Source organism: Williamsia soli, assembly GCF_017377795.1.
GTDB lineage: Bacteria > Actinomycetota > Actinomycetes > Mycobacteriales > Mycobacteriaceae > Williamsia > Williamsia soli.
In genome coordinates this window covers 1-45,200 of record NZ_JAFRDR010000018.1, presented here as the reverse complement: position 1 = coordinate 45,200, position 45,200 = coordinate 1, and the positions used below count along the sequence as shown (strand labels likewise).

Below are 45,200 nucleotides of genomic sequence, written 5' to 3'. Positions count from 1 at the left end.
ACGCGCCCTGGGTCTTGTAGTACTCACCGTCGAAGTTGACCTCGTCGCCGGTCCACAGCTCGCGCATCAACCGGACCGCCTCCCGCAACCGCGCGAAGCGTTCTTTGAACTCGGGCCACTCGCCCTGGAATCCGGTCGCGTACTCGTTGAGGGCTTCGCCGGTGCCGACACCGAGCATGATCCGGCCCGGGTACATGCAGGCCATCGACGCGAACGCCTGCGCGATCACCGCAGGGTTGTAGCGGAAGGTCGGGGTCATCACCGAGGTGCCGATCTGCACCCGGTTGGTGCGCTCACCGACCGCGGCCATCCACGCCAACGAGAACGGGGCGTGCCCACCCTCATGCCGCCATGGCTGGAAATGATCGGACACCGCCACCGAATCCATACCGTGTTCCTCGGCCGCCACCGCGATCTCGACCAGCTCACGCGGGTTGAACTGCTCGGCCGAAGCCTTGTAACCCAACAACACTTCTCGTGACATCTCGAACTCCTGACTCTGCGGCAAGCTATTTGGTTGTGAACCCGGCGTCGACGGGCAGCGTGATGCCGGTGACGTATCGGCCCGATTCTTCGACCAGGTAGAGGACCGCGCGTGTCACGTCGATCGGATCGACCATATCTATCGGCATGGGATTGCCCATCGTCGCCGCGATCTCCGGATTGGCCTCCAGCCAGCCGGCCATCTCCGCGTGTAGGACCATGGGGGTGCGGACACCGGTGGGGTGAATGGTGTTGACCCGGATCGAATGCGGGGCCAACCAGGCTGCGAAGCTGTGCATGAGGCCTACGACGCCGTGCTTGCTCGCGGTGTAGCCCGTGGCTCCGCCCGAGCCGTCACCTCCACGACCGATGAGGCCCTGCGCCGAGCTGGTGATCACAACAGCTCCACCTTCCGCGCGATCGATCATCGCCGGGGCGATCGCGCTGACCGTGTTCCACACGCCGGTGAGGTTGGTTGTGATCGTGTCGATGAAGACGGCCTGTGCGTCGGGCTCTTCGGCGCGCTGAGGCGAGATGCCGGCGTTGGCGAGCACGATGTCCGGTACACCGAACATGCTCGCGCACGATCGTGCTGCTTCGTCCATGGCCTTCCGGTCACGCACGTCGACAATCTCCGTCGCAATTTTGCCTCCCACCGCTTCGACCTCGCTGACCGTGTGCGCCAAGTCCTCGGGGGTTCCCATCGCGTAGGGGACGGTCTCGATCTGGGCGCAGATGTCCACGCCGTAGATCGACGCCCCACGACGTGCGAGTTCAATTGCATGACAGCGGCCTTGGCCGCGGGCGGCACCGGTGATGAAGGCGACTTTGCCTTCGAGTGAGTTCATTGTTTCCTCCGGTTGGGGTGCTTCATCACTTGAGCAGGGTGGACAGTCGTTCGAGGGTTCTACTCGTGTCCGATGCAGACGCGGTCGGCAGCCAGAAGACGATGCGGTCGATTCCCATGTCTCGATATCGCTCAATGGCTCGCGGATGGGGGCACGAATTGAAGAGCGTCACCGTGGCAGGGGGACGACCGGCGTCACCGGACATCGTGCGGAGCCTGAGTATTCGCTCGTTGAGTTGGTCCTCGAACTCCTCGACCTCACCGGTCGGCCGGTCTTGGAACGTTCCGGTACCGCTCCGAAACGGGATCCAGCCGTCACCATAGGCGACGACCCGGTTCAGTACCCCGGGCCCGCCGCCGCCCACCAGAATCGGTGGCCGGGGCTGCTGTATCGGTTTCGGTTCTGACCACATGGGCCCGAAGTCGACGTGCTCGCCGTGGTATTCGGCAACGTCGTGAGTCCAGATCTGTGTCATGGCTTCGATTCGTTCTCGAAGAAGCGCATAGCGGTTCGTCTCGGTGGCGCCGTGGTTACCCATCTCGGCCAGGTCGGATCCGGCGCCGACGCCAAGAATGATCCTGCCGCCCGAGATCTGATCGAGCGTCGCGACCTGTTTGGCCAGAGCGATGGGTTCGCGCTGCACTACCAGGCATACCGCTGACCCGACTCTGATCGATGTCGTGGCGGTCACGGCAGCCGCCATTGCGATGAGTGGGTCCATCACGGTGCGGTAGTAGGCGGGGCTCGACCATTCCGCGTTGTTGGTCGGAACGGGGGTGTGCGTATGGTCGGGGAAGAATACCGACTCGAATCCGAGAGTTTCGGCTACAGAGGCGAACTCCGCCGGAGCCATCGACTCGGCGGAGGGAAACATCTGCACCCCGACCTCCATCGCGTCAGGCGTCCCAACGCTGCGGTCGCCGCAGGCCGACCGTCGGCATGGGCATCTTCAGATGGTGGGACATGTCTCCGAAAAGGTCGTTACCGACTGACCGAAATCGAAAACGCCAGGCGCCATCAACCTTTTCGAACTCGTCCAGGTAGTCGCCTGCGGTGACAGGTGCCAAACCCGTGCCAGACGGGTCCTGCACGACGAGGATGTATGAATGGGCTCGCGCACGGTCGGTGTCGAGCATGTCGATCATCACGTTGGTCGCTATGTGATGGGTCAGCGGGGTCCCGTTGTCGTAGATCCGCACGAAGCCCGACCACGTCTCTGCGACAGCATCGGCATCTGATTCTATGATGGTCTCGCCGTTGATCTGAATGATCGCATGGGCGAACAGTTCTCCCATCTTCGCGAAGTCCCCGGCGTCGAGATAGTAGGGATAGAGGTTGATCAACCTCTCGATGGCGTGGTGATCCTCGAACTTCACCGCAGCCCCCCGGTGGTGTCCTGTGAGGGTGACCGGTCACTGCTCCGAGCAGGAGACTGGATGTTGGTCGCCATGGTCCGCAGGCGTGACTTGTCGATCTTTCCGTTTGCGGTCACAGGCATCGCGTCGATGATCACCACGCGTCGGGGAACCTTGTAGTTGGAGAGGTTTTGTCGGGCCCACCGCGTGATGTCGGATTCGGTGGCTGCGTTGTCCTCAACAGTCACGAAAGCCAGAGGTACCTCGCCGAGACTTTCGTCAGGCACCCCGATGACTGCCGCTTGGCTCAAGGAGTGGTTGTGCATCAACAGATTTTCGATCTCCGCCGGGTAGGCGTTGAACCCGCCGACGATGAACATCTCTTTTGTGCGCCCCACCAGGCGAAGGTTGCCCATGTCGTCGAGTACTCCGACATCTCCGGTCCGGAGCCAACCATCTTTCGTGAATGCGTCCCGAGTCAGTTGTTCGGCATCCCAGTACTTCTGCATCACTCCATACCCGCGGATCTGAACCTCGCCACGATTGCCGGCAGGGACTGCCGCGCCGTCGGCCGTGAGAAGGCGGATCTCCATGCCGTCGACCGGTCTGCCTGCGGATCCGGCCACGACGTGGACCGGGTCTTCGGCACGCGTCATGGTGACAACAGAACCCTCGATCAGTCCGTAGGCGTTCGTGACCCGCTCGAAACCGAGTCTGTCGCGAAGGGAGAGCACGAGTTCTTCGGGGACCGACGCTGCGCCGATGACCGCCCAGCGCAGGGTAGAGGTGTCACGGTGGGCAAGTTCCGGGTGGGAAAGTATGCGGCTGAACAGGTTGGGAGGCCCGGCCAGAATGGTCAGCTTCTCTCGTTCGATCAAGTCGACCGTCGAATCAGGATCGAAGACCGCGATCGGGACAATCGTGGCTCCCCGCATGACACACGCGATGATCCCTGCGTTGATGCCGAATCCGTGGGCGAACGGGCTGACGACGGGCATCCGGTCACCGGCAGTCAACCCGCAGATGTCCGACCAGTGCCAATAGGCCTGCAAGATCTGTCCACCGCCCAGGACCACGCCTTTCGGCTCGCCGGTGGTTCCCGACGTCATCAAGATCTCGAAGATGTCATCCGAAGTCACTGCGAGCGCGACACTTTCGGATGCTTCGTCGCTCACCTGCGATGCCAACGCGAGAAAATCGTTCCACGTATGACCGCCGGGCCGGTCCATCGGGCCGGCAATGCAGATGGCCGTGTGCAGATCTGGGATCGCCGCGAACGGACGATCGGCAGAGTTGTGATCGGCTTCGGTGTCCAACATCTGGGAGTAGGAATGACCCAAGAAGTCATCTACCATCACCAGGGCTCTACAGTTCGTGCGCCGCAACACGTCTGCCGTTTCGATTCCTTTGGCCCGGGTGCTCAGAGGCACGATCACTGCGCCGCAGTCCCATATTCCAAAAGCCGCGACCACCCACTGCCAGCAGTTGGGTGCCCACACTCCGACCCTGTCTCCAGGCTCGATTCCTCGGAGTTGCAGACTCTGCGCAAAGCGCTTCGCCTGCACGTGGAGTTCGGCGTAGGAGATGGTGACGCCGGCGTCGGACACCGCAATCGAGCGTGAATGGTGCCTGGCCTGATCGCGGAGCATGCGGGGTAGCGAAACCCAGGGGACGGTGTCGGGCATATAGGGCCTCTCAGTTGAGCAATCGCTTGGTCAAACAATAACGTCAGAACGAGGCGACAAACAAGACTTCCAGAAAATCAACGACGTGCAGCCGGTCGGGTGTGCCGCGTCGACCGTGGTGAGCGGGTCGTCAGGGTGCAGAAACGCGCGCGGTGCCTATCCGGAGAATAGCGGCCTATTCGAATTGGCAATCGCGGAGGGGTCTTCGAGTCCACGCATCATCAACTCGAGGTATTGATCGGCAAGTTCATCGGCGGTCAGGCGGCCGCTGGGGGTGAACCATCGGACGGCCACCCAGAGCGAATCGCGGATGAAGCGGTAAGTGATGGGTGTGTCCACGTCCCGCCGGAACACGCCGGATTTCTTACCGTCCTCGATCACGGTGGTCCACATCTCCCGAACCTCCGCCTCGGCGTCGGCAACATAGGAGAACCGGGGGAACTGCGTCAGATAGTTCCGTTCGTTCTGCACCACCGTGATCGCGGCTCGATGGTCGCCGAGTGAATGAAATGCGGCCCGCACCAGTTCTCGAAGGGTGTCGCGTGGCGAGGCGCCGTCGGCGATGATCTTGCGGTAGGCGGCGAGCAGGCTCGTGAAGTACTCCGACAAGATGACGTCGACGATTGCTTCTTTGGAGTCGAAGTGGTGGTAGAGACTGCCGGACAGTACGCCGGCGGCATCACCGATCTGCCGGACGGTCGTGGAGCGAAACCCCTGCTCTGCGAACAGGTCGGCGGCGATCTCCAGCATCCCCTGGCGGCGCTCCGACATGCTGTCGCCGTTGACCGACTTGCGCCCACGGCGCGGCAATACCGGGGTCGCCGGTTCAGGGGTCTTCTTTGACGATGCCACACGTCGATTATGCACTATTGAAGCAAGCGTTAGGTTGTTACCGGTGTCGCTCTCCGCCACGTCAGTACAGTCGGCGGGCCGTCAGAGTCGGTGTTCTCGATGAACTCCGCGACAACGGATAGCTCAGCCGCGAGATCGGAACCCGCGGGGTCCTCTGCCCATCCGCCCGGGATCATCAGGTTCTCACCGTGATCGAGCCGAACCAGTACTACTGTATAGGGCGCTTCCAGCCCAGGAATGAACGAGCGGTGGCTCACCGTCCAGCCGATGACGCGCCCTTGCCCGCTTGTCTGCACCCAGTGCCAGCTGAAGGATCCGCATCCGTTGCACATCGCACGTGGCGCCCAGCGCGGCACACCGCAGTTGTCGCACTGCTGCACCAGTAGTTCGCCGCGACCCAGGGCCTCCCACCACTCGCGGCTGTCCCGGTCCCCGAACGCGGTCGTCATCGCGCCGCCCTCAGGATTGCGGCTGACGTGACCCCGGAGACATAGCCGGGCTGGCCGGTACAGAGCGCTGTCTGTGCGCCCTCGACCTGGAGGCCGGCGGCGCGGCCACGGAGTTGGTCAACCGCTTCGGCGACGTGATTGAGGCCGTGCGCGTATCCCTCGGACAGGTGACCGCCGTGGGTGTTCACCGGAATGCTCCCACCGACTGCTGTGGCTCCCGACGAGACGAACTCGGCTGCTTCGCCCCTACGGGCGAGCCCGTAGTCCTCCAGCTGCATCAAGACCAGAGGCGTGAATGCGTCATACAACTCGGCGACGTCGATCTCGTCGGCACTGACACCGGCCGCGCTGTAGAGCCGCGGTGCCATCTCGGCGGCGGCGCTTGTCGAGTAGTCGGTCCGAGAGCCGGAGAAGAGGCTGTGTCCGCCGCCGGTGGTAACCCCGCTGATGAGCACCGGTGGGTGGCGTAAGTCGACGGCGCGTTCCGCTGAGGTGACGACCACCGCAACCCCGGCGTCGGTCTCGAGGCAGCAGTCGAAGAGCCGAAGGGGCTCACTGATGAAACGAGATCCCAGGTAGGTGTCCATGTCGAGCGGTTCGCGCATCATCGCTCGCGGATTGTGTTCGGCATGCCCCCGCTGGGTGATGGCGACGCGACCGAGGTCCTCGGCGACAGCCCCGGAGCGGGACATGTAGGCACTTGCGACAATCGCGTACTGCTGCGGGGGTGCGATGAGACCGTAGGGGACCTGGTATTGGAACTCGACCAGTGTCGGCGCCGATCGTCCCGTGCCGCCCATGCGGAACTCCGATCTGGCATTGAGTGAACGCCAGCAGACGACGGTCTCCGCCTGACCCGTCGCGATCGCCATCGCGGCGGCTCCCAGCGTGGCGACCGACATGCTGCCGCCGCCGGTGATGTCTAGCAGAAAGTGTGGGTCGTCGACACCGAGACTGTGTGCGACTGCCGCAGCGGGAACCGAATCACCCACGGAATGCGTGACGAGTCCGTCGACATCGCGGAGAGTCAGTCCGGCGTCGGCGACAGCTGCCGCAATGGCCTGCAGCGCAAGGCTCAAGGTGCTCACACCCGAGTTCTTGCTGAACGCGGTTCTTCCTACCCCGACAACCGCAGTTCGATCCCGCATCGGGGACGTGGCGGGCGGGGTTGATGGTCGGCTCACTGTGCCTCTTTCCCGCGAGAGCTTCTAATTTGAGCAATCGCTTGCTACATTGACGTTAGGACGGCCGGACGCCACTGTCAAAGCCTTTCGTCGAGGGTCAGCCCTCGTGAACGTGGCGGCCGTGCCAGAACCGAACAGCATTTTCATGCGAAAGGACTCAGACGTGGCTCGTGGCATCTACCTCATGGAAGAGGTCTACTTCCATCCGATGAACTCGACCAACCCGCGCGAATACCTGCAATGGCTGGTCAACTACAAGAAGGAAGACGAGAAGCGGGGAAGTGGGGAAGCGGAACTCACGCAGGGCCTTTCGGTACGTTCTCGAGCTATAGATCTGGTCGGGGCGTTCTACGCGATCGGAATCACCGGACACGAACAGTTCAAGGCGGTGACCCTGTGGGATTGCCATGGTGGCTGGGATGGCGGCTGGCGCCAGCAACTGGAGATCTACGAGGGTGTCAAACCGCAACTGTTCCTGTCGGCGATCGACGATCTGCGGCACAAGGCATTCTCCCGGCCGATGGGTGCGGTCAACGGCACCCCGGATCTACAACAGCTACGCGCCGACGAATACACCTCGCCTTTCTTCCTGCACGAGGTCGCCACGGTGCGTCCAGGTGCGGCCCTGGACTACTTGGCTGCGGTTCGCGAGGAGCGAGCACCCATTCTCGCCGACCACGGGCACAAGCTCGTCGGCCTGTACGAGGTACTCCTGAGTGACTCCGAGGTGGTGACGTTCTGGGGCGTCGACCTCGATTCACATCTCGAGACGCAGCGGGCCTTCGACGGTGCCCTCGGTCTCGACGCCGAGGCTAAGGCTGATCAGCGGCTGGTCGATTGGCGCAAAACCGCCCGTCAGTATCTCGAAGGACCCTGGCGGGAAACGCTTCTCGCTCCTTTCCCAGGATCGGTACTGGCCCCGCGCTGAGTGGTGGTGGCGAACCTGAACGAACCGAACCCGGAGGACTGACATGCGCTACGTACTCGGCTTACCCACCGATCAGGTCGAGCGGCAGGCGGAGTTCCTGACCGCCGACGCGGTCGCCGAGGTCGCGCAGGCCGCTGAAGAGAACGGGTTCGATGCCGTCTCGGTGACGGACCACCCTTTCCCGCAGGACAAGTGGCTGGCGCACGGTGGCCATCAAGCATTGGATCCGATGGTGGCGTTGTCCTTCGCGGCGGCTCGCACCACAACCGTGAAGCTGCTGACGAACGTGTTCGTGCTGCCGTATCGAAACCCGTTCCTGACCGCGAGGGCGGTGGCGAGCCTCGATGTGCTCTCGGGTGGACGAGTCATCTTCGGGACGGCGGTGGGTTACCTCCGGTCGGAGTTCGCAGCGCTGGGAATGTCGTACGAAGACCGAGGCGAACGGACCGACGAAGCGCTGCGGCTCATCAAAGAGGCGTGGAGTGGGGGATCGGTCGACCTGACCACCACGTCGCTCCAGGTTCACGGTCACACGATGCGTCCTGCACCGGCCCAGAGACCGCATCCGCCGATTTGGTTCGGTGGCAACAGCAAACGCGCGATGCGCCGTGTGGTGGAGTTCGGCCAAGGCTGGATGCCCATGCCGCAACCGGCAGCTGCGTCAAAACTCACCCGCACTCCCGCCCTGGAATCGATGGACGACCTGGCGGGCCGAATCGAGTTCCTACGCGGCATCGCGGGTGATGCGCAGAAGCCGACACCGGACGTGTGTTTCGTCCCGTTCGGGATGCGGATGACCGAATCCCCAACCGTGGCCGATTTCGACACGTTGGGATCGCAGATCGATTCCTACGCCGATGTCGGGGTCGACTGGCTATCCGTGCCGTTCTCGGGGGACGACAGAGATTCCCTCATTCGGTCGATCGAAGAGTTCGGAAAACGAGTAATCAATGGCTAGGCGACGCAACGAGCCGTCGGCTGTCGAAAGGTGAGAGATATGAGCGATTCTCTAGATCAACGGCCGATGAAGTTTTCGGCTTTCCTACTGTTCCATCGACCCGATCGCAGCAACACGATCAAAGAGGTCTACGACTACAACATCCGGGTTGCGGACCTGCTCGAAGAACTCGGCTTCGACGGAGTGTGGGTCTCGGAGCACCACTTCCGGGACTACGGAACCGTACCCAGCATTTTCACGATGCTTGGCTACCTCGCTGCACGCACCGAGAACCTCAGGCTGGGAACCGGCGTCGTGGTGTTGCCACTGCACAATCCGGTCCACGTCGCCGAACAGGCCGCACAACTCGATGTGATGTCGAACGGGCGACTCGAGCTGGGTATCGGACGCGGCTACCAGAGCATCGAATTCGACGGATACGCAATGGATCTGTCCGAGGCGCGCGACCGGTTCGATGAAGGACTGGACGTGATCACCGGGCTGTTCACCAACGACACCTACCAGCACGAGGGCAAGTACTACAGGACCGGCGATGCCGCCCTGTCTCCCCGTCCGCTCCAGAAGCCTTACCCTCCGCTCCACGTAGCTGCGGTCAGCCCGGAAACCGTGGAGAGATATGCGAAGCGCGGATTGCCGATCCTCGCCGACCCGGCAGCCCCATTCAAGAAGATCAAGGGTGCAGCCGAGACGTGGCACCGCATCGCGGGCGAGGCCGGTCACAACACGGCCGAGGCTGATCTCGTCGTCTCCCGATCGGTCTGGTTGGCGCCGACCGTCGAACAGGCAAAGGCAGACCAGGACCACTTCGAGGCGGCTTTCGATCGGTCCCGCATCTTCAACGAGAAGAGTGCACCGATTGACTCCAAGACCGGCGCCGTGGCAAAGGGCTTCGAGTTCTGGGAAGGCCGTTACCTCAAGGGCGGCGAGGTCGGCAACGACTTCCGATGGGATCAACTCGAGGTCATCGGTGACCCCAAACGAGTCATCGGACAGGTCGCGATGCTTCAAGAGTTCGGCTACAACCACCTCATGTGCGATTTCGGCAGCACTCGGCACATTCCGTTCGACGAGATGTCGAAGGCGATCACGTTCTTCGCCAAAGAAGTCATGCCGGCCTTCCGGTGACCGTCCCCAGTGTGTGAGGAAGGACTGCCCGTGCACACGTCATTGTCACTACCCGATGTCGTCGACGAGAACCGTCGCGGCCGGGCGGGCGCGCTCGCCCTGGTCGACGGAGACCGCCGTTTCACGTATGACGAGTTCGGGGGCCGTACCGAGCGCCTCGCCCGCGCTCTGGGCCATCGAGGCGTGACTGCCGGAGACCGAATTCTGTGGCTGGGCGCGAACTCTCATCGGGTCCTGGAACTGTTGGTCGCCGCAGGCCGGATAGGGGCGGTGCTCTGCCCGATCAACTGGCGCCAGAGTCCCGATGAGATCTCGTTCGTGCTCGACGATCTGGAACCTCGCGTTGTGATCTTTGATCCGGCACTGTTCGACGGCCGGAAGGTGCCCGGCTCGGAGTGGATAGCAAGCCGGAGCGGGGCAGACGACGAGTACGAGTTGCTACTCGAGAGTGGGACCAACGGGCTGCTTCCTGATTTCGTAACCGGAGAACAACCAGTGCTCCTGCTGTATACGGCTGCCTTCCAGGGCCGCCCGAACGGCGCCCTGCTGTCGCATCGCGCCTTGGTATCGCACGCGATGTCTCTCGGGGTGCAACGGCGGGTCGACGACAACTTCGTCTTCTTGAATAGTGGACCTTTGTTCCACATCGGTACGGTGATGTTTGCCTGCGCTGCGATGGTCTTCGGCGGGACCAACGTGATGATGGCCCAGTTCGATGCCGAGTCTGCCTGCAGACTCATCGATACTGAGAAGTGCACTGGTGCAATGCTCTTTGGGCTCATGATCGAACAGATGGTGGCGGTGAACCAGGACCGTCGGTTCGACCTCTCCAGCCTACGGTTCAGTCCCGTCGGTAGTGAGTGGGATCAGATGATCACTCCTGATGACAGCCCCTGGGGCCTGTCCAACGCGGGATATGGTCAGACCGAGGTCGGGGGGATGCTGACCTTCCACGCACTCGGATCGGGTGGGATCGGAACACACGGCCGATCAAGCCCGCTGTGTCAGATCCGCATCCTGGATGACGACGGTGTGGAGGTACCTGCCGGACAGACGGGGGAGATGGTCGCCCGAGGCGCGCACCTCTTCGACGGATACTTCAACCGACCCCAGTTGAACAGTGAGCGATTTCGAGATGGTTGGTACCACACCAACGATCTCGGCCGACGGGAAGCGGACGGCACCATCACGTTCATCGGTCCGAAGGCACGGATGATCAAGTCCGGGGGAGAGAACATTTACCCAGCCGACGTCGAGCGCGTGCTGACAGGACATCCGGCAGTTCTCGACGCAGCGGTGATCGGAGTGCCTGATTCTCGATGGGGGCAGTCGGTTGTGGCCGTGGTGGTGGCCGACAAAGACGCTGTAGTCGATGAGGCCGGCGTCATCGATCACGTTCGATCCCATGCTGCGTCGTACAAGAAACCTCGCTCGGTGATCTTCGTCGAGGCAATTCCGAAGCTAGGTTATGCCGCCGACTACGACCTGCTCGACGAGCAATACGGCGGTGGCGGCTACCCGGGATCGGGCGCCGCGGTGACCACCGCAGAAGCCCAAAGGAGGCAAGCATGACCACGAACCCGTACGCCAACTTCGGCTACTCGGTGCTCACCGCCCAGCGAGATCGCGGTCCGGACCGTATCGCTCTGGTCCATGGCACCGTAAGCATCTCGTACAAAGATCTCGACGACGATGTCAATCGCGTGGCGAACGCCCTTCTCGCGGCCGGCATCAAACCCGGCGCGCGAGTGGCAACGCTACTGAGCTCGACGCTGTCGGTCGCCAAGATTTATCTGGCGCAGAACAAGATCGGAAGCGTCTTGTGCGCGCTCAACCCGTACTGGGACGAGCCGACCCTCCAGGCGATTGTGGCAGAGATCGAGGCCACCGCCTTTGTCTACGACTCCGAGTTCGATGCCGTGGTCGACCGCCTCCGACCGCACTTTCCGTTGATCGAGCAGTGGGTCAGAACCGGGGCGGCGGCAGAGGCGGTCGAATCCGCTACCGATCTGGACGGGCTCACGGCCAAGGCGTCGGTCGATGCACCGCACCTAGGGGCCTCCGGATCCGACCCGCTGGCACTCTTTTTCACGTCGGGGAGTACCGGGCTGCCCAAGGCGGTCATCTACACGCATGCCTCCGGACTCGCGGTGGCCCGCGATCTATGGGTCGACGTTCCCACCGGACAGGACGGATCGTTGGGGACGGGTCCGATCATCTGGGGTGTGGGCTTCATCGCGGTGGCGGCGCCCGCTCTGGCTGCCGGACTCCGACTCGTCCTCGAGGAGAACTTCGGCCCAGAGCAGTTTCTCGAAACAGTTCCCAGAGAGAAGATCACGCACATCAGCGTCACGCCGAGTTTCTTCGGTGAGCTACTTTCCGACGATCGGCACCGCGGCATCGACCTCACGTCGTTGCGGGTTGCCATGCTCGGAGGCGAACCCCTCCTACCGGCACTGCAGGAGCGCATCCACGAACGACTGCCGCAGCTCGACCTGTACGGATACTACGGACAGACGGAAGCGCCTTACAGCGTGATCGGGCGCGCCGGTGACGACGACGTCGCCGGCGGTGCTGTCGGTCGTGCCCGATTCGGCGGCGCGGTACGAGTGGTGGACGGCGGTGGGCAGCCGGTTGTCGACCAGGTCGGTGAGATCCAGATCCGCGGACCCCATGTGACGGTGGGTTATGCGAACCGGCCAGAAGCGACCGAGCAGGCACTGGTCGATGGCTGGTTCATCGGTGGTGACGTCGGTTCGATCGACCAGAAGGGCCGGGTGACGGTTCTGGGCCGTCGGGCCGATGCCATCGAGCGCGACGGCGCGATGACCTTGCCCACGCAGATCGAGGATGTGGCATCGAGAGTCCCGGGGGTACTCGAGGCCGGTGCGGTGGGTATCGGCGATGACACCGGTCGGACGCACATCCTGCTGGTCATCTCGATCCGAGGCGACCAGGAGGCTGTCATCGCCCATGTGGAACGACGCCTTGACGAATCTCTGCCAGGGGCTGCCCGGCCGGATCGCATTGTGGTCGCGGACTCGTTGCCACACGCAGTCGACGGCTCGGGTGGTCGAGGAAAGCTGTTGCGGCGAAAACTGATCGAAGACTATTCCAACGTCTTCGCTGCCACGTCCGGGCGACGGTGACGGGTATGGGATCACTGTCGGGTCAGGTTGTGATCGTGACCGGTGGGGCCCGAGGACAAGGGCGTTCGCACGCCCAGGCCGCGGCGGAAAGGGGTGCCGATGTGGTGCTCGTGGACCGCTGCTCCGACAACCCTGCCATCAGATATCCACTCGGGACAAAAGACGACCTCGCGTACACCGAAGGCCTTGTTCGGGCGACCGGTTCCCGAGCATTGTCGGTCGTGTGTGATGTCTCGGATTTCGCGCAGACGGAAGCGATGGTCGATGAAGTGGTCGCCACGTTCGGCCGTGTCGACGTTCTGGTGGCAAACGCAGGAGTGCATGGCGGCGGCTCGATTCAGGACGCCGACATCGATGTCTGGGACGAGGTCATCGGAAGCAACCTGTCCGGTGTATTTCACTGCCTCCGCGCGGTCAGTCCACACATGATCGCCCAGAACTACGGCAGAATCGTTGTAACAGCCAGCAACCAGGGCCGTGTTCCCGTGCCGGGGTCGGTGGCTTACGTGGCATCGAAGTGGGGTGTCATCGGTCTTGTGAAAGCAGCGGCGTTGGATCTCGCCCAGTTCGGGGTGACGGTGAATGCCGTGGCTCCCGGCAACACCTCGACACCGATGGTGCACAACGCCGGTCTGTATCGCGCCCTGCGCCCGGATCTGACCGACCCGCAATGGTCCGACGTGGAGTCGTTGTTACTCGAGCACCACGTGCAACCGGTGGCGCTCCTGGAGCCGGAAGAGATCACGGCCGCCGTGATGTTCCTGATCGGACCAGACACTCCACACATCACCGGCAGCGTCCTGGACGTCAACGCGGGGACCTCGGCGCGATCCTCGGCGTGAGTTTCCGCATCACCGAAAGGCCCTTCATGGCAACGAACATCACGGACCACCTGCAGTTGATAGACGGCCGGGGTTGCCCGGCTATCGATAACGAATGGATCGACAGCATCGACCCGTCGACCGGTCGGACCTGGGCCAGGATTCCGGCTGGTGGTGCCTCTGACATCGATGTCGCGGTCCGCGCCGCCGCACGGGCACTGCCCGCATGGCGCGAGACGGCACCGGCCCAGCGAGCCGCGCACCTGCGGAGCTGGGCACGATTGGTCCGCGACAACCTCGACACCCTGTGGCGTCTGGACGCCGCTGACAACGGCCGTCCCAGACGCGAGGCAGAACCGGCCATCGCCGGAGCCGCGATGCAGATGGAGTATGTCGCCGGTCTCGCGGAGACGATCACGGGAACCACCGTGTCGGTGTCACCTACGGCGTCGACCTACACGGTGCGTGAACCATACGGAGTCGTCGGCCTGATCATCCCGTGGAACGCACCCCTGGCGATGTTCCTGGCCAAGGCCACAGCAGCACTGGCGGCCGGAAACACGCTGGTGGTCAAGCCACCTGAGATAGCCTCGGTCTCGGTTCTGGCCGCCGCTGAACTCGTAGCAAAAGCAGGTATCCCGGCAGGTGTCGTCAACATCGTCACCGGGGAGGGGGCGAGCGCCGGCGACGCGCTGGCACGGCATGATGGCGTCCGAATGATCAGCTTCACCGGCTCAACCCAAACCGGTCGGCGAATCACGGAGGCCTCGACAGGGAACCTCAAAGCCCTGTCGCTGGAGTTGGGCGGGAAGTCACCCAACATCGTCTTCGCCGACGCAGACATCGATGCAGCCGTTGCCGGTGTCACCGCAGGTATCTTCACAGCCAGTGCCGGTCAAGCATGTATCGCTGGATCACGAATCTTGATACAGGACAGCATATTCGAGGAATTCATCGAAGAGGTTCGACTCCGTGCCTCGCAGATGACCCTCGGGAGCCCCCCTGATGCCGGGACCGACATGGGTCCGGTGGTCTCGCGAGTGCAGTTCGACAAGATCAGGGGATACATCGAGAGTGCACAGGCGGACGGGGCCAAGCTTGCCTTCGGGGGACGGTCAGGCCCTGAGTTGTTCTCGCGCAATAAGGATTTGGCCAGTGGTTACTACATTGAGCCAACCCTTCTGACCACCGACGATCCAGGTCTGCAGATCTGCCGTGAGGAGGTCTTCGGTCCAGTCGCCGTTGCACTCCGCTTCTCGGACGAGGCAGAAGCACTGGACATCGCCAACGGCAGCACCTTCGGATTGGCCGCCGGTGTCTGGACTCAGAATCTTCCTCGGGCGCAGCGGATGATCACAGGACTCGATGCGGGCACGGTGTGGGTGAACACCTACCGGCGCTTGCACTGGGCACTGCCTTTCGGAGGTCACAAGGAAAGCGGTATCGGAACGTCGAACGGACCGCAGACCCTGGACGAATGGCTCGAACGAAAGAGCGTCTGGATCGAGTACGGCTGAACGCCGTCGGGTGAGTGATCTCGGATCACTTTGTCATTCACAAACATTCGCGATCTTCCGGTCGGACGCGCATGAATTGACTTTCTCTGTGACGCGCACTACCTTCGGCTTTATCAACCAAGCAAGCGCTTGGTTTAGGAAGGGACTAGGTGGATACCTTCGTCGCCTTGGCCTTCAGTGCGACTGCCTACGGTGCAGTCCTCGCGCTCGCGGCCCTGGGCTTTCTCGTTCTGTACAAAGCCACCGGCGTGGTCAATTTCGCGCACGGTGATCTCATCACTCTCGGCGGATACGTCGCTCTGTGGTTCTTGGTGGACGTCGGCATGAACACTGTGCTCGGCTACTTGGCCGCCGTCGTCGTCATGTTCGCGATAGGTGTGCTGCTCGAGCGACTGGCATACGCGCCGCTGCGCCGGAGGCCGCATCTGACGGTGCTCATCGCGACACTCGCCGCAGCGCTGGTCATTCGGGCCATCATCTCCCTGTGGCAAGGTAGTACGCCGCAGCGGCTTCCGTCGCCGGTAGATGGTTCTGTGATCGAGGTCTTCGGTGCTTCCATCTCGGGGCAGCGGATCCTCATCATCGCGGTGAGTGCGGTATGTGTCGGAGCCGTGGTCTGGTTGTTTGGTTACACCAGCTTTGGTCGACAATTGCGAGCGCTGGCGAGTGATCGTGAAACCGCCGAGCTCTACGCCATCCGAACCGGCCGCATCAGTGTTGTAGCTTGGGGAATGTCGGCCGCGCTCGCCGCGCTGGCCGGAATCCTGGTCGCACCCTTGTCGAGCCTCGACCTGAACTTCGGATTCTCGATAATGCTGGCCGCCTTTGCGGCGGCGGTACTGGGGGGTTTCGGCAATCTGTGGGGTGTCGTCCTCGGGTCGATGGCGATCGGAGCCATCCAGTATCTGCTGGGCGGCTACATATTCCAGGACTACGCGGTGATACTTCCGTACATAGCGATGCTTGCCGTCCTCGCACTGCGGCCGCAGGGGCTGTTGGGCAAATCCGAGGTGCGACTGTGATCTTCAAGAACCGCTCTCACGAGGGCATACGGCTCTACGAACGCGGACACTACATCACTCTCGGCGTAGTCCTGCTGCTCGTCGCGGTGGTATCTCAGCTGGTCAGCACAGGGAGCTCCGTCAACCTACTGAATCTGTGGGTCGTCTACTCGATCGCCGCACTCGGCTTTTACTGGATCTTCGCGCTCGGTGGGAGATTCGCATTCTCGCAGACGTTCATGATGGCCCTTGGAGGTTACGGCACCGCCTATCTCGACGATCGAGGGTTGCCCTTCGTCCTGTGTGTTCTCGGCGGAGTCGGACTGACCGTGTCTATGGCGGTGGTGATCGGATCTGTTCTCTGGCGAACCGAGCACTTCTACTTCGCGCTGGGGACTCTGGCCGTCGCCGAGATCGGCACGGTGGTGTTCGGTAGGACATCTACGTTCACCGGGGTGAACGGGAACATCACCGGTGTCAGCTATCCGATGGTGTTCGGCCAGGAACTGCGGACCGACGGTGAGGTGTTCTGGCTGTTGGGGACAGTTCTTGCGGCTGTCCTTCTGCTGTCCATCTGGATTCGTCGATCTCCGCTGTCTCGTCAGCTCAACGCGGTTCGGGAAATTCCTACGGTATCCCGCTCGGTCGGTGTCTCGGTCGATTCGCTACGAATGAAGATGTTCGTACTCGGTTCCGCTGTCGGTGGTCTCGCCGGCGCACTCATCACACACTGGCAAGGCTTCATCGGAGTCGATTCCTTCGGGCTGGATCTCGGGATCGGTCTTTTTCTCATTGTCCTTCTCGGCGGTTTGGCGTCGCACTGGGGCGTGCTCATCGGCGCAGCGTTCTATGTGGCCGTGCCCGAACTACTGTCGGGTCTGGAGCAGTACATGTCCGTCATCTACGGTGCGCTTCTTCTCGTCGTCATTCTGGTGTTCCCGGGTGGGCTGATCGGCGTGATCGACAAGGTGCGGACCCTCGGGTATCGACCTGTCGCGAGGACTCGCGAGGACATCGCATGACCGCCCAGTCGGACGGCGGCGCCGAAACCGTGCTGACCGCTGCAGACATCTCGGTTCGCTTCGGTGGGGTGCGGGCACTGAATGGCGTGTCCTTCGCCTTGCAGCGAGGAGCGATCGTCGGCCTGGTGGGTCCCAACGGAAGCGGCAAGACAACACTTCTCAACGCGTTGGGTGGCGTCGTGCCGGCCCGCGGGCAGATCAGCATCGTCGGCAAGGCGATGTCAACCGGTCGCCCGGGACCAATGCGTCGCGCCGGACTCGCCCGTGTCTATCAAGCTCCGCAGCTGTCCCGTGAGTTGTCGTGTCTCGACAACGTCATGCTTGGCGACGTCGATACTCAGGCCCGGGGGCTTGTGGGCGCCTGGTTGTGGCGTCCTGCGATGTGGAAGAGCGAGCGCCGTCGATTGAAGAATGCCCAGATCGCGCTCGGGCGCGTGGGTTTGGACGAAGCAAGTACCCGGCCGACCGGCGACCTCACCTACGGTGAGCAGCGTATGTGCGAACTTGCACGCGCCATCGTCGGTGCTCCAGGGGTTCTCATGCTCGACGAACCCAGCGCAGGGCTCAATGACGCCGAGACGATATCGCTGGCTGCGCTGTTGAAAGAGCTTCGTTCTGAGGGTGTGACACTCATGGTCGTCGACCACAAGATCGATTTCATCGATGCCTTGTGCGATCGCATTCTGGTGCTCGAATCGGGTCGGCTGATTGCCGATGGCTCCCCGTCACAGGTCTGGTCCGACGCTCGCGTGATAGATGCCTACTTGGGGGTGGCCCGCGATGCTTGAGGTCAACGGACTTCACGTCCGGTATACGGCGACGCATGCGGTGAAGGGCGTCTCTTTCGAGGTTTCCGAAAACGAGGTCGTGTGCCTACTCGGGCCCAACGGTGCTGGAAAGACATCGATTCTGCGTTCGATCTCTCAGCTGGCCTATTGCGACGGAACCATCCGGTATGACGGCGACGACGTTGCCGGCATCGGAACCCCGGAACTGGGACGACGAGGTCTGATCCATGTACCCGAAGGGCGACATGTCTTTCCGACCCTGACGGTGCATGAGAACCTACGAATCGGCGAGATCGCGCGCGCAGGCCGCGCCGCGAAATACTCACTCGACGACGTGTACGACCTGTTTCCGAAGCTGACAGAGATGCGTAAACGTCGGGGCTTCGCGTTGTCGGGCGGCGAGCAACAGATGGTCGCGCTGGGCCGGGCCCTGATTGCGGCTCCGAGGTTGTTGATGCTCGACGAACCGTCGCTTGGCCTGGCGCCGGCGGTTGTCTCGGCGGTGTATAAGGCCCTCGCCGAGGTGGCCACGGAAACGCCGATCTTGTTGGTGGAGCAGAACACCACCGACGCGTTGTCCCTTTCGCATCGAGGTTACGTCCTGGCGGAAGGACACATCGTCATGTCGGGCGACTGCACCGACTTGTCCGATCGGTCGTCCATCATGGCCAGCTACTTGGGTCAATCCGATGTCGAGAACAGCTAGCGATTCTGAGGAGATAGAGACAATGTCTACACGAGTAATCAGTGGTCGGGGACGAGTTCGTGTCCTGGCCGCCGCCGTCACCGGCCTGGCTCTGGTCATGACAGCCTGTTCCGCTGAGTCCGAGCCTTCCGATGAGGACGGAGCCTCGATCGTCGGGCTGATCGAGGTGAAGGGTGACTCCAACAACGCGCTGAATGACTACAACAATGGCGCCGAGATGGCTATTGCAAAGGTCAACGAAGACGGTGGCGTCCTGGGGAAGCCCCTGGAATACCAGCGTATTCCCGCCTCGGTCACAGATCCGCAGGCTGCACGTACCGCTTTTCTCAAGGCGGCAGACGAGAACCCCAGCGCGATCATCGGGTTTCCGGGTGGGGGTTCGCTCGAGGCGCTGACCCGCGATGTGGACTCCGCCGCAATTCCGATGATCCACGTCAGCAGCGACGGAAAGCTCGCACGTGGGGCCGAGGCGGGCAGTGAGTGGCTGTTCTCGATCAACCCTGACGACAATGCGCGCGCGACCAATGCGGTCGCGTTGGCGCAGAGTCTTGGGGCGAAGCGAATCGGGATCATCGCGACGGACGAGACCTTCGGTCGGGTGTCCACCGAGAACTCCATGAAGGCGATCGAGGAGGCCGGCTTGCAGACGGGCACGGTCCGATATGTCGCGCCGACGGTCACCGATCTCACCGGGACCGTCCTCGATCTTCGGGATTCCGATGTGATCCTGTCATGGACGTTCCCGAATGTTCTTGCTCTGCAAATGAATCAGATGAGGCAGAACGGCATCGACACACCGGTGATCGGCGGGAACTCGGCGCCGCTGGTCGCGGCCAACAATTTGGTCGAGGGCCCGGCGATACAACCGTTGAACGGCGTCGTGCCCTGTGCTCCCGCGTTGGGCGAGAGCGAGGCCGGTCGTCAGTTCGCTGCCGACTACCAGGCGAAGTACGGGTCGATTCCGACCCCGTCGGCGACTCAGGTCTACGATTCCGTTCGGTTTCTCGCTGCAGCTATCGAGGATGCCGGCACGGCCTCCGACCACGAGAAGGTGGCATCGAGCATGCGGTCCATCGAATGGGAGGACGGAGCGTGTGCACCCGTATATCACTCGGATGGAGCGCAATTCCTGGGCCACCAGATGGTCGCCCAATCGTTTGCCGGCGAGGGCTCCATCAAAGACACCTTCACGATCGCACCGCGCGACGAGGGATGAGGGTGCTCCCCAGCGCTGGGTGACCCAACGCCCGAGGGCATCACCCCGGCCCGACGACGAGCAGCTGCTCGCAGGCCGGTGGCTTCGCCCTGGTCGGCTACGCTGGGTCGAACCGATCGATGGGTAGGCAATGGCAACCGAAGCACGCGGAAATATGCGTGATCAGCAGAAAGAGCTGACGCGGCAGCGGCTGAAGGAGGCTGCGTTGCAGTGCTTCGTCGAGCTCGGGTATCAGTCGACGTCTGTTTCGGACATCACGTCCGCTGCCGGTGCGACGCGCGCGACGTTCTATCGGCATTACAAGTCGAAAGCGGAGCTGGTGGAGGCGTGCCTCGACGAGCTCGATGAGACGTATCGAGAATCGTTTGCCGAGTTGAGTGGTCTGCTGGCGGATCCAGATCAGGAGAGCTTGCGGACCTGGCTTTCTGATGCCTTCGCTATGTGGCGCAAAACGCGAGACGTTTCGGTGATCGTGGGCGAGGCGGCGTCTGCCGAACGCGATATCGAACTACGCCGGCAACGAAGTTTCGAGTTCGAGACCAATCGCATCGCCGACGCGTTGACCCGTGGGCCCGGCCGGCCCCCCGAGCAGGCAATGCTTCTCGCGGAACTACTTTTCACCCAGCTCAGGGGCACATTCGAGGTGTGGGCGCGGAGGGATTCGGACCTTGATCTCGATCAGGCCGCCGGTGTCATGGCTGCGATGTGGTGGGCCGCGTTGTCCGCCACAACCGATCTCGTGAGACACACTGCCTCTTGACGAGACTCTGTGATCGCGGTTACATGGTGGTACCCGCAGTGATGGAGGAAGCCAATGCCCGTTTCGTCAGCGCTCTTGATGTCGGATACACCTCGGCCGGAGTCAACTGAGATCTCACAGGTCTCGCAGGTTCGGCTGGTTCCCTCCGCGCTACAGATCAGTCGACGACGTTCGATCGGCGACGTCGGGCTGGCAGTTCACGTGTTCTCCGCCCTCGGTGACCGGATGTCCTCGGCGCATGCGTTGGTGGACGCCGTGTATTCGCCCTTTACGGGATCGGTGGGGTCTGGCTTCGAGCGTGGTGACGGAGGTGTTGTCGTTGCATTCCAATCCGGCACCTCGCCATCTTCCGTCGGCGAACTGGGCCAGGTCATCGACTACGTGGCCTCGGTCGACGTGATACGTAGTGCTGCGGTGGGTTTGATGGTCGTCGGCGAGACGTCAGCAATAAATCTTGCGGACCTGGCCGTCATGAGGCGGCTGGTGCACGAGCGTGGTGGGTATGTCGTCGGTAGCGGCATCGCCATCGGGAGACGTCAGGCCTCGGTCTGCGAGTCGGATTCAGGTTCGTCGTTCGATGACGTGACGCTGGTTTCCGAAGTCGGACTGCTTGCGCGTCGAGTCGTCACCCTCGCGGGTGCGGGTCGATCACTGCGCCAGAAGTAACAGGGGCGGTTCCCGATCTGTGCGGAACCAACTTATGAGCAAGATAAAACAAGCGCTTGAGCAAACTAAGGAGTGTGTCCATGAAGTTCTCCATGATCTTTGAAGCCCAGATCGCGGATCCGACGCCAGAGAAGGAGCGGCAGACCTACCACGATTCCATCGAACAGGCGGTCTTCGCCGAAGACATGGGTTTCGACGGGATCTGGGCCGTGGAACATCATGGTCTCGAGCACTACTCCCACATGTCGGCGCCGGAACTCTTCTTGGCGACAGTGGCGGCGAAGACCACCCGTATTCGCTTGGGGCACGGCGCCGTATGTATGCCGTTCAACTTCAATTACCCGACCCGGGTGGCAGAGCGCGCCGCGATGCTCGACGTGCTCTCGAATGGTCGCCTCAATCTCGGCGCAGCCCGAGGTGGGACGCTCCAAGAGGCCGCCATGTGCAACGTCGACCCGTCCAAGACGGCTGCAGAAGTCGAAGAGGCGCTTCGGATCATCGCGTCGGCGTGGCGGTCGGACGACTTCGAGTACCACGGCGAACTTCTCGATATCAAGGCGCCAGAGGGAAACTCACCTCTGCGGATTCTGCCCCGCCCGATCCAGAATCCGCATCCACCCTTGTTCCTGGCCAGCACCAAACCCGATACGGTGGTCCACTCGGCTGAACTCGGAGTCGGCGCACTGGTTTTCGGCTTCGGGGGGCTCGACAGCGTTGCCATGCAGCACAAGCTCTACTGGGACCGGGTAGCCGAACGGGACGGCAGCAATCTCGTCTCCGACGTGGTCAACAATCACTTCGTCGCATTGTGCCCGACCATCGTCCAGGATGATGCCCAGCGCGCGAAAGAGATCGGCGCGCGGGGGCAGCGATTCTTCGGTGAGTCCATCGGGTACTGGCATCTCGGTGGCGCGAAACCGCCGACCGGTGCGACCGTCGACGACGACAACATCGCCTACATGAAGGCGAAAGCTGCGGCCGAAGAGGCGGCCTTTGATCGCGGCGATCGTCCCCAGTACTCCGAACGCTCATTGGCCGCAGCCAATTACAACGTCGACCACGCGTATGGCACCGTCGAGGACGCGATTGCCTATGTCGAGAATCTCGAACGGATCGGAGTCGACGAGGTTCTCTGCCTGATCCAAATGGGAACGGTCCCTCAAGAGGTGTGCATGGAGACCATCAGAGCGTGGGGCGAGCACGTCATCCCACATTTCCGGACTCCTGTCGAAAGCCGTGCATCCATCACGGTGGCGGTATGACGCGACTGGCCGGAAAGCGAGCATTCATCACGGGCGGTGCGCAAGGGCAGGGGGCCGCGGAAGCCAGGGCGTTCGCGCGTGAAGGTGCGCAGGTCGTCATCGCAGATCTGAACGAGGAACTCGGCCGCCGCACGGCAGACGAACTCGGTGCGCAGGTGCACTTCGTTCCGCTGGACGTCACGGACAAGGATTCGTGGTCATCCGCGGTCTCCAAAGCGCTCGATCTGATAAGTGGACTCGACGTCTTGGTGAACAACGCCGCTCGATACTGGACCCGGCCAGTGCTCGAGGAGACGGAGGACTCGCTGGATGCCATCTTCGCGGTCAACCTGAAGGGTGCCTATTTCGGAATCCAGAGCGTGGCAACGCCGATGATCGATGCAGGTGGGGGGTCGATCATCAATGTGTCGTCGGTGGCGGGCATGGTCAGCCACATCGATCACAGCGCGTACAGCATGACGAAATGGGGTCTGCGCGGTGTCACGCGGGCTGCCGCGGCGGAGCTCGCGAAGCACCAGATCCGGGTCAATTGTCTGGTCCCGGGGGCGATAGCCGGTCCGATGTTGGGGCTTTCCGTTCCCGAGGACCAGCAACATGACGCGGACACATGGACCTCCATTCCGATGGGACGGGTCGGCGAGCCGGAAGAGGTCGCTGAAGCCGCGGTGTTCCTGGCATCGGATGAATCGTCATTCATGACTGCAACCGACCTGGTCGTCGACGGCGGCTCGGTGGGGGTGAGGTGAAGCATGACCAGCATCGATGAACACTCACCACCCCAGGTCCTGGACCCCGAGTTCACCGCGGTCGTCCAAGGTTTCCCGCCTTTGCAGTTCAGCGACCCGGCAGCGCAGCGTGCTGCGTTCGCGGCAGCTCGCGCCACGATGGACGCCCCGGCCCGGTCGCAGGACATTTCCCTCGTGCTGGCCGACGACGTTGTTTCTGCCGACGGACATCGGGTTCCCCTGCGGATTCACTTGTCCGACAATCGTCGGCACGATGCTCCCACTCTGATCTGGATGCATGGCGGCGGATACGTGGTCGGGTCGGCTGATGAAGACGATGCTCTGTGCGCGCATCTCGCCGCGCGACTCGGTATCGGCGTCGTGTCCGTCGACTACCGACTGGCACCCGAACACGCGTTTCCCCGCGGATTCGAAGATTGCCACAGTGTGGCACTTTCGGTGGTCGGGAACCGACCGCCCGGCTTGCGTGCTCTCGGTAACGGGCCCGTGATCATCGGTGGAGCGAGTGCCGGGGCGGGTCTGGCCGCAGCCGTTGCCCTGAGGTTCCGCGACGAGGGCACACCTGGGCTCAACGGTCAGATTCTGCTCTATCCGTTCATCGATTCGACGACATCGTCGCAGTCGATGCGTGACTTGGCAGACTCACCGATATTCAACGCCCGCGACGCCGGGCATTGCTGGGATCACTACCTAGGGGAGCGGCGCCACAACCCGCCGGACTACGGATCGCCCTCGGCAGCGCAAGATCTCACCGACCTGCCCGCGGCACTGGTGGTCGCAGCCGGGTTGGACTGCCTTCACGATGAGGCGGTCGACTATGCGCTCCGCCTGCGGCGCGCCGGGGTGCCGACCGAGCTTCATAGCTTCGCGGGAGTACCGCATGGATTTACCGGGGTCGCGCCTTGGACACGGTCCAGTCGGCGTGCTGTCGGCGGCGTGCTCGACGCTATTCGCCGATTCACCGACACCACAGATTCCGTCGACTGACGGACAACAGATTGGACGCCAGAATGTCAGACACAAACCAGGTGAAGCCGTTCAAATTCGGTGTGGTCGTCCGCAAGGCCGACTCAGGACGTGCCTGGGCCGAACGAGCTCGACTGGTCGAACAGGCCGGTTTCACCAATCTGCTCATGCCCGACCACTTCGTGGGCCCACGGTTCGCGCCGATTGCCGGCCTGGCCGCAGCGGCCGCCGCAACAACGACGCTGCGAGTGGGAACGCTTGTTTTCTCCAACGACTACCGGCATCCGGTGGTCCTCGGCAAAGAACTTGCCACCCTTGACGTCTTGTCCGACGGACGAGTCGATGTCGGTCTCGGGACGGGGTGGATGCGAGAAGACTACGACCGCGCCGGACTGACGTTCGACACACCCAAGGTCCGGTTCAATAGGTTCGTGGAGGCGCTGGACGTTCTGCGCGGCGTCTGGGGAGAGGGTGCTTTTTCGTACGACGGCGAGTACTACCAACTCGACGAACTCATCCAGGAGCCCAAGCCTGTGCAGAAGCCGTTTCCCAAGATGATCTTCCCCGGTGGCGGACCGAAGATGCTTCGGCTTGCCGGGCGATACGCCGACTACATCAACCTGACGTTGCGTGTGCGGGCCGACGGAACGGCGCCCGACGCCACAGACGGGGGACTGGAGTCGTTTCTCGGCAAGATCGAGACGATTCGCGAATCCGCAGGAGACCGGTTCTCCGACATCGAGATCGGCACAAGTATTCAGCAGGTCGGCATTCCGCAGGACACCGAGAACTGGAGCGCTGTCAACATCTCCCGGCAGAACGATACGCCGCAGGTGCTCCTCGGAGACGTCAGCGAGATGGTCGAAAAGCTGCAGTACTGGCGAGATCACCACGGACTGAACTACTTCGTTCTCCACAACGACAAAGATCTCGAGACGTTCATACCTGTGGTCGAGAAACTGGCCGGACAGTGAACCGGCCGGAGGCCACCGAACCGGCGGTCGCCTCCGGCCGGTTCTCCATGCACGGTCTCACCGCGGTGGTCACCGGGGCGGCACACGGCATAGGCCGAGCGGTCGCCTCGGACTTCGCCGTCGCCGGAGCATCGGTCGTATGCATAGACATCGACGCGGACGGGCTCGACGATTCCGTCCGAGAGATCACACGGCGGGGTGGCAGCGCGAGAGCCGTGGTCGCAGATGTCACCGACGACCCGGCACTGACGGGCAAGATCAACGAAAGTGTGCCGACGGCAGGGTGTGTCGATGTTCTGGCCAACGTTGCCGGTGCGATCACCGGCCGCGGCGACATCCTGGATGTGCCGCAGGAATCGATGTTGCGTGGCTGGCAATTGAATCTGGCGAGCATGATCACAGCTGCCCGGGCCGTCGTCCCGCACATGCCCGCGCGAGGCGGCGCCATCGTCAATGTCGCGTCGGGAACCCTTGATGCGTTGGCGCCCGGTCTCGGTACGTACACGATTCCCAAAGCGGGTGTGCTGCAGCTCACGAGAACGCTGGCAATGGAGTTGGGAGCTCGGAACATCCGCGTCAACGCCGTCTCTCCCGGCTACATCGACACTGCGATGACCGCCCACCATTACCGCAATGTGGACGGATCCATCGACACGGCGACGCGTGAGCGTATCCACCGAGAGCAGTGTGCCGCCACCGCGCTGAAACGCATCGGCACCGCAAGAGAAATAGCAACGGTGGTTCGGTTCTTGAGCAGTGGTGAGGCCTCGTTCATCACGGGTCAGATTCTTCGGGTGAACGGCGGATCGGTGATGCCACTGTGAACGGGCGTCTGCGGCTTCCAACGGTCCCGAACTACACCTTCCCCGGTTGCGAGGGCAGCCAATCCCTCGTCGTCGGCGGAGCCGGCGGCGGGGTGGGAACTGCCGTCGTGAAGCTCCTGCTGCAGTCCGGATCTCAGGTTGTCGTGGTCGACCGGGACGAAGGACGGTTGAACGAGCTGGCGCGCGCGTACGGCGCCGACGGTGACCTTCGACCGGTTGTCGCGGACGTAGCGACCGAACACGGTTTGCAGACGCTACGGGAAACGGTGCGGACCAGCCGACTCGTCACGCGACACCTGGTCAATGTGATCGGTGGGGTGACCCCGGCCGAGATCGGCGGCTTTCTCGACCTCTCCAAGCAAGGGTGGAGCAAGGCGCTGGAGACCAACACCGACTATGCCTTGTGGACGTGCCAGATCGTGGCCCGCGAACTGATTGCCGCCGGTGTCGGGGGTGGATCCATGGTCAATCTCACCGTCGCAGACGCGACGCGTGCGATGCCGTGGTTTTCGGGATACGCAGCTGCACGTTCAGCATTGGAATCGATGACCCGGACAATGGCCATCGAACTGGCGGGCAACGGGATCAGATGCAACTCGGTGGGCTGGGGCCTCATCCACTCACCACGCATGCATCCTGGCGACGGGGACAGCTCTGAACTCGAGAAGCTGATTCCGATGGGTAGGAGAGGAGCGGTCTCTGAGATCGCCACGTGCGTGGCCTTCCTCCTGTCCGGTCTCGCGTCGTACGTGACCGGACAGAACATCGCGGCGGACGGTGGCCTGTCGGGCATCGGCCCGCATTACGCGGGGCAAGGCCACCGCCCAGTCTTTCTCGAGTCCGAAGAAGCGCTTCGTGCTGTCCGGAAGGCCGGCGATGGCTAGGTCCGACTTCATACCCCGTATCCGCCGTCGACGTCCAAGGTCTGGCCCGAGATGAAACCCGCGCGATCGGACGCCAGGAATGCGACTGCTTCGGCGATGTCCTGTGCGACACCGAAACGGCGCAACGGAATGTTCGCTCGAGCCACATCCAACGCCCGTTCGTCCAGATCGCCCGAGTCGATCAACCGGGTCGCCATTCCGTCGGTCAGCATGCCCGGCCCAACGCAGTTCGCTCGGATTCCGAACCGGCCTTCCTCTGCTGCAAGTGCTTTGACGAGGGATTCGACTGCCCCTTTGGGCACCGACGACAGACCGTCCCGTACCGGGAATCGCCGCGTGGCGGCCGTGGTGACGGCGACGATGCTCCCTCCGGCCTCACGAAGTATCGGCAGGACTGGATGAACCAGGTTGAAGAAGCCGAGTACATCGGTGTCGATCTGCTGGCGAAACTGCACCGGGCTGACCCGGCTCATATGGATCATCGGCACGTGCGGGCCCGCTGCGTAGACCAGGGTGTGGATCCCGCCGTGTGCATCGACGACGTCACGCGCCACCCTGGCACACACGTCCGGGTCGTTGAGGTCGACGCGAACTGCTTCCGCCTTCACGCCGGCTGCCCGCAGATCGGTGCAAAGTGTCTCGGCAGCTTGCTGATTGCTGCGGTAGGTGAACACCACCGAGCTACCGCGCGCGGCCAAGGTGCGGCAGATGGCACTACCGATACCGCCCGTTCCGCCCGCGACGAGGGTCGCGCCGGAGCGGGTGTCGAAGTCGAGCATGTCAATTGCCTTTCGTCGATGGTCTCGAAGAGCATACCAAGCAAGCGCTTGGGTAAGTTAGATTGAGCGGAATCAATCAGAGAGGAATCACATGACGAAGGACAACCAGGTCGCGGTGATCACCGGAGCTGCGCAAGGTGTGGGTCGAACGGTTGCGCAGCAACTCGGCCGAGCAGGCAACAGCTTGGTGATCAACGACATCCAGGAAGAAAAGCTCGAGAGCGTTCGCGCAGAGCTGTCCGACGAAGGGTTCGACGTGACTGCGGTTGTAGCGGACGTCGGAGTCGCCGGTGACGTGAACCGGCTGATCAAGAGTGCCGAGGCTGCGTACGGGCGCATCGACGTGCTGGTGAACAACGCAGTCGCGTACGGAGGGGTCGAAGAATCGGACATCAACGTCGAGAGCACACCCGACGGAGCATGGGACCGAACCTTCGCCGTGAACTTCTATGGTGCGGTCTGGGCGATCCGAGATGCGATTCCGGTGATGCTGCGCGGTGGCGGCGGGTCGATCGTGAATGTGGGCTCCACGTCGGGGTTACGAGGCGACACCGTCCATGTTGCCTACGCCGCGTCGATGGCAGCAAAGTATTCGCTCACCCGATCTGTGGCGACCTCACATGGTAAGCGGGGGATCCGTGTCAACTCGGTGGCCAGTGGATTGATCCTGAGCCCCACCGCGAAGACGAATCTCTCGTCGGAGAAGCTCGCAGCCTACGACGCCAATTTGCTGGTGAACGACTTCGGTGAGACAGAGGATCTCGCCTCGGTGATCTGTTTTCTCGCTGGTCCCGGGGCGAAATACATCACGGGGCAGACGATCACCGTCGACGGTGGTTTTCACGCCCATCAACCGTGGCACGCCCAGAACGACATCGTTCATCCGCAGGCACCGGTGTGAACGGCTACAGGCAGTTGTCGAGGACAAGGAGACGGGTATGACGACGACGACCAGCGCCACCGTGGACACTGCGACGGGAGCGGCGCCTATCGCTGATCTGGGTCGCACGTTGATGCATGAGCACATCTTCGTGACGAGCCCTGAAGTGCAACAGAATTGGCCGGACTATCCGGAGCAGTGGAGTGAGGACGAACAGATTGCTGACGCAGTCCGCAAGCTGTCGGACCTGAAGGCGGCCGGTTTCGACACTTTGGTCGACCTGACGGTGATCGGACTCGGACGGTATATCCCACGAGTGGTGAAGGTCGCCGAGCAGTCCGAGGTCAACATCATCCTCGCGACCGGTGCTTACGTACTGAGCGAATTGCCCGTGTACTTCCACTATCGGGGGCCGGGTACGCCGGCCGGCGGCCCTGACCGACTGGCCGAGTTCTTCGTCCGCGACATCACCGAAGGCATGACCGGGACGTCCGCGCGGGCATCGATCCTCAAATGCGTGACCGACGAGGCCGGGCTGACCAAAGACGTCGAACGGGTTCTACGCTCGGTCGCGTTCGCGCACCGGGAAACCGGGGTGCCGATCACGACCCACACCCACTCCGGGCTGCGCCGTGGGCTCGATCAACAGCAGGTGTTCGCGGACGAGGGCGTCGACCTGAGCAGGGTGGTGATCGGACACTCCGGCGATACCGACGATTACGAGTACCTACAGACGTTGGCTGATCGCGGCTCGTACCTCGGTATGGACCGATTTGGGCTCGAGACGGTCAGTTTCGACAAGCGCGTCGAAATCGTTGCCGAGATGTGCCGCCGTGGCTACGCATCGAAGATGGTGCTCTCCCACGACACCTCATGCTTTTCCGACATGTCCGATCCAGTCCGCCGGCGGCATTTGAACCCCCGGTGGAAATGGACGCACATCGCCGAGGACGTGGTACCTGCTCTACTGAAATGCGGTGTGGAGCAGGGTGATATCGACACAATGCTCATCGAGAACCCGCAACGGATATTCGGGGTACAAGGTGGCTACTGACAGGCGACGAGAGCGGCCAGGCCAGAATAACAAGCAATTGCTCAACTAGATCTTGCGAACATGCGCTTGCTCAAATACAGTGTGGTCCACGCCACACTCGGGCGACCTTCCATCCAGGAGTGCATATGACCGCAGAATCGTCACCGAGATCACAAGACGCCAAGGACACTCAACCGCCCGGAGTCGATCTGTCGACCGATGAGGACGACGGCAGGGGGTGGACCCCCAAGTTGTTCCTCGCGCTGTTCGTGATCGTCATGCTCGGCGAACTCACGGCGTTCTCATACAACCTGGTGGCCACGGCTTTGCCCGGTATCGGGGCGAAGTTCGAGGCCGACAACCTCGGCTGGGTCATCACCATCCCGACCTTGGTGTCGGCGGTGGCGATGGCCTTCATCGGCAAACTTGCCGATCTCAAGGGCAAGCGGCTGGTACTCATCACCATCAGCGCACTGTCAGCCGTCGGTGCGGTTGTCTCCGCAATGGCCCCGACCTACGAAATCTTCCTACTCGGCCGCGGCCTACAGGGTCTGATGTTCATCGCACCAGCTCTCGGCTATTCGCTGATTCGGGACATATTCCCGAAGAAGCTGATTGCCTTCGCGGCGACTGTGACGTTCACCGGCTTTGGCGCCACGTTCATTTTCGCGCCGCTCCTCGCGGGCTGGCTCATCGACAATTACGGTGCAGTGTCGATTTTCTGGTTTGTCGCGATCTATCTCGCTGTGTGCCTCGTCGGCGCGGTGCTGTTCGTGCCGGAGTCGCCGCTGCGCGTCAAGAGCAAGCTGGACTGGGTAGGTGCTCTGCTACTCGGCGCGGGCGGCGCGTTCATCATCTACGGACTGGGCGAAGCCAACAAATGGGGCTGGACCTCGATCACCTTTTTTGCCTTCATGGTCCTCGGAGTCGTCTGCATGGTTGCCTGGTTGAAATGGGATAGCCGATTCTCCGATCCGCTGATCGAAATACCGTTGCTCAAAAGTCGGCCCGTCTGGACGACAGTGCTCGTCGGGGGGACCATCTATGCCACTGCCGGGATAGTCTCGTCCATCGTTCCGAGCATGGTGCAGACGCCTCGCGAGATCGGCGGAACCTACGGATTCGGTACCGACGCAATGGGTGTGGCGGTCTACCTGGTTCCGTTGGGTACCGCGATGGTGGTGTCCGGCCTGCTGTGCGGCAGCATGGCGAGGCGTTGGGGTATCCGGGTGCCGGTTCGGATCGGTTGTATCTTGCTGGCTTTGGGTGCGGGAAGCCTTGCGCTGTGGCATTCGGAGTCCTGGCATGTCGCCGTGGCGCTGGTCCTGTTCGGAGCCGGTATGGGCGCAACCTACGGTGGTCTTCCCAACCTGGTGATCCAGGCGGTCCCGCCGGAGAAGCAGGGGATCAGCGCGGCAATTGCCAACGTTGCGCAGAACCTCGGTACGTCCATGTTGATTCAGATCGTGTTCGGCGTGCTCGCCGGTCATCTGATCGTCTCCTCCGTCGGTGCCTTCTACACCAGTGACGGCTACACGATCGCGTACGCCATAGCTGGCATATGTGCTGTGGTGAGCTTCCTTGTGACCTTCCTGATTCCGCACGGAGGTGTCCAGGGTGTTCGGAACGTGCGAACCGGTGGCGATGTAGCGGCCGTGCACTGATCTTCAACTGATCGTCAGCACGACGAACTCGGGGCCCCGTCTCTGACGGGCCCCGAGTTCGTGCTGAGTACGCTCTACAAGCGACGGTCGTCGAAGTTCTGCGCCGATGCGATCGCGGCCGTCGCTTCGTCAAAGCTGCGGAACACCGGAAGGCGACCGCTTCTGATGAAGTCGATGAGCATCTCACCGTCCGCAGCGGGCGCGACATCTGAATTGCGGAGTACCACCGCAATTCGGACGCCAAACCGCGCATCGATCACGGCTCGTAGCGACTCGATCAGGGGAACGACACCCGCGGTTCCGTAGTTGTAATAGGCGGCGACGTTCAGGTGGATGAGGACATCGGCATAGCTCTGTTCGGTGTCGACCAGAACGACGCGCAACACATCGGCCAGAATTGACGGGCTCGATGTCGGCCCGACGGGCACTTCGAGTGGATTGGCGACGCTGGTCCCCGCTCCGAAGCCACGCTCGCGGAGCGACGCCTTGAGCCCTTCGTGCAGGGGGGTCACGGCGAGTCCTGCGCGGTCGCAAGCGTCCGTGGCGAGCACGGAGGCGCCACCGCCGAGTCCGATGACCAGCACGCCGCTGGATGAAACTGCCTGCTGTGCATGCCGATACTGCTGCAGATACGTCAGGCAGGACAGGAACGTCTCGAGTGAGGGCACCTGGTGGGTTCCGGTCGACGAACTCACCGCATCCCACACCTTCGAGCTGCTCGCCATGGATCCGGTATGCGAACTGACCGCGGTGGAGCCCTGCTCGCTGGCCCCGCCCCGCAACATGACCACGGGCTTCACGCCGTCTGCGCGGCGAAGAGCATTGCGGAGTCGTACGCCGTCCCGTGCTCCCTCGAGGTAGATCCCGATGACCTCGGTGTCCGGGTCATCGACGAGCCAGTCGACCAAGTCGGCCTGCGTGACGTCGATCGCGTTCCCGATGCTGACCAGTTTGGAGTATCGGATGCCGCGTTGTGCACCGACGGTGATCATGTCGCCCGACAGGCCGCCGCTCTGAGATACGACGGACACTGCGCCGGCCTCTTCGGGCGCACCGAGGGTGAAGACCTGACGTCCCCGCGGGGAGTAGACGCCGAGACAATTGGGTCCGAGGATTCTGGCGTCCGAACCGTCTGTGGCGGAGCCCAATTGCTCTTGGAGGAGCAGGCCAGCGGCGCCCATCTCGGCGAACCCTCCGGTGATCACATGGATGAAACGGACGCCGGCTCGAGCTGCTTGCGAAACCACCGACGGGGTGACCGAAGCAGGGACTGCGACGACCAGGTAGTCCGGCACGGTGGGCATCGCGGTGAAGTCGGGATAGGCGGGCACCCCGTCAATTTGCTGCGCGGAGGGGTGCAGTGCGTACAGTCCGTCGGTCCAGCCGACCTGGCGGTACGCGGCGAGAAACCTGTTGCCGAACGTCGATTTCGATCCTGATGCGCCGGCGATCGCAATCGACGAGGGCGCGAAAAGGGCCGCGAAATCGGTGGCCGTCCGTTCCGGATTGCCGTCGACGACAGACTTTTCGATGAGGAGCCGGGCATCGAGGGCCGAGGCGCCGGTCGTGGTCACGACAACTGGGTTGCACTCGAACTCCGACAGGGCTGGACCGATCCGGTTCACCAGTCCCTCCGGGCCGGCGATCGCCAGGAGAGCGTTGACCAGGGCGTCGCGGTCGATCACGTCGGTGCCGCGGGCCCCCTTGAGTAGCGGCGCACCCGGGAACGTGTCGACGAGCTCTTCGGCGTCGGACCGTGACAGCGGTACCACCCGTACCGCTGACAGGTTGAGCAGTTCGGTGGCAATCCCGCCGAGGCCGAGTAGGAGGACATGGCCAAAGGTACTGTCGCGCACGACCCCGACGATCAGTTCGATACCGCCGGCATGCTGTTCTTCGACCAGGAACCCGTCAGGGGTGATGCCGACAGCTGTCAGGTGGGCGCGCATGTCGTCCACCGCGGCCGGGATCTGCTGCCTGGTCAGCCCCAGTTTCACCCCACCCACATCGCTCTTGTGCAGCAGGCCGGGCCCGAATGCCTTGAGCACAAGGGGTTCAGTGAGACCCCGTGTGGCAGCGGCGGCTTCCGGTGAATGCGTGAAGGTGATGCCGCGCGGCACATCGACGCCGTTGTTACGCAGCAGTTCCTTCACCGCATGTTCCGCAATTGTGACTCGGCCGTCGGCGGTGGTGGCACCCTGGCGCAGCACCGGGTCGACGTCGACCCCGGGGTCCGTTGTGGTTGGCATCGTGGTGGTTCCCTTCTTGAAAGCACTATTTAAGCAAGCGATTGGTTGGTAGCCTACCGATAAGAGCTCTCCTCGAACAGTGACTTACGAAAGGTCGTGGGCCGATGGCTGACGGTGACACACCCATCGACGCTCCCTTCGGCAACTGGGGACGCTGGGGGGCCGGGGATGAGCGAGGGGCCGCGAACGCGATAACCCCCGAGCTGGTCCGGAACTCCTGTGGATCGGTTCGGGATGGGAAGGTCCTGTCGCTGGCGCTACCGATCGAGGGCGCAACGTCCGGTAGCGGTAGGTCGAAGATCCCTCATCTGGCCGGACGCCCTCTGCCGCAACACTTCATGTCGGTCGATGGTGGAGACTATGCGGCTGGGTCTCGGCAGATCAAAGGGGAGATGTCGGTGGCTGACGACGCATTGATCGTCTCGCCGCACGGCACGACCACGCACGTCGATGCGCTTTCCCATATGTGGCGCGGCGACAAGCTCTACAACGGGCACGATGCCGGTCGAGTCCGGAGTTACGGAGCAACCCGATGTGGCATCGAGAAGCTCGGACCACTGGTGACCAGGGGGGTGCTGCTCGATGTCGCGGGGTATCGAGGAGTCGGCAACCTGGAGAAGAGCGTTCGTATCGACGCCGAACTGCTGCGCGCCGTGGCGGACGCGCAGCGCATCGAAGTCCGAGCCGGCGATGTGGTGCTGGTACGAACCGGATGGATCACCGTGTTCGCTGACGACCCGGTGGCGTTCTCGGACGAACAGCCTGGTCTGTGTCACTCCGGAGCGACCTGGCTTCTGGAGCGCGATGTCGTCGCCGTCGGTAGTGACAACGTCGCGGTCGGCGCCCTCGATCCCGGTGGAAGCTTCCACGGGTCGGTCGACGAGGACGTCCACATGGCGGCCCTCTGGCAGTACGGCGCCCCTCTCATCGAGATGCTGTGGCTAGAAGATCTCGCCGCGACCGCGCGTCACGAGTTCCTATTTGTTTTGGCGCCGTTGGCCATCGTCGGGGGAACGGCCAGTCCGGTGAATCCACTGGCGGTTCTCTGAGGTGCGATCTTCGACCATCCCCCAAACGTGTCGCGACACCTATTTGACAGGAGAAGATCTTGAGTATCCCCATAGCTGAGTTGGCCCCACGGCTACCCGAATTCGATTACGCCAGCGAGCGGTATGCGAGGGACCCGTACGCCACGATCCAAGAGTTGCGCGGGAGAAACTGGCTCGCGCGCTCAGTCCGCGGATTCGAGGTGCTGTCATGGCCGGAAGCCAGTGCACTGCTCGTCGATCGGGAACACCTGGACGGGATCGGCGCCGACTACTACAGCCAGCAGGATGCGTCGGCGGAGATCATCAGGTATGCGACCGAGGGAATGCTGCCATTGATGCCGTGGGTTCGTCACGACCCGATCCGTAAAGTGCTTCAAAAGGCGTTCAACGCAAGAGACATTCGTGGGATGCGCGAGGACATGCGAACTGTCGCGACCAGATTGATTCAGACGAACGCCGACGCCGGACACCTCGATTTCGTGAGCGACTTCTTGGACACCTACCCGATAGAGAATGTCTGCCGACTGCTGGGTATTCCGACCGCTGACGTCGCCGAATTCACATCGTGGACCGTCAGTCTGGCGCGGCTCTCGCACAATCCGGTGGCGCCGTATCAAGAAGAGATCGATGACGCGCTCCGTAGTCTCTACGACTACTTCGGCCGGCTTGTCGAAACGCGCCGAGTCGAACCGGGCGACGACTTCGTCTCGGCGCTGATTCGCGCAGCCGCTGAGATCGATGCTGAAGGCTTCGGTATCACCGAGGCCGAGATGTTCGGTGCCTTGGTGAACCTTCTTTTCGCGGGCCATGACACAACCCGGTTGCAGCTCGGTTGGGCGGTCTTCCTCCTGATGCAGAACCGAGATCAGTGGGAGCTGCTGGTGGAGTCGCCGGAGCTCGCGCCGCAGGCGGTTGAAGAGGCGATGCGGTTGACGCCCTCCTTACACACGATTTTGCGCACTGTGACCGGGGAGTTCGAGGTCAGGGGCGTTCGATTTGTCGAAGGCGAGTCGCTTTCCATCAACATTCCTGCCGCGAACCGGGACCCGGAGATCTTCGATGATCCGGATCGCTTCTCCATCGAACGTCCCAACGCGGCGCAGCATCTGACGTTCGGCCGGGGGCACCGGCTATGTCTGGGCCAGCTGCTGGCCCGCTCGGAGATGCGGGTGGCACTGGAGGTCCTCGCCGAGAACTACCCGGATCTCAGCCTCGCCATGCCCGAGGTTCTCTCGGATCCGGCGGCGGCCACCTATGGACCGGAACGATTGGTGCTCGACCTTGGGCGCGGGGTCTGAGACCGATCACGCGACTCTCGCCTGGGTGACGCAGAACCCCGACCTCGGCGCGGAGCGCGGCGCCGTTGGTCGCGGACACTACCTCGAGGACGCGTACATGATCGTGTCGCGACCTCGTCGACGGTAGCGAGCCACTGGAGCAAGGTGGTCCGCGACGGCAGGCCGATGCTGAACCTTGCCGCCCGAGGTCAAAGGACTTCCAGTCCGCTGGTGAGGTCAGCGTAGTGCTGCTCGATATATGTTGATGACATCTCGGGGTGAGTGTGAATCCACCGCGCACCGGTTGTGAGTTGCTCGAATGTCAACGCTGCGACGGACTCTGGGCTGAGTCCGTCGTTGGCCAGGTGCGCGGCGAGTTGCGTTCGGTAGTTCTCGGCTGATGAGTCGCCGGTGGTGGCCGCGTCATCGAAGATCCGGGTGCGCACGGCTGCGGGCACGAGGATGGAGACGCCGATGTTGGCCCGTGCGGACTCGAGGTCTGCTTCCAGCGATTGGGCCAGTACCCGGATGCTGTGTTTGCTGACGGTGTATGCCGATTGCGAGGCGCCGATCGCGATGCCCCCGACTGAAGAGGTGCACAGGACGTGACCCCGGCTAGTGCGATCGATCATCGTCGGTAGGAACGCGCGCATGAGGTGGAAGGCGCCATTGACGTTGATCGCCTGAACTCTTTCCCATTGACGCGGGTCGGTATCCCAGACGAAGCCGGTCATCTCGACACCGGCATTACACACCAAAAGAGCAGGCGTGCCGTATTCGTTCCGGGTGGCTTCGGCCAGTTGTTGTACCGAGGACCAGTCGGCGACGTCTACGTGCTGCGCCCGAGCCGTACCTCCGTTGTAGGTGATGTCGCGCGCCACTGTGGTGGCGCGGTCGAGGTCGACGTCGGCGACGACCACGGTCATCTCGAGCTCGGCCGCGGCGTATCGGGCGAGATGCTCGCCGATGCCAGAAGCGGCGCCGGAGATGACCGCTGTCTGCCCTTGGAGGTCGCTTCTCGTGGTGTTCATGAGGTCCTCATCTGTTCGGTGATGAACGCAACGACGTCCCCGAAGGCGTCGCGTGCCTCGTCGAGTACGTCGACGAGACCGAAGAATCCGTGGTGGACACCGGGGTACCGTCTGACTCGGGCCACGCCTCCGGATTCGGTAACTCGGTTTCCGTAGCGCTCGCTGCCATCCCTGGTGGGATCGTGTTCAGCGGTGACGACGAACAAGGGCGGTAGCCCGGCGACCGACGGGGCCCGAGCCGGCGATACGTACGGGTTCTCGTGGTCGGATGTGTAAGCTTCCCAAAACCATTCGGCATCGGCGGCGGTCAGAAAGATCAGATCCCCCAGCTCTGGGTTGGTCACCACACACTCGGCGGTTCCGTACACGCTGACCTGGCAGACTGGCGGTGTGCGAGCTTCGTCTCGGCACCGCATACTCAAGACCATGGCGAGGTTTCCGCCGGCGCTGTCACCGGCGACCGCAATGCGGGACCTATCGAAGCCCTGGAGCTCGGCTGGACCTGATCGAATCCACTCGTAGACAGCCAAACAGTCGTCCACACCGGCTGGAAACGGATGCTCGGGTGCCAGCGCGTAGTCGAGGTTGACCACCGCGACGCCGAGAGCCTCACAGAGACGCCGGCTCAGGTCATCGCCCATGGCCAGTCCGCCCAGTACAAAGCCTCCGCCGTGGATCCACATCAGGACCCCGGTGGACTTGGCGGTTGCGGTGGGGCGGTAGACCCGAATCGGGACTTGCCGGGCGGGCGTCGAGACGGTGGAGTCAAAGACCGAGCCGACCTCGATTGCCGATACAGGGATCATGCCTGCGGTCATCGTACGGAGCTCGTCCACTGAGCGCGCGGTCATCGATTCGCCGAATGCTTGCTGCATGCCGTCGGCGATCGTCTCCACGATCGGGTTCAGGGCCATCGGGGTCGCCCTTCGAGGTCGGCGACAACCAGTTCGACAGATTCCAGCATGTCACCGGGGATCACCCAGGTGCTTGTGTCGGTGACCTGTTCGGGGTGTTCGGCGAAGCTTTGGAGTGGCTTCTCCTGGTCGGCGATGAAACCGCTTGTCACAGCCAGGTACTCACGAGCGGCGCGATTCGCACCAACTTGGAAGGCCTCACCGTTCCAGGGGCATTCGGGGTGCACGAGGTAGGCAACGAAGGGCGCGGCTGCCTCAGGTGGGAAGTTGTTTTCCACCGTGTCGCGGAAGTCACCCGGGGGAATTCCACCGGTCATGCGGGTCCAGGCCGAGGGCATCACGGTGTTGACCTTGAGCGAGCCGTGCGCAGCGGCCTCTGCAGCCAGTGCCCTGGTGAGGCCGAAAACCGCTGCCTTGCAGGTGACGTAATTGCTGGTCGGCGTTCCCCAGATCGAGTCCGACGAGGTGTTGACGATTCGACCGGAGTCAGAAGACAGAAGGTGTGGCCATGCGGCCCGGGCCAATCGTGCGGCACCGGCGACGTGAATGTTGAACGAGAACAGCAGGTCCTCGATCGAGTTGTCGGCGATCCCAACGCCGCCTCGCGTGGCGCCCGCGTTGTTGATGACAGCATCGAGTCGGCCCCACGTGTCAAGGGCAAGCTGGACGAGTTCGTCGCCCGACCCGTCGACGCCGACATCTGCGCCAGAGGCGACAGCCTGCCCGCCGGCTGCGGTGATTTCATCCACCACTGCTTGTGCCATTCCTGGCCCGCCTGGCACCCCGTGCACTGTCCCGCCGTAGTCGTTGACGACTATTCGTGCCCCCCGGGCGGCCAGGAAAGTGGCATACGCTCGGCCCAAACCACCGCCTGCACCGGTGATAATCATGACGCGTTGATCGAAATCGAGGCTCATACCGTCTCCTTGGCTTGTGATTTGCGGTCCTGGATTTCGCCGCTGTTGACCTTGGGTATGAAAAGTGCGACCAGGAAGGCCACTACGCACATCCCCGCGGCGATCAGGAAGACCTGACTGAATCCGCGGGCTGTGTAGATGGGATACCCCTCGACGAGTTGCCCCACGTTCTTCGACAATGCCAGCCCGGCCAGCTGCGTGAAACCGCTGCCGAGCGCGGCGCTGATCGCGCCCATCATGCCGGCGGCCGCACCGCGACTTTCTGCAGGTGCCACGACCATCAGCATTCCGGGCCCGGCGGCATAGACGATCGACCCCAGGCCCACCAGGCCGTAGAACAACACCGGCATCCACGTCTCAGTGGTGAACGCGGACAACCCGGTCGCCCCGGCTCCGATGATTACCGGGCCGATGATCAAGAACGGGCGGTAACCCATCCGGGGCGCCAGGGCGCCGACGATGATTCCGGCGACGACAGTCAGGACGCCGGCGAGGATCAGGTAGCGGGCGACCCCGGTGGCGCTGAGGCCGAAACCGTAGTCCATGCCGAGTAGGCGAGGGGTCTGCAGCATGCTCGGCAGATAGCTCGCCATCACCGTGATGGCACCGCCGGCAAACGAGTACGTGAGAATGGTTGTGGCCATGGGGCGGGTCGAGAGGACCGCCGTGTCTATGAACGGATCGTTTGTCCTGGCTTGGTACATCCACCACGCGATCAGGATCGCTAACCCTCCGCCCACGGTCAGCAGCGTTTTCACGTCCACCAATTCCCATGTCTGCAACTGCGAGATGCCGTACAGGATCAGCAACAAACCAGCGACAAGTCCCAGGACACCGATCACGTCGATCCGGCTGCGATTTCGCACTGTACTTTCCGGCACCAGGGCAAGAGTGCCCGCCGCGCCGACCGCAGAAATGACTGCGACAAACCAGAACACGGCCGAGGTCGAGTAGTTGTCAATGAGGAATCCAGCCAGGAAAGGGCCGACGATCGTGACCACGCCCACACCGTTGGTGGCGATGCCGATACTCATCGACCGGTAGTTCTCCGGGAACACATCTCGGATCAAGGCGAACGTGACCGGGAGGAATGCGGTGCTCAGCCCCATCAGCGCCCGTCCGAGCAGGAACAAACCGAAGCTGGGCGCCAGCGCACACAAAATTGACCCCGCCAGCGCGATGAGGGCCGCCCCGACCAGTACCTTGCGCTTTCCGAAGCGGTCGCCGAGTTTGCCGACCACAGGTGTCAGCACTCCGCCGATCAGCGTGAAAATCGTTATTGTCCAGATGATTTGCGTTGTCTCATACTCCATCGCCAGCCCGGTGAGGGCCGGCGCGATGAGCGTGAAACCAAGTGCAGTCTGCTCGGTGAGCAACACCAGACAGGCAAGGGCCGTAATCCACCTGCCCCTCGAACGAGGCGGGCCGTCGGGCGGTTGTCGCAAAGAGGGGGAGGTCATGGATACGACTCCTGGTGCAGGCCCTAGGTGGGCAGTGATGAGTTAAAACCCGAATCGACCGAAGTGACCTGGGTCACCGTTCGCAGAAATCTTGCCCAATGTTGTACTTGAAGTCAAGTAACTGGACGATAAGTCTTCTTGGAAGTTCTCGGGTACGGCTTAGGATGTTGAGATGGCCGAGCCAAAACCTATGTCCTTGCGTGATAGACGACGCCTGGAAACCCGCGAACTGCTCGTCGCAGCAGCGATCGACTCGTTCAGCGTGAAGGGCTTTCACGCGACGTCGATCGATGACATCACCGACCAGGCCGGCACCAGCCGCGCCACGTTCTACGCCTACTTCGACACCAAAGACGCGGTGCTCGCGGCTGTCGTCGAGCGCATGTGGGTCGAAGTTGAGGACATCTACGCCCAATTCGGGGCGCTCACAGACTGGTCGGCGAGCTCGATTGGTGCCTGGCTGACTCGTTTCGTCCGGGCGTGGCAGATGACCGCGGCCCGCAACCGCGTAGCAGCAGAGGCCTCATCAGCAGAGTTGGCCAAAGACCTCCCCGACCGCTATCGACAACTGGTCAAGATTGTCCGCTCCCAGCATCAACTGTGGGCTCACTTCACGGACCGCGAAGCTGATGCGCGCGCGTCAATGCTGGTGCTCCTGCTTCAGGAGGTCCTCACCCATCACTTCTTCGAGGATCCCGAGGCCGACGCGGATCTGATGGTGCAGTACCTGACATCTGCCGCGCGAGACCTTCTGCGTGCTCAACGAACTTAGACTATGAGTCTATTGACAATACTCTGAGTATAGATACACTCGTGTGACGTAGATCGCACACACGAAGAGGTGTCTTATCGTGCCCACTCCTGAGGTCCGTCCCCCCAATCTCGCTGCCGATACCCGCGCTCGCCTGCGCGGCGCCAACCCTGCCGTGCTCGCCGCATCCCTAGCCGCCCGGGCAGGAGACACGGCCCGCGCGCGGAGTTTTCTTGCGGAGCTGACCTACGGGTTCGAACGAGGTGGGGTCGTCTGCGCATTGTCGGCCACGCGGATGGAACAGCTCATCGACTGGTACGACGACGTGAGTCGTGACGACACAATCTCCGATACCTCAATGCCGGTGTCGGACGCCGACTTCTCGGCCTTGGCGAGCGGACTCGTCGGGTGGGAAGTTCCGGCTGAGACAGCGGCCTTCTACCGCGAGCAGGCCGGCTTCGTTGACTTCGTTGCCACATCCCAGCAGGCCGATATCGATGTGAACGCGTTCGACATCGTGGCAATTGGTGCAGGCATGGCGGGCATCGCCACCGCTGTCGCCGCCGGCAAAGCCGGAATGAACTGCCGGATCCTCGAGAAGGCCGCACAACCAGGTGGGGTATGGCAGCAAAACACCTACCCGGGTGTCGGTGTTGACACACCCAGCGCCTACTACTCGTTCTCGTTCGAGGTGAACCAGAACTGGAGTGGGGTCTACCCCACCGGCCAGGAGTACCTCGACTACCTCAACCGTGTGGTGGATCGGTACGACGTTCGCAAAAACATCACCTTCGAAGCACACGTATCACGCCTGGAGTGGGATGAGACTGAAAATCGTTGGAATATAACGTATCTCAAAGATGGCCGCGAGCACCTCACGTCCGCGTGTGCTGTGGTGACCGCCGCGGGCTACCTGACGCGTCCGCAGTTCCCGAAGGTGCGCGGGTTGGAGGACTTTGCCGGTGAGTGGTTCCACTCTTCACAATGGAACCATGACTACGACTTCACCAACAAGCGAGTGGCGGTGGTGGGAACAGGCTGTACCAGCGTGCAAGTGGTCGATGCGCTGGCTGATCAGGTCGCAAGCCTGACTTTGGTTCAGCGCCAACCACACTGGGTGATGCCGCCCACGGTGGACGAGACATTTTCGGTCACCGAGCGGTGGCTCAACGCCCACGTCCCGGGTTATGCTCAATGGTCTCGTTTGCTGACCTTCATACCGATCAGCGATTTCAACTACCCTGTCGTGCGCTACGACGACGAGTGGGCACGTACCCATGATCTGTCGATCAGTCAGGCCAATGACCAGGTACTCCAGGTGGCCCTGGGCTATCTGCAGACTTCCTTCGCCGACCGGCCCGACTTGATGAAGGTACTCACGCCGAACTTCGCACCGTTCGGCAAGCGTCCGATCAGAGACCCCGGCAACTACTACGGCGCCCTGAAACGCGAGACATCCGCTGTTGCCTCGGGTCTGAGCGAGGTTGTGCCGGAGGGCATCATTGATGCCGATGGCCAAATGCATGAGGTGGACGTGATCGTCTATGCCACAGGATTCGAGCTCGACTATCTCGCCAACGTGGAGGTGATCGGCCGAGACGGCCACAGGCTTGGTGACCGATGGGGCGAATCTCCGGTGGCCTACAACGCGTGCCAGGTGCCGGGCTTCCCTAACCTGTTCATCACTTCCGGCCCGCACGCCAGCCCTTCGCACGGCGGCGGCCACAACTTCGCAGTCGAAGCTGTCGTCCACTACGTCATCGAATCGCTCCGCGACCTCGCGGCCAGGGGCGCCCGCTCCGTGGAACCCACCGAGGAAGCGATCGTTCGCTGGAAAAACGAAGTCGACGAGTTGATGGCAGACAGCGTCTGGGCCCGCGAGACGCGCGCCACAACCTACTACCGCAACGCCAAAGGGGAAGTAGTCCTCGCGAGCCCGCTGACCATGGTGGACTTTTGGACGAAGCTTCGGGCCCCCGAACCAGCCGACCTCAGGTACGGGAGTTGAGAAGCCGCCGTCGCCGTCCAACTGCGCACGACTGGGTGCGCAGCCAAGCAGCGTGAGGCGCCTTCCATCGCTACGAGCACCACACAGACATCACTTCTATAAAGGACCACTTTGTGAGCGCCTACGACGACAAGGTGTGGCTGTCCAGGTACAGTCCCGACCACAAGAGCACGCGCACTGTCGATTTCACGGACGCGCTGGCGATGTTCAAGGCCACTGCGCGGCGCAGTCCCGAACGCGACATCATCCGGTACTTCGACGGGCACATCACCGCGCGTGAGCTCGATGAATTGAGCGACGCATTCGCTGCTGGGATCACCGACGCCGGGTTTCGGCCTGGAGATCGCCTGGTGATCTATGCCCAGAACATTCCGCAGGTCGTGATCGCTCAGCTCGGCACGTGGAAGGCCGGCGGAATCGCCGTGTCCGCCAACCCGATGTACCGCGAACGTGAGCTCGAAGAAATTGTTCGCGACTCCGGTGCCAAGGTCCTCGTGGCCCTGCAGTCTTTGTACAGGGATGTTGCTCACAGGGTCACGCGGTCCATCGACGTGCCTATCGTCATCACCACCTCCGAACTCGAGTACCAAGGTGCCAACCGCGGCCCGCTGCAGGACGTGCAGCGTATCGAATGCCCCGGCACCATCAACATGGAAGAGATGCTCGCACGGCTGCGCGGACAACCCATCCCCGCGATCGACATCCGGCCTGACACAGTTGCGCTGTTGACCTACACCTCTGGCACTACCGGACCTGCAAAGGGTGCGATGACAACACATCGCAACGTAACGTTCAACGCCCAAACTTATCGCGACTGGCTGGGAATCGATCACGACGATGTGATTCTCGGTGTTGCGCCCCTGTTCCACGTCACCGGCTTGGTCGGTCACATTGGGTTGTCCCTGCTGACCGGCGCACCACTGGTGCTGATGTGCCGCATGGACCCAGCAGAGACCGTCGACACCATCGCGGCACAGCAAGCAACTTTCACGGTCGGTTCTATCACTGTGTTCGTTGCTTTGATGAATGCCCACAATGCGACCAGGGAGAACCTGCAGAGCCTGACGAAGATCTGCTCCGGCGGAGCACCGATCCCTGCGAGCACCCTCGCCGCGTTCGAGGAACAGTTCGGGCACTACATTTACAACATCTACGGTCTGACCGAGACCACCTCACCCTCGCACTGCGTACCCTTCGGAACCCGGGCGCCTGTAGACACCTACAGCGGTGCAACGTCGATCGGCGTACCGGTCTACGACACGGTGGTCCGAATCGTCGACGACAAGGGAGCCGACCTACCCCAAGGTGAAGTTGGAGAACTTGTCATATCAGGACCCCAGGTGGCCGCTGGCTACTGGAACAAGCCCGAGGCCACAGCAACATCGATGCCCGGTGGCGCTCTGCATACTGGCGATGTCGGTTACATGGACGAGCACGGATACTTCTACATCATCGATCGCAAAAAGGACCAGATCAACGCCAGCGGTTACAAAGTATGGCCCCGCGAAGTCGAAGACGTACTCTACGAACACCACGCCATCCGCGAAGCAGCTGTTGTCGGCGTACCCGATGCCTATCGCGGAGAGACCGTGAAAGCCTTTGTGAGCCTGCATCCCGACGCCTCGGTCAGGTCGGAGGAGCTCATCGCCTTCACAAAAGACCGCCTGGCAACCTACAAATGCCCGCGCTCCATCGAAATCCTGCCGTCCATACCCAAGACCGCGAGCGGCAAGATACTGCGCCGCGAATTACGTTCGCGGAGTTGAGATCAGTACTATCCACCGCAGGCCCGGGCAAAAGCGGGCGACCGCTACCGATATTGCTCTCAGTGATATTGCCGGCCGGCCAGCATCGTTGCCGGATGCAGGCCATCCTGCGTAAGGGATTTGAAGGAACGGATTAGGCAATGGATTTCACTTTCGACTCGACTACTGAGGACTATCGTTCGCGGTTGCTGGGTTTCATGGACGAGTTTGTTTATCCGAATGAGCATTATTTTCATGACCGGCCGGGCGAGGG

General features: G+C 62.4%; 42 protein-coding genes. 28 read left to right on the top strand and 14 right to left on the bottom strand.

Going from position 1 to position 45,200, the window contains the following annotated elements:
• The 8 genes from J3S28_RS27995 to J3S28_RS27960 all read right to left on the bottom strand — a co-directional run.
• Window positions 1-484, bottom strand: a 484-nt coding sequence (locus J3S28_RS27995; RefSeq protein ID WP_207844564.1) for an LLM class flavin-dependent oxidoreductase, incomplete at its 3' end; no start/stop codon positions are given.
• 25 nt (window positions 485-509) lie between these two features.
• Window positions 510-1,331 (bottom strand): mycofactocin-coupled SDR family oxidoreductase, encoded by an 822-nt coding sequence (locus J3S28_RS27990; protein WP_207844562.1) that lies wholly within the window; start codon window positions 1,329-1,331, stop codon window positions 510-512.
• Between the two features lie 25 nt (window positions 1,332-1,356).
• Complete coding sequence (locus J3S28_RS27985; RefSeq protein WP_237342237.1) at window positions 1,357-2,205, bottom strand: TIGR03619 family F420-dependent LLM class oxidoreductase; 849 nt, start codon at window positions 2,203-2,205, stop codon at window positions 1,357-1,359.
• Window positions 2,206-2,227: 22 nt separating this feature from the next.
• Window positions 2,228-2,707 (bottom strand): nuclear transport factor 2 family protein, encoded by a 480-nt coding sequence (locus J3S28_RS27980; RefSeq protein ID WP_207844558.1) that lies wholly within the window; start codon window positions 2,705-2,707, stop codon window positions 2,228-2,230.
• Window positions 2,704-4,371: an AMP-binding protein gene (locus tag J3S28_RS27975; protein WP_207844556.1), complete on the bottom strand. Its 1,668-nt coding sequence runs from the start codon at window positions 4,369-4,371 to the stop codon at window positions 2,704-2,706. Before J3S28_RS27975 ends, J3S28_RS27980 begins: the two co-directional genes overlap by 4 nt.
• Window positions 4,372-4,527: 156 nt before the next feature.
• Window positions 4,528-5,223: a TetR/AcrR family transcriptional regulator gene (locus J3S28_RS27970; RefSeq protein ID WP_307797486.1), complete on the bottom strand. Its 696-nt coding sequence runs from the start codon at window positions 5,221-5,223 to the stop codon at window positions 4,528-4,530.
• Between the two features lie 29 nt (window positions 5,224-5,252).
• Window positions 5,253-5,672, bottom strand: a complete 420-nt coding sequence (locus tag J3S28_RS27965) for a Zn-ribbon domain-containing OB-fold protein (protein WP_207844554.1) — start codon at window positions 5,670-5,672, stop codon at window positions 5,253-5,255.
• Window positions 5,669-6,760, bottom strand: coding sequence for a thiolase C-terminal domain-containing protein (locus tag J3S28_RS27960; RefSeq protein ID WP_307797484.1), 1,092 nt, complete (start codon window positions 6,758-6,760; stop codon window positions 5,669-5,671). The genes J3S28_RS27965 and J3S28_RS27960 overlap by 4 nt, the downstream gene beginning before the upstream one ends.
• 259 nt (window positions 6,761-7,019) lie before the next feature.
• Here J3S28_RS27960 and J3S28_RS27955 point away from each other — a divergent pair, with 259 nt between their 5' ends.
• The 20 genes from J3S28_RS27955 to J3S28_RS27860 all read left to right on the top strand — a co-directional run bounded on the left by J3S28_RS27955 (window position 7,020) and on the right by J3S28_RS27860 (window position 27,169).
• Window positions 7,020-7,784, top strand: a complete 765-nt coding sequence (locus tag J3S28_RS27955) for a hypothetical protein (RefSeq protein ID WP_207844552.1) — start codon at window positions 7,020-7,022, stop codon at window positions 7,782-7,784.
• Window positions 7,785-7,827: 43 nt separating this feature from the next.
• Window positions 7,828-8,742 carry an LLM class F420-dependent oxidoreductase gene (locus J3S28_RS27950; protein ID WP_207844550.1) on the top strand — a complete coding sequence of 305 codons (915 nt, stop codon included), beginning with the start codon at window positions 7,828-7,830 and terminating at the stop codon, window positions 8,740-8,742.
• A 39-nt stretch (window positions 8,743-8,781) separates the two neighbouring features.
• On the top strand, window positions 8,782-9,867 hold the full coding sequence (locus J3S28_RS27945) for an LLM class flavin-dependent oxidoreductase (RefSeq protein WP_207844548.1): 1,086 nt from the start codon (window positions 8,782-8,784) through the stop codon (window positions 9,865-9,867).
• Window positions 9,868-9,897: 30 nt separating this feature from the next.
• Window positions 9,898-11,439 (top strand): AMP-binding protein, encoded by a 1,542-nt coding sequence (locus tag J3S28_RS27940; RefSeq protein ID WP_207844546.1) that lies wholly within the window; start codon window positions 9,898-9,900, stop codon window positions 11,437-11,439.
• A complete protein-coding gene (locus tag J3S28_RS27935) occupies window positions 11,436-13,016 on the top strand; it encodes a class I adenylate-forming enzyme family protein (protein ID WP_207844544.1) in 1,581 nt (526 codons plus the stop codon). Before J3S28_RS27940 ends, J3S28_RS27935 begins: the two co-directional genes overlap by 4 nt.
• A gap of 5 nt (window positions 13,017-13,021) precedes the next feature.
• Complete coding sequence (locus J3S28_RS27930; RefSeq protein WP_207844542.1) at window positions 13,022-13,858, top strand: mycofactocin-coupled SDR family oxidoreductase; 837 nt, start codon at window positions 13,022-13,024, stop codon at window positions 13,856-13,858.
• Window positions 13,859-13,884: 26 nt separating this feature from the next.
• Window positions 13,885-15,354 carry an aldehyde dehydrogenase family protein gene (locus tag J3S28_RS27925; protein WP_207844540.1) on the top strand — a complete coding sequence of 490 codons (1,470 nt, stop codon included), beginning with the start codon at window positions 13,885-13,887 and terminating at the stop codon, window positions 15,352-15,354.
• 149 nt (window positions 15,355-15,503) lie between these two features.
• On the top strand, window positions 15,504-16,376 hold the full coding sequence (locus J3S28_RS27920) for a branched-chain amino acid ABC transporter permease (protein ID WP_207844538.1): 873 nt from the start codon (window positions 15,504-15,506) through the stop codon (window positions 16,374-16,376).
• Window positions 16,373-17,377, top strand: a complete 1,005-nt coding sequence (locus J3S28_RS27915) for a branched-chain amino acid ABC transporter permease (protein WP_207844535.1) — start codon at window positions 16,373-16,375, stop codon at window positions 17,375-17,377. Before J3S28_RS27920 ends, J3S28_RS27915 begins: the two co-directional genes overlap by 4 nt.
• Entirely contained in the window at window positions 17,374-18,165 is a 792-nt protein-coding gene (locus tag J3S28_RS27910) for an ABC transporter ATP-binding protein (RefSeq protein WP_207844533.1), read from the top strand. The genes J3S28_RS27915 and J3S28_RS27910 overlap by 4 nt, the downstream gene beginning before the upstream one ends.
• Window positions 18,158-18,871, top strand: coding sequence for an ABC transporter ATP-binding protein (locus J3S28_RS27905; RefSeq protein ID WP_207844531.1), 714 nt, complete (start codon window positions 18,158-18,160; stop codon window positions 18,869-18,871). Before J3S28_RS27910 ends, J3S28_RS27905 begins: the two co-directional genes overlap by 8 nt.
• Window positions 18,872-18,893: 22 nt before the next feature.
• Entirely contained in the window at window positions 18,894-20,087 is a 1,194-nt protein-coding gene (locus tag J3S28_RS27900; RefSeq protein ID WP_207844529.1) for an ABC transporter substrate-binding protein, read from the top strand.
• A 130-nt stretch (window positions 20,088-20,217) separates the two neighbouring features.
• On the top strand, window positions 20,218-20,847 hold the full coding sequence (locus J3S28_RS27895) for a TetR/AcrR family transcriptional regulator (protein WP_207844528.1): 630 nt from the start codon (window positions 20,218-20,220) through the stop codon (window positions 20,845-20,847).
• 54 nt (window positions 20,848-20,901) lie between these two features.
• Entirely contained in the window at window positions 20,902-21,513 is a 612-nt protein-coding gene (locus tag J3S28_RS27890; protein ID WP_207844526.1) for a hypothetical protein, read from the top strand.
• Between the two features lie 80 nt (window positions 21,514-21,593).
• Window positions 21,594-22,775 (top strand): LLM class flavin-dependent oxidoreductase, encoded by a 1,182-nt coding sequence (locus tag J3S28_RS27885; protein WP_207844524.1) that lies wholly within the window; start codon window positions 21,594-21,596, stop codon window positions 22,773-22,775.
• The gene (locus tag J3S28_RS27880) at window positions 22,772-23,521 is read left to right on the top strand and encodes an SDR family NAD(P)-dependent oxidoreductase (protein ID WP_207844522.1); all 750 of its coding nucleotides are present in this window, start codon (window positions 22,772-22,774) and stop codon (window positions 23,519-23,521) included. Before J3S28_RS27885 ends, J3S28_RS27880 begins: the two co-directional genes overlap by 4 nt.
• A gap of 3 nt (window positions 23,522-23,524) precedes the next feature.
• Window positions 23,525-24,508 carry an alpha/beta hydrolase gene (locus tag J3S28_RS27875; protein WP_207844520.1) on the top strand — a complete coding sequence of 328 codons (984 nt, stop codon included), beginning with the start codon at window positions 23,525-23,527 and terminating at the stop codon, window positions 24,506-24,508.
• Window positions 24,509-24,531: 23 nt separating this feature from the next.
• The gene (locus J3S28_RS27870) at window positions 24,532-25,461 is read left to right on the top strand and encodes a TIGR03621 family F420-dependent LLM class oxidoreductase (protein WP_207844518.1); all 930 of its coding nucleotides are present in this window, start codon (window positions 24,532-24,534) and stop codon (window positions 25,459-25,461) included.
• The gene (locus tag J3S28_RS27865; RefSeq protein ID WP_207844516.1) at window positions 25,458-26,285 is read left to right on the top strand and encodes an SDR family NAD(P)-dependent oxidoreductase; all 828 of its coding nucleotides are present in this window, start codon (window positions 25,458-25,460) and stop codon (window positions 26,283-26,285) included. The genes J3S28_RS27870 and J3S28_RS27865 overlap by 4 nt, the downstream gene beginning before the upstream one ends.
• Window positions 26,282-27,169: an SDR family NAD(P)-dependent oxidoreductase gene (locus J3S28_RS27860; RefSeq protein WP_207844514.1), complete on the top strand. Its 888-nt coding sequence runs from the start codon at window positions 26,282-26,284 to the stop codon at window positions 27,167-27,169. The genes J3S28_RS27865 and J3S28_RS27860 overlap by 4 nt, the downstream gene beginning before the upstream one ends.
• Window positions 27,170-27,177: 8 nt before the next feature.
• Here J3S28_RS27860 and J3S28_RS27855 read toward each other — a convergent pair whose 3' ends face one another.
• Window positions 27,178-27,948 (bottom strand): SDR family NAD(P)-dependent oxidoreductase, encoded by a 771-nt coding sequence (locus J3S28_RS27855; protein WP_207844512.1) that lies wholly within the window; start codon window positions 27,946-27,948, stop codon window positions 27,178-27,180.
• Between the two features lie 91 nt (window positions 27,949-28,039).
• Here J3S28_RS27855 and J3S28_RS27850 point away from each other — a divergent pair, with 91 nt between their 5' ends.
• The 3 genes from J3S28_RS27850 (at window position 28,040) to J3S28_RS27840 (ending at window position 31,525) form a co-directional block, all read left to right on the top strand.
• Entirely contained in the window at window positions 28,040-28,849 is an 810-nt protein-coding gene (locus J3S28_RS27850) for an SDR family NAD(P)-dependent oxidoreductase (RefSeq protein WP_207844510.1), read from the top strand.
• A 37-nt stretch (window positions 28,850-28,886) separates the two neighbouring features.
• Window positions 28,887-29,882, top strand: coding sequence for a phosphotriesterase family protein (locus J3S28_RS27845; protein ID WP_207844508.1), 996 nt, complete (start codon window positions 28,887-28,889; stop codon window positions 29,880-29,882).
• 125 nt (window positions 29,883-30,007) lie between these two features.
• Window positions 30,008-31,525 carry an MFS transporter gene (locus tag J3S28_RS27840; RefSeq protein WP_207844506.1) on the top strand — a complete coding sequence of 506 codons (1,518 nt, stop codon included), beginning with the start codon at window positions 30,008-30,010 and terminating at the stop codon, window positions 31,523-31,525.
• 74 nt (window positions 31,526-31,599) lie between these two features.
• Here J3S28_RS27840 and J3S28_RS27835 read toward each other — a convergent pair whose 3' ends face one another.
• On the bottom strand, window positions 31,600-33,774 hold the full coding sequence (locus J3S28_RS27835) for an acetate--CoA ligase family protein (protein ID WP_207844504.1): 2,175 nt from the start codon (window positions 33,772-33,774) through the stop codon (window positions 31,600-31,602).
• A 104-nt stretch (window positions 33,775-33,878) separates the two neighbouring features.
• Here J3S28_RS27835 and J3S28_RS27830 point away from each other — a divergent pair, with 104 nt between their 5' ends.
• Together J3S28_RS27830 and J3S28_RS27825 are read left to right on the top strand one after the other, a co-directional pair.
• The gene (locus J3S28_RS27830; RefSeq protein WP_207844502.1) at window positions 33,879-34,823 is read left to right on the top strand and encodes a cyclase family protein; all 945 of its coding nucleotides are present in this window, start codon (window positions 33,879-33,881) and stop codon (window positions 34,821-34,823) included.
• A 59-nt stretch (window positions 34,824-34,882) separates the two neighbouring features.
• Entirely contained in the window at window positions 34,883-36,121 is a 1,239-nt protein-coding gene (locus J3S28_RS27825) for a cytochrome P450 (RefSeq protein WP_207844500.1), read from the top strand.
• A 188-nt stretch (window positions 36,122-36,309) separates the two neighbouring features.
• On the opposite strand, the gene J3S28_RS27820 is transcribed toward J3S28_RS27825, so the two are convergent.
• From J3S28_RS27820 to J3S28_RS27805, 4 genes are read right to left on the bottom strand one after another with little or no spacing between them, the layout of a single operon-like run.
• The gene (locus tag J3S28_RS27820; RefSeq protein ID WP_207844498.1) at window positions 36,310-37,131 is read right to left on the bottom strand and encodes an SDR family oxidoreductase; all 822 of its coding nucleotides are present in this window, start codon (window positions 37,129-37,131) and stop codon (window positions 36,310-36,312) included.
• Window positions 37,128-38,045 carry an alpha/beta hydrolase gene (locus J3S28_RS27815; protein ID WP_207844496.1) on the bottom strand — a complete coding sequence of 306 codons (918 nt, stop codon included), beginning with the start codon at window positions 38,043-38,045 and terminating at the stop codon, window positions 37,128-37,130. The genes J3S28_RS27820 and J3S28_RS27815 overlap by 4 nt, the downstream gene beginning before the upstream one ends.
• Window positions 38,036-38,962 (bottom strand): SDR family NAD(P)-dependent oxidoreductase, encoded by a 927-nt coding sequence (locus J3S28_RS27810; protein ID WP_207844494.1) that lies wholly within the window; start codon window positions 38,960-38,962, stop codon window positions 38,036-38,038. Before J3S28_RS27810 ends, J3S28_RS27815 begins: the two co-directional genes overlap by 10 nt.
• Entirely contained in the window at window positions 38,959-40,422 is a 1,464-nt protein-coding gene (locus tag J3S28_RS27805) for an MFS transporter (RefSeq protein ID WP_207844492.1), read from the bottom strand. The genes J3S28_RS27810 and J3S28_RS27805 overlap by 4 nt, the downstream gene beginning before the upstream one ends.
• A gap of 172 nt (window positions 40,423-40,594) precedes the next feature.
• Between J3S28_RS27805 and J3S28_RS27800 the strand changes: the two genes are divergently transcribed.
• From J3S28_RS27800 to J3S28_RS27790, 3 genes are all read left to right on the top strand, one after another.
• Window positions 40,595-41,194 carry a TetR/AcrR family transcriptional regulator gene (locus J3S28_RS27800; RefSeq protein WP_207844490.1) on the top strand — a complete coding sequence of 200 codons (600 nt, stop codon included), beginning with the start codon at window positions 40,595-40,597 and terminating at the stop codon, window positions 41,192-41,194.
• A 274-nt stretch (window positions 41,195-41,468) separates the two neighbouring features.
• Window positions 41,469-43,181, top strand: coding sequence for a flavin-containing monooxygenase (locus J3S28_RS27795; RefSeq protein ID WP_207844488.1), 1,713 nt, complete (start codon window positions 41,469-41,471; stop codon window positions 43,179-43,181).
• A 113-nt stretch (window positions 43,182-43,294) separates the two neighbouring features.
• The gene (locus tag J3S28_RS27790; protein ID WP_207844486.1) at window positions 43,295-44,947 is read left to right on the top strand and encodes a class I adenylate-forming enzyme family protein; all 1,653 of its coding nucleotides are present in this window, start codon (window positions 43,295-43,297) and stop codon (window positions 44,945-44,947) included.
• Window positions 44,948-45,200 lie beyond the last annotated feature (253 nt).

What these genes read in the sequence shown, in the direction of transcription:
- J3S28_RS27805 (WP_207844492.1), bottom strand. Translation starts at nt 40,422, where the DNA reads ATGACCTCCCCCTCTTTGCGACAACCGCCCGACGGCCCGCCTCGTTCG.
- J3S28_RS27875 (WP_207844520.1), top strand. Translation starts at nt 23,525, where the DNA reads ATGACCAGCATCGATGAACACTCACCACCCCAGGTCCTGGACCCCGAG.
- J3S28_RS27905 (WP_207844531.1), top strand. Translation starts at nt 18,158, where the DNA reads ATGCTTGAGGTCAACGGACTTCACGTCCGGTATACGGCGACGCATGCG.
- J3S28_RS27945 (WP_207844548.1), top strand. Translation starts at nt 8,782, where the DNA reads ATGAGCGATTCTCTAGATCAACGGCCGATGAAGTTTTCGGCTTTCCTA.
- J3S28_RS27890 (WP_207844526.1), top strand. Translation starts at nt 20,902, where the DNA reads ATGCCCGTTTCGTCAGCGCTCTTGATGTCGGATACACCTCGGCCGGAG.
- J3S28_RS27935 (WP_207844544.1), top strand. Translation starts at nt 11,436, where the DNA reads ATGACCACGAACCCGTACGCCAACTTCGGCTACTCGGTGCTCACCGCC.
- J3S28_RS27810 (WP_207844494.1), bottom strand. Translation starts at nt 38,962, where the DNA reads ATGAGCCTCGATTTCGATCAACGCGTCATGATTATCACCGGTGCAGGC.
- J3S28_RS27930 (WP_207844542.1), top strand. Translation starts at nt 13,022, where the DNA reads ATGGGATCACTGTCGGGTCAGGTTGTGATCGTGACCGGTGGGGCCCGA.
- J3S28_RS27910 (WP_207844533.1), top strand. Translation starts at nt 17,374, where the DNA reads ATGACCGCCCAGTCGGACGGCGGCGCCGAAACCGTGCTGACCGCTGCA.
- J3S28_RS27975 (WP_207844556.1), bottom strand. Translation starts at nt 4,371, where the DNA reads ATGCCCGACACCGTCCCCTGGGTTTCGCTACCCCGCATGCTCCGCGAT.
- J3S28_RS27840 (WP_207844506.1), top strand. Translation starts at nt 30,008, where the DNA reads ATGACCGCAGAATCGTCACCGAGATCACAAGACGCCAAGGACACTCAA.
- J3S28_RS27925 (WP_207844540.1), top strand. Translation starts at nt 13,885, where the DNA reads ATGGCAACGAACATCACGGACCACCTGCAGTTGATAGACGGCCGGGGT.
- J3S28_RS27895 (WP_207844528.1), top strand. Translation starts at nt 20,218, where the DNA reads ATGGCAACCGAAGCACGCGGAAATATGCGTGATCAGCAGAAAGAGCTG.
- J3S28_RS27965 (WP_207844554.1), bottom strand. Translation starts at nt 5,672, where the DNA reads ATGACGACCGCGTTCGGGGACCGGGACAGCCGCGAGTGGTGGGAGGCC.
- J3S28_RS27815 (WP_207844496.1), bottom strand. Translation starts at nt 38,045, where the DNA reads ATGGCCCTGAACCCGATCGTGGAGACGATCGCCGACGGCATGCAGCAA.
- J3S28_RS27885 (WP_207844524.1), top strand. Translation starts at nt 21,594, where the DNA reads ATGAAGTTCTCCATGATCTTTGAAGCCCAGATCGCGGATCCGACGCCA.
- J3S28_RS27820 (WP_207844498.1), bottom strand. Translation starts at nt 37,131, where the DNA reads ATGAACACCACGAGAAGCGACCTCCAAGGGCAGACAGCGGTCATCTCC.
- J3S28_RS27950 (WP_207844550.1), top strand. Translation starts at nt 7,828, where the DNA reads ATGCGCTACGTACTCGGCTTACCCACCGATCAGGTCGAGCGGCAGGCG.
- J3S28_RS27880 (WP_207844522.1), top strand. Translation starts at nt 22,772, where the DNA reads ATGACGCGACTGGCCGGAAAGCGAGCATTCATCACGGGCGGTGCGCAA.
- J3S28_RS27985 (WP_237342237.1), bottom strand. Translation starts at nt 2,205, where the DNA reads ATGTTTCCCTCCGCCGAGTCGATGGCTCCGGCGGAGTTCGCCTCTGTA.
- J3S28_RS27850 (WP_207844510.1), top strand. Translation starts at nt 28,040, where the DNA reads ATGACGAAGGACAACCAGGTCGCGGTGATCACCGGAGCTGCGCAAGGT.
- J3S28_RS27870 (WP_207844518.1), top strand. Translation starts at nt 24,532, where the DNA reads ATGTCAGACACAAACCAGGTGAAGCCGTTCAAATTCGGTGTGGTCGTC.
- J3S28_RS27900 (WP_207844529.1), top strand. Translation starts at nt 18,894, where the DNA reads ATGTCTACACGAGTAATCAGTGGTCGGGGACGAGTTCGTGTCCTGGCC.
- J3S28_RS27800 (WP_207844490.1), top strand. Translation starts at nt 40,595, where the DNA reads ATGGCCGAGCCAAAACCTATGTCCTTGCGTGATAGACGACGCCTGGAA.
- J3S28_RS27835 (WP_207844504.1), bottom strand. Translation starts at nt 33,774, where the DNA reads ATGCCAACCACAACGGACCCCGGGGTCGACGTCGACCCGGTGCTGCGC.
- J3S28_RS27990 (WP_207844562.1), bottom strand. Translation starts at nt 1,331, where the DNA reads ATGAACTCACTCGAAGGCAAAGTCGCCTTCATCACCGGTGCCGCCCGC.
- J3S28_RS27795 (WP_207844488.1), top strand. Translation starts at nt 41,469, where the DNA reads ATGGAACAGCTCATCGACTGGTACGACGACGTGAGTCGTGACGACACA.
- J3S28_RS27855 (WP_207844512.1), bottom strand. Translation starts at nt 27,948, where the DNA reads ATGCTCGACTTCGACACCCGCTCCGGCGCGACCCTCGTCGCGGGCGGA.
- J3S28_RS27845 (WP_207844508.1), top strand. Translation starts at nt 28,887, where the DNA reads ATGACGACGACGACCAGCGCCACCGTGGACACTGCGACGGGAGCGGCG.
- J3S28_RS27830 (WP_207844502.1), top strand. Translation starts at nt 33,879, where the DNA reads ATGGCTGACGGTGACACACCCATCGACGCTCCCTTCGGCAACTGGGGA.